Consider the following 56,585-nt stretch of genomic DNA (forward strand, 5'->3'; position numbering starts at 1 on the left):
GACGTGTCGCTGGCCATCCTGAACCTGAGCCTGGAAAACGGCACCACCAAGGATGAGGTGAACGACTACCTGCGCCAGATGTCGCTGCATTCGGACCTGCGCAAGCAGATCGACTACATCGATTCCCCCGAGGTTGTGTCCACGGACTTCGTCGGCTCACGCCGGGCCGGCATCGTGGATGGCCTCGCCACGATCTCCAATGACAAGAACGTCATCCTCTACGTCTGGTACGACAACGAGTTCGGCTACAGCTGCCAGGTAGTCCGGGTCATGGAGGAAATGGCAGGCGTCAACCCGCCGTCGTTCCCCGCGAAGGAACCGGCTGCCGCGTTGGCCGCAATCGCAGTCTAAAGGGCGCCTTAGCCGTTCAAGGTTTCGACTTCCCGGCTGATTCGCTGGAATCAGCCGGGAATCGGGACCACACTGGTGCCATGGATAACGAAACTCTCCACGACACCACCCTTGAACACGCCTTCGACGTCGCCAAGGCCAACCACAAAGAGGCCGTCAGGCTACTGGAGCAGGCACGAGCTGCCTTGGCTGCCGGTGATGTCGGCGAGGACCGCGTCCGGCAGTTGGAGAGCCTCCTCCACCTGGCGGAAGAGGATCTCCGGCGGGTGTCCCGGGAGCTATAGATCCGGGTCACTCTTCCTCCCCACTGTGGATAACCCTCCGGCTGTCAGTGGGGTGGCCTAGGCTCTTCTGGTGCGCGGGATTCCCGGAATAGTCTGTTGCCCATGACGGTCAGTTGGGGCGCCTACCGCCGTGCCCGGCGCCGATCGCGGCAGGCCTGGGCTTTGCTCGCGGCACTTGCGGTGTCCGTGCTGGGGTCTGCGGTGTGGTTTTTTACCGCCGGCCAGTTCGCCGCCGCGGAGCCCGCTGCTGACGGACCCGGCCATGCACCCGTATTTGACGGCAGCTGGATGAAGCCGGTGGTGCCTGTGCACGCCGTCCCGCAGGGGAGCGCCCGTGCGGCCCTGGCCGGGCTGAGTGTCAAAGGCCGTGCACCGAAGGACCACTACTCCCGCGAGGCATTCGGGCAGGCGTGGCAGGATGTCGATCGCAACGGCTGCGATACCCGCAATGACATCCTCCGCCGCGACCTCGCGTCAGTCGGCTTTATGGAGGGGTCAAAATGCCGTGTCGCTTCGGGCACCATTGTGGAGCCGTACACGGGCAAGGCCGTGGATTTCCGGCGCGGACCGGAGAGCAGCAAGGAAATCCAGATCGACCACGTTGTGGCGCTCGGTGACGCGTGGCAGAAAGGCGCCCAGTCCTTGTCGCCGCAGCAGCGCCTCAGCCTGGCGAACGATCCGCTCAACCTGATCGCCGCAGACGGTCCCGCCAACCAGCAAAAGAGTGCGGGGGACGCAGCCACCTGGCTGCCGAAGAACAAGAATATCCGCTGCCACTACGTGGCCCGCCAGATCTCCGTGAAGGCGTCGTACGGGCTGTGGGTCACCCAGCCTGAGAAGGATGCCATGAACCGGGTCCTGGACTCGTGTCCGGAGCAGCCCACCATCGCGGCACAGTGAACGTTAAGGCAGGATCCCCTGCCTGTGTGCCCTAGTGGCCGAACGGGTCGGGGTCCACGCCGGGCATCCAGGTCAGTCCGGGTACGCCCCAACCGCTCTTCTTGGCCAGCTTCATGGCCTTCCGGGAGTAGCGGTCCAGGAGCCGGTTCACATAGAGCTTGCCGTCCAAATGGTCGTACTCGTGCTGGATGACGCGTGCGAACCAGCCAGTAGCTTCGAACTCGACCGGCTGTCCGTGGCCGTCGAAGCCCTGCACCTTGGCCCATTCGGCGCGTTTGAGCGGGTATTGGCCGCCCGGGAAAGAGAGGCAGCCTTCTTCCTCTTCATCGGGGTCGGGCAGCGCACCGGAAACCTTGGAGAGCGTCAGCACCGGGTTGACGAGCACTCCGACTGGAGGAGCGCCGTCGTCGTTGGCGAATTTATAGACGAAGATTCTTTTACCCACACCTACCTGCGGGGCGGCCAGGCCCACGCCGTTGGCCGCGTCGTTGGTTTCGAACATATCGGCAATCAGGGTGCGCAGTTCGTCGTCGAACACTTCCACTTCGGCGGCGCGGCGGTGGAGCACCGGTTCTCCCCAGATCGTGATCGGCAGAACTGTCATTGCGGATGACCTTTCGTGCGGGCGGCGTAACGCCGGTATTTGTGCAAAAAAAGAAGGCCGTACCGGATATCCGGTACGGCCTCCAATCGGACGGTTGCTGCTGCCGCCTTCTAAGGGTGAGCTACGGGGGTTGAACCCGCGACCTCCTGGACCACAACCAGGCGCTCTGCCAACTGAGCTAAGCCCACCATGTGCCCTGCAGGAGTTCCGGTGACCCGGTCCTCTGGAAAGGCAACTCAAATAGCTTACCTGCTGTTAAGGGATGCTTGCGCCATTTTTGGGGTTTTCACGGAAAATTCCCTGGAACGTGACGGAGATTACTCTGTCGGTGCGGACGCCCCGCCGGTCACCCGCTGGGCGATCCCGCGGGCTGTGGCGCTGTCGGGTCCCGGCGCCGGCACAAACACGGCCTCGCGGTAATAGCGCAATTCGTCGATGGAATCCTTGATATCCCCGAGGGCGCGGTGGCCGCCCTTCTTAGCCGGCGACTGGAAATATGCCCGGGCGTACCAGCGCCGTGAGAGTTCCTTGATGGTGCTGACGTCAATCACCCGGTAGTGCAGGTGTTCGACGACGGCGGGCATGTCGCGGGAAAGGAAGACGCGGTCGGTGCCCACGGAATTGCCGCCCAGCGGGGCCTTGCGGGGGTCCGGCACCCACTTTTCGATGTACTCCATCACCGCGGCCTCGGCCTCGGCCATGGTCTTTCCGTGCGGCAGTTCCTCCAGCAGCCCGGACCGCGTGTGCATGTCCCGGACGAAGTCGTTCATCTGGGCCAGGGCGGCATCCTCGGGTTTGATCACCACGTCGACACCGTCGCCCAGAATGTTCAGCTCCGAGTCTGTCACCAGCGCCGCCACCTCGATCAGGGCGTCGTTCTTGATGTCCAGGCCGGTCATTTCGCAATCGATCCAGACGATGCGTTCGTTAGATATAGGCACCGGACCAGCCTACCGTTTAGCTTCCGTGCAACGGTCCGATGCTAGGATTTCGGGTACAGAGGGGCTGGTACTCCGGCCGCTGTACATGCCTTGCGCGGCCCGGGCGGCTGCCGCGGCCCGCCGGACCGAAGCGCTGAAGCAAAGAGATGGGACGATCCTGAGATGACGGCGCGTGTGCCTGCAACGGGGGAGATGGCCGCCGCTGTGATCCCCGGGCCGGCTGCGGCCGAAGTGGACAACCCCCGCTCCCCGATCCTGGCCGGTTTCCTCGGCTCGGTCTTTATGGCGATCGGATCAATAGGCGTCGGCTGGCTGGCGCCGGTTTCCGAACTCCGCAGGGTGCCGGTATTTATCTGGATGCGCACTGAGGCCATCGGGGTTGCCCTGTCCATTGTGCTTGTTGCCATCGGCGGCATGCTCCTGGTGCGCGCCTGGCTTCGGCTGGGCCAGCGCGTCCGGGTCTGGGGACCCGCAGCCCGCAGGGCGACCCTGCAGGCGGTCGCGGCCTGGGGACTTCCGATGGTGATCAGTGTCCCGCTGTTCAGCCGCGACGTGTACGCCTACATCGGCCAGGGCAGGCTGATGGTGGAGGGTTTCAACCCGTATGAGAACGGCATCTCGGCGCTGTCCAACTACTTCCAGCTTGGGGCTGACCGGCTGTGGACCGAAGCCCCCGTTCCGTACGGGCAACTTTTCCTCTGGATTGAGCAGTTTGTGGTGTGGTCCACCAACGTCCATCCCGAAGCCAGCGTGATGCTGTTCCGGCTCGTAGCGCTGGCCGGCGTGGTGCTCTGCATCATCTACGTGCCAAAGCTTGCCGAGCTCCACGGCATCAATCCGCACCGGGCGCTCTGGCTCACCGCGGCAAACCCGCTGTTCCTGACCAACTTCATTGCCAGCGTCCACAATGACGCCCTGATGATCGGACTAGCGCTGGCCGGGCTGTATTACGCCGCCACCAAACGCGTCGTGCTGGGAATCGTCCTGGTGACGCTCTCCATCTCCGTCAAGCCCATCACCGTGGTCTTCCTGCCGTTCATCGGACTGATCTGGGCCGGAAAAAACGCCGGCTGGGGCCGAAAGTTCCTCTTCTGGGCGCTCACCGGCGGGCTAAGCCTTGCCCTGCTGTACGCGCTGAGCCTGGTCAATGGCTTCGGCTTCGGCTGGATCAACGGCCTTTCCGCCCCCGGCAGCATCTTCATCTGGTACGCGCCGGTTGGGCTGGTGGGCCTGGTGGTCGCCACGATCTTGAACGCGTTCGGGCTCGACGGGTGGACCCTGGCAGGCTGGGTGTTCGACGCCGGCAAGGTACTGGCCGTGGGCATCGTCGCGTTCCTGATTTTCAGGGGTGAGCACGAGCGCCTGATCCGGCGCCTGACGCTGGCCTTCGCAGCGGTGGTGGTGCTGGCCCCGATGATCCAGTCCTGGTACGTGGTGTGGCTGATCCCGCTGTTTGCCGTGACGGGCATCCGCAACGACTGGCAGGTCAAGGCGCTGTATTTCATCGTGTCGTTCTTTATGATTTACGCCATCTCGGACCAGCTGGAAGTCTTTCCCTACCTCCAGACAGAGGATCTGGGGCTTGCCCTGGTCCTGGCCCGGATTGCGGCCGCCATTACAGGCCTGCTTTTTGGCCTGTACCTGATTTTTATGGATCCGCTCACCAAGCGGCTCTTCCGCAAAACGGGCGAGCCGGTTATCGAGCGCCCCGTCATCTGAAATCCCGGGCGGCCGGCGGCCGGGCTAGCTGCCCTGCCTTGATTCGTTGGACCCGGCCAGTGCTCCGCCGGGGTTCAGATGGCGCAGGGCCTCCTTCCGGGACAAGGGGCTCAGCTGGGCGCCGTGCTCCGCTACGAAGCCCCGCACCCAGGCAGGATTGGTTTTTGCGTACTCGCGCAACGCCCAGCCGATGGCCTTCCGGATGAAGAACTCTGGATCGGCAAGGTTGGCCTCGATCACTTCACGCAGCAGACCGGTATCAGTTGCGCCTTTAGCCTTCAGCTGCGAGGTGATGGCGGCGCGCCGGATCCAGAAGTCCTCATCGGTGCTCCAGTTCCGCAGAACCGGTGCCATTGTGGCCCGGTGTGCCTGCAGCAACGCCCCGATCCGCTGGCTCACGCCGTCCACGAAGTCCCACCAGGCTCCCGTGCGGATGATTTCCTCGTACACCGGCAGCATCAGGGGATCTTTGGCAACCAGCCGCAGCCCGGTGAGATCGATCGCGGCATATCGTTCTTCCCTCCACTGCGCTGACCGCCACAGTTCCAGGACGGTGGCACGCAGTTGTTCGGGGGAGTCAAACGGAAAGGCAGCGGCTGCGGCCACTACCAGGCGGCGGACCTCGGGCACCCTGACACCGAGCGACAGGATGTCAGATTTCATGTACGCCTGTGCCCCCGCGGCACGTACGGGATCGGACTGCTCCATAAGCGCTGTGCGGATCGCGGCCAGGACCTCGCGGTTCACCATCCTGCCACTCTAGCCAGCCCCGGCATGTCCCCGCTCGGCCCGTCAGCCCGCCGCGCCCCAGCGCCACGGTGCCCGCGGTGCGTCATTGACGACGGCGGCCACCGCCGAGGCGCAGGCGTACCACCGCCCGCCCCGGGACGCTGGTGCTGACCACCTCAAAGCCAGCCCCCACGAACAGGCCCAGCGTGCCGTGGTACAGGTCGGCGGCGCCTGCTTTGGGCCGCTGCGCGCGGTCCACCGGGTAACCTTCCACAACGTCCGCACCATGCAGCCTGGCATGGTCGACGGCGGCGCGAAGCAGGGCGGCTGCCACGCCGCTGCGGCGGTGTCCGGCCGCGACCACAAAACAGGTTACGGCCCACGTACGATCTGAACTGTCCGGTGCTGCGGCTTCGGCAGCGGCGGCTGAAGCATCCGCCCTGATCGAGGCCTCAGCCGACCGTAGGACCCGGGAGCGACGGACCCGTGGATAACATTCGCGCGGCTCCACTGCACACCAGCCCACAGGCTGGCCGTCACGGTAGGCGAGGACACCGGGCGCGGGCGAACCGCCGTCGAACTTTTCCTTGAGCTGTTCCTTCCGGGCTGCCGGATCCAGAGCGGAGTACTCAGGACCGGTGAGCGCGAAGTACCGGCACCAGCAGCGGGACGGCTCGCCCGGGCCGCCGAACAGCCGCTCGACGTCCGTCCACTGCGCGGCGGCCGTTGACAGGCCGGGAGGAGTCCCGGGGTTCATGGTGGCCGGTTAGTCCGCAGCGCCGGGCTGGAGGGTCACGTCTGTGCTGCGCCGCAGCGTGACATGACCGCTCACGGGCGGGGCGGCGTCGTCATTGTCCGTTCCCGCTGCCCGGCGCGTGGCCTGCCGGCCGATTTCCTCCAGGGGGAGGTGGACAGTGGAGAGGGCAGGGCGGAAATCACGGAGGGTCTCGATATCGTCAAAGCCGGCAATGGTGGCATCCCGGGGAATGCGGAGCCCCGCTGACCGCAGCGCCGCGGCTGCCCCGATGGCCATAACATCGTTCACGGCAAAGATGCAGAGCCGTTGGCTGCCTTGCAGAGCGTCGCTGTCTGACTGGGCAGCTTTGATCCGGGCCGCCAGGGCAAGGCCGGCCTCAAACCCGCCGGAGCGGTTGAAATCCGTGCGGATGACTTCTGCCGGCGGCAGCCCGGCCGCGGTCAGCCCGCGCTGGAATCCGCGTATGCGGTCGTCCGAGGTAAACAGGCCGTCCGGACCGCCGATGATGACGAAGTGATCATCCCGCGAGCCGGCCAGCTCCGTGGCCAGTGCGGCGGCCAGCTCCTCATTGGGCACGGTGAGTACGTGGTACCCCTCGGCAACCGACGCGCCGACCACCGCGTGACCCACCACCGCCACCTGCCCGCCATTGCGGCAGTAGCGGTCCAGTTCGGCGGCCAGTTCGGTATTGCCGTCCTGGTCCTCGGGGCGCGCGGAGCGGGATCCGGCGATCACGATCGAATCGGCACGGCGGGCGGCAAAGGCGGCCACCGCTTCCTTTTCGTCCGCCGGGGCACCGGCAGTGGTGGCCAGCAGCACCATGCGGCCCTGCTCCCGCGCGGCCTCCTGGACGCCGCGTGCGATGGCCGCAAAGTAGGGGTCGGCAATGTCGTGGACGATCAGGCCGATCAGGCCCGAACTTGACTTGGCAAGGCCCTGGGCCTGGGCGTTGGGGATGTAGCCCAGGGAATCGGCAGCTTTGCGTACCCTTTCCGCGATGTCCGGGCCGGGCTTCCTGGCGGAGCCGTTGAGGACGCGCGAAGCGGTGGCCGGAGATACGCCGGCCAAGCGTGCCACCTCAGTGAGGGTACTTGCAACCACGGTGTCTCCTGTTGGGCGGAATCGGGCAATTAATGGTGCCCGACCAGTATGGCAGTTTCAGAATCATTGGGAAAGCGCTTGCCAACAATCAGCACCCTGGTGCATCATGGTTGGCAGCGGGAATGCGCTTTCCCATTCAGTTTGAGAACAACTCACCGTGGAGGACACATGGGCTTCGAAACAAAAACAATCCGCATCGCCATGAATGGCATCACCGGCCGGATGGGCTATCGCCAGCATCTCCTGCGTTCAATCCTGCCCATCCGGGATGCCGGTGGCTTCACCCTCGAGGACGGCACGAAAGTCCAGGTCGAGCCGATCCTGGTGGGCCGGAATGAAGCCAGGATTCGGGAACTTGCGGAGCTTCACAAGGTGTCCGAATGGACCACTGACCTTGACGCCGTGATCGCCGACCCCACCGTGGACATCATCTTCGATGCCTCCATGACCAGCCTGCGTGCCGCCACGCTCAGGAAGGCAATGCTGGCGGGCAAGCACATCTTCACCGAAAAGCCCACGGCTGAAACCCTTGAGGAAGCCATCGGGCTCGCACGCATCGGCAGGGAGGCCGGCGTCACGGCCGGCGTTGTCCACGACAAGCTGTACCTTCCCGGGCTGGTCAAACTCCGCCGCCTGGTGGACGAGGGCTTCTTTGGCCGCATTCTGTCCATCCGCGGCGAATTCGGCTACTGGGTCTTCGAAGGCGATGTGCAGGCGGCCCAGCGCCCGTCCTGGAACTACCGCAAGGAAGACGGCGGCGGCATGACCACGGATATGTTCTGCCACTGGAACTACGTCCTGGAGGGCATCATCGGCAAGGTCAAGAGCGTCAGCGCCAAAACTGCAACCCATATCCCGGCCCGCTGGGACGAAGCGGGCAAGGAGTACAAGGCCACGGCCGACGACGCTTCCTACGGCATCTTCGAACTCGAAACCCCTGCCGGGGAGCCGGTCATCGGGCAGATCAACTCCTCCTGGGCCGTCCGCGTCTACCGCGACGAACTGGTGGAGTTCCAGATCGACGGAACGCACGGGTCCGCCGTCGCCGGTTTGAACAAGTGCGTTGCGCAGCAGCGCGCGCACACGCCCAAGCCCGTCTGGAACCCGGACCTGCCCGTCACCGAATCCTTCCGTGACCAGTGGCAGGACGTCCCGGCGAATGCTGAGCTGGATAACGGCTTCAAGCTGCAGTGGGAAGAGTTCCTCCGCGACGTTGTGGCCGGCAGGGAGCACCGCTTCGGCCTGCTGTCTGCGGCCCGGGGTGTCCAGCTCGCCGAGCTTGGACTGCAGTCCAACGACGAACGCCGCACCATCGACATCCCGGAGATCACGCTCTGATGACTTCCCTGATCCTTCCCACGCACGACGGCGGCACTCGCGAGTACCGCCTGCGGGGCGGCACCTCCTGGGCCCGCCCCGCAGCCCCGCTCACCTCCCGCCGCGCCTACGCCGCCGCGCATGTCATCCCCGAAGCCCTCGCGGACAACACACCCGGGGCTCCGGCCCGTCTCGACTGGGATGCCACCATGGCGTACCGGCACGAACTGTGGTCCTACGGACTGGGTGTGGCCGACGCCATGGACACCGCCCAGCGCGGCATGGGCCTGGACTGGGCAGCCACCCAGCAGCTCATCAAACGCACCGGCGTGGAGGCTGCGTCCGTTGTCTCAGCCGGCAACGCCGCCACGGCCGGTAAGACGGTCCGCGATCTCGTCTCCTGCGGTGCTGGCACCGACCAGTTGGACATTGGATCCCTGCCTGCCGGTGAGGCCGGGCTCCGGGCCGTGCTGGACGCTTACCGTGAGCAGATCGCCGTGGTCAGCGAAGCCGGACCCAAAGTCATCCTGATGGCCTCCCGTGCCCTCGCCCGCGTTGCCGGCGGTCCGGGAGACTACCTGAAGGTGTACTCCACGCTGCTCCACGAGGTGGACCAGCCGGTTATCCTGCACTGGCTCGGGACCATGTTTGATCCCGCCCTGGCCGGCTACTGGGGCTCGGACGACGTCGCCGAGGCTACGGAAACGTTCCTGGCGCTGATCCGGGAAAACGCGGACAAGGTGGACGGTGTGAAGGTTTCGCTGCTCGACGCGTCGCACGAAGTGGCGCTGCGTGCCGCGCTGCCTGAAGGCGTCCGCCTCTACACCGGCGACGACTTCAACTACCCCGAGCTCATCGACGGGGACGGCACGCACCACTCGGACGCACTGCTGGGCATCTTTGCCGCCATCTACCCTGCTGCGTCCGTGGCAATGCAGCACTACGACGCCGGGGACGACGCCAAAGCGCGGGCCATCCTGGACTCCACCCGCGAACTGGGCAAGCACATCTTCAGTGCACCCACGTTCTACTACAAGACCGGGATCGCCTTTATGTCCTGGCTAAACGGCAGGCAGCCCGGCTTCCAAATGGTGGGCGGCCTCCATTCCGGCCGGTCCGTGTGCCACCTGTCCACAACGTTCGAGCTGGCTGACAAGGCAGGGCTGCTGAAAGACCCGGCCCTGGCTGCCTTCCGGATGTCCGATTTCCTGCGCATCAACGGGGTGGGAGTATGACCTTCACTGCAGAGCCGTCCCCTTTCGCACGCCTGGCACTCAACAGCGCGACCACCAAGAAATGGACCCTGGCCCAGGTTGTTGACGGCTGCGTCCGCGCCGGGGTCCCCGCCATCGGCCCGTGGCGGGACCGGGTTGAAGAAATCGGTGTGGACAAGGCCGCCAAACTAATCAGGGACGCCGGCCTCCGGGTCTCCTCGCTGTGCAGAGGCGGGTTCCTGACGGCCGCCGACACTGAAGGCCAGGCTGCAGCCCTGGCCGATAACCGCGCCGCGATCCTCGAAGCCGCCGCCCTGGACACCACGGAGCTCTTCCTGGTGGTGGGCGGGCTGGCGCCGGGGGAGAAGGACGTGGTGGCGGCCCGTCAGCGCGTGGCAGACCGCCTTGCCGATCTTGTCCCGTTCGCCGTCGGGAACGGTATCCGGCTGGTTCTCGAACCACTTCACCCGATGTACGCCGCTGACCGGGCCCTGATCTCCACCCTGGGCCAGGCGCTGGACCTCGCGGCGCCCTTTGACGCGGCGTCCGTCGGCGTTGCCGTTGATACCTTCCACGTCTGGTGGGACCCGGACCTGAAGGCGCAGATCGAACGCGCCGGCCGGGACAACCGCATTGCGTCCTACCAGGTCTGCGACTTCAACATGCCCATTGCGGCCGACCCGCTGCTGTCCAGGGGATTTATGGGCGACGGCGTCATTGATTTCGCCACCATCACCGCCTGGGTCAGGGACGCCGGGTACAAGGGCGATATCGAGGTCGAGATCTTCAACCAGGAGATCTGGGACGCCGACGGCGACACTGTGATTGAGACGGTCAAGGCACGTTACGCGGAACTTGTGTTGCCTTACGCCTGACCTGATTCAGCGCCTGGCGCTGCCGTTCTGAAGACAGGAACACCCCGGTCCGAAGACCGGGGTGTTCCTGTCTGTCCCGACTCATCCGTGAAGGAGGTCCCGACTCATCACATTGGTGCCCCAGGAGGGAATCGAACCCCCGACCGGCGGATTAGAAGGCCGCTGCTCTATCCCCTGAGCTACTGGGGCACGTGGCGCCACGACCTGAAATCCGGCGCCTAAAAAAGTTTACATTGCCCGGCGTGCCGCTGGGTCAATGCCACACCGCCAGTGGCACTTGTCCTCAACACAGCGATTCGCGGCCTGGTTTTGCACATACGGGAACGTACCCCTCCCGGGCCTGTCGGTATACGCGCGAAGCTGGTTCTGCCGCTAAGGCACCACCTTCCGAGACAGGACAAGACAATGAGCGATTACATGACCTTCCGGGGCTTTGTAGCCACCGATATCAAGACCTCCACCACCACTACCGGGGTGGGGACCGCCTCGTTCCGCCTCGGGTCAACGGCCCGGCGCTTCGACCGCACGACCAACACCTGGGTGGACACGCACACCAACTGGTTTACCGTCCAGGGATACCGCCAGCTGGCCGGGAACATGGGCTGCAGCATCAAGAAGGGCCAGCGCGTCATTGTGGTGGGCCGGCTCAAACTGCGGACGTGGGAGAAGGAAGGCCGGGTCTACTTCGCGCACAAGATTGACGCAGAGTCTGTGGGGCACGACCTCATGTGGGGTTCGGCCAACTACAACCGGACGGTCAACAACGGACCGCTCCAGGTTGCTGAGGGAGGCTCCTCCGACCCCGACGGGGAGGGCGGGGAGCCGGAGGAGGGCGAGCCCGTTGACGGCGACGACGCGGCGTCATCCGTTTTCGTCGAGGACGCCGATGGCAACTACGTCCCGCTGGACGCCGAAACCGGCGAACTCGTCGACTCTGCCCTCTGACCGTGCGGATGGCAAACACCGTTGAACACGGCCGCTGCCGGGGTGCCGGCCGTCCGCAGGCACCCCGGCAGTTCCGGTGCAGGCAAGGCCCCGTGGCAGAATGGCGGCATGATGCGCGCGACCGAAGACCGGCAGGTAACCCCCGTCACCAGCCTGCCGGTACTTTCCCGGCGGCGCCTGAACTTCCCGGGCAAGGGCTCGGCATGCCTTGCGGCCGGACTTCTGACAGCACTCCTGCTGACGGCCTGCACCGGCGGGTCGCCGGCGGTGACGGAGCCGGCCTCCACCGGGCCTGGCACCGCTACGGCCACCGGGCCAGGTCCTGATGGAACGGGCGGAAGTGCGGCACCTGCCGGCGGGCAGTCCGTGGGCGCACCCGCTGAGGGCGCCGCCACGGCGGCAATGAGACAGACGGTGACGGATGCGTTGAACCGGCTCGCGGGCGGGACCCCCAAGCCGGCCACGGCCCAGGTGGCGGAGGCCCTCACCGGGGCCGGGGTTGCCCCGGCCGTGCTGGAAGTATCGGCCAGCCGCACGCCCACGGGGTTGGAGGCTGACGCCATCGAGTCCGCCGTGCTGCAGGGCACGGACTGCGTGCTTGGCCACATCCGTGACGGCACGGTCACTGTCACTGTCCTCCCGGTCCTGGCCAGTGGCAAGTGCTTCGTGGGCGCAGCGCTCTGAGTCGCCGAATGTGAGTTATGCCCGCCAACCCACTAGATTTGGAACCATGGCGGAATTTATCTACACAATGACCAAGGCCCGTAAGGCTGTTGGCGAAAAACTCATTCTTGACGACGTAAGCATGTCCTTCTTTCCGGGCGCCAAAATTGGTGTTGTTGGCCCGAACGGTGCCGGTAAGTCCACCATCCTGAAGATCATGGCCGGCCTGGACACCCCCTCCAACGGCGAGGCCCGGCTCAGCCCCGGCTACACCGTGGGCATCCTGCTGCAGGAGCCGCCGCTGAACGAGGACAAAACCGTCCTGGGCAACGTCCAGGAAGGTGTCGGCGAGATCTACGGCAAGATCCAGCGCTTCAACGAGATCTCCGAGGAAATGGCCAGCCCCGACGCTGACTACGACGTACTCCTCGAAGAAATGGGGCAGCTGCAGGAAGCCATTGATAACGCGGACGCCTGGGACCTCGACTCCCAGCTTGAGCAGGCCATGGACGCGCTCCGCTGCCCGCCCGCGGATGCTGACGTGACGCTTCTCTCCGGCGGTGAGCGCCGCCGCGTGGCGCTCTGCAAGCTCCTGCTGCAGAAGCCGGACCTCCTGCTCCTGGACGAGCCCACCAACCACCTCGACGCCGAAAGCGTCCTGTGGCTGGAACAGCACCTCTCCAGCTACGCCGGCGCCGTCCTGGCCGTCACCCACGACCGGTATTTCCTGGACCACGTCGCGGAATGGATAGCCGAGGTTGACCGCGGTCACCTGTACCCCTACGAGGGCAACTACTCCACGTACCTGGAGAAGAAGCGCGCCCGCTTGGAAGTCCAGGGCAAGAAGGACGCCAAGCAGGCCAAGCGCCTCACCGAGGAACTCGAATGGGTCCGCTCCAACGCCAAGGGCCGCCAGACCAAGTCCAAGGCCCGCCTGGCCCGCTACGAAGAGATGGCTGCCGAGGCAGACCGTACCCGCAAGCTCGACTTCGAAGAGATCCAGATTCCGCCGGGCCCGCGCCTGGGCGGCCTGGTCCTGGAAGCCAAGAACCTCCAGAAGGGCTTCGATGACCGGACCCTGATCGACGGCCTGTCCTTCACCCTGCCGCGCAACGGCATTGTTGGTGTCATTGGTCCCAACGGTGTGGGCAAATCCACCCTGTTCAAAACCATCGTGGGGCTGGAACCGCTCGACGGCGGCGAGCTGAAGGTTGGCGATTCGGTCAAAATCTCCTACGCGGACCAGAGCCGCGGCGGTATCGACCCGGACAAGACGCTGTGGGAGGTTGTCTCCGACGGCCTGGACTACATCCAGGTCGGCCAGGTGGAAATGCCGTCCCGCGCCTACGTTGCCGCTTTCGGCTTCAAGGGACCGGACCAGCAGAAGAAGGCCGGCGTTCTCTCCGGCGGTGAGCGCAACCGGTTGAACCTGGCGCTGACCCTGAAGCAGGGTGGAAACCTGCTGCTTCTTGACGAACCCACTAACGACCTCGACGTCGAAACCCTCAGCAGCCTGGAAAACGCGTTGCTGGAGTTCCCCGGCTGCGCCGTCGTGGTATCGCACGACCGCTGGTTCCTGGACCGGGTGGCCACCCACATCCTCGCCTACGAAGGCGACGAGGAGAACCCCTCCAAGTGGTACTGGTTCGAAGGCAACTTCGAGTCCTACGAGGAGAACAAGATCGAGCGGCTCGGCCCCGATGCGGCCAAGCCGCACCGCGTGACGCACCGTCGCCTTACCCGCGACTGATCCAGCCCCGGGTAGATCCCGGCTGATTCAGGCAGCAGAAAGGCCGGCATCCCTTACGGGGTGCCGGCCTTTCGGCCGTCAGGGGCAGGTCAGTCCCGGACGGCCTTGCGGATCTGGTGCTGCAGCAGTTTGGACTGGACGGCTCCCACTACTTTGTTCTTCAGGTCAGTGGGCACGCGGACCATGCCTTCCTGGGCTACCGAGGCAACGTGCTGGCCGGCCTGGTTGAAGATTTTTCCGGTGGCCAGGCCGCGCGCACCCTGGGCGCTGGGGGATTCCTGGACGTAAAGAAGCCACTCATCCACGCGGGCGGGCCGGTGCCACCACATGGCATGGTCCAAACTGGCCACGCTCATGCCGGGCGTGATCCAGCTCAGCCCGTGCCGGCGCAGGATGGATTCAAGCAGGGTGTAGTCGCTCGCATAGGCCAAGGCGGCCCGGTGAAGGTTGGGATCGTCCGGCATGGGGCCGAAAGTCTTCATCCAGACGGCGTTCCGGGCTTCCTGCTTACCCTTGGCCGAGACATAGATGGGCGGGTCCACGTGCCGGATATCGAAGGGCCGTTCATAGGCCCAGTGCTGGGCGATGGGATGGTCAAATTTGCCCAGCAGTTCGGCGGTGCTGGGAAGCGACTCAGGACCGGGAATGCCGGCAGGCATCGTGGATTCATGGTCGAGGCCCTCGTCCGGGTCCTGGAACGAGGCGATCATCGACAGGATGGGCACGCCCTCCTGGTAGGCGTGGACACGGCGGGCCGAAAACGACCGGCCGTCCCGCAGCCGCTGGACGCCGAACGTGATGGCCTTGTTGGCGTCGCCTGGCCGCAGGAAGTAGCCGTGCATCGAGTGGACATTGCGGTCAGGGTCCACCGTTCGCATGGCGGCGATCAGCGACTGCGCCAGCACCTGGCCGCCGAACACGCGCGCACGGGGCTGCGGCTGCCACGACGGTCCCAGGAAGATGTCTTCATCCGTCCGGGCCCCCTCCAGCTCTCCCAGGTCAAGGAGCCGGATGAGCGTGGACGTAGGGTCACCGCTGGGCGGCGCCAGCAGTCCGGTTTCGGCTTCAGTCATGGTTCGACTCTAGACGGCGCCCCGGCACCGCTCAACCGAGGCGCAGCCGGTAGTGTTCATAGTGTGTCTGATCTACTCACCGAGTCCTTCCGCTTCGCAGATCCACGCGATCTCGCCGACCTGCGCACGTTCGCCACGCGCGCCAAAACCGTCGACGACGGCGCCATCCGGCTCCAGGCTTCCGGCTCCGTTCTGGCGGCGTACGTGTGTGTCCTTCGGCCGCGGCTGCTGGGCGAGTCCACCCCCACCATCCTGGGACTTCGAACCATCGGGCTGGCCGAACCGTCCATGATTGATGTCACTGTTTCGCTGTCAGCCGTCCTTGACCGGCTGGCCAGGGCAGGAGAGGACGACGTCGAGCTGCCGGTTCCGCCGTCCACCGTCACCGAATCGTGGACGGGTGTCGGCGCGCCGCGGACGGGCTGGGAGCTTGTGGACACGCTCCCGGACGCCGAACTGCGGCGGGCGGCCGAAGCCGGCATTACCGAAGTTGCCGGAATTGTGCCCGCGCAGCCGGGGGCGCTGATCGTTAATAACGCCCGCGCCGCTGTGTGGGGGCGCCCCTTGAATGACGACGGGCTCCCGGCCGGGGCAGCTTTCGCGGCCCTGACGCTGGGCTTCCTGGCTGACGGTGAGCAGGTGCTCTACAGGGCGGGCCGGTGGTACCGTCTCAGCGGCCCGCGCGGGCACGTACTCGTGCGAAGCGGCAGCGGACTCTAGGCTTCCGAGGGGCTGTTCACCATGGACAGTGCGGCGCGTTCCATGTAATCCCACAGGGTTCCCTCATGCAGGGGCGGCAAGGCCAGGGAGTCCACGGCCGTCCTCATGTGGAACAGCCAGCGCTCCTTGGCCTCGGGTGTGACCCGGAACGGCATGTGCCGCATCCTCAGGCGCGGGTGGCCGCGTTCTTCCCCATAGGTTGTGGGCCCGCCCCAATACTGTTCCAGGAACATCAGGAAGCGGCGTTTGGCGGGGGCGAGATCTTCCTCCGGGTACATCGGGCGCAGCAGCGGATCGGTCGCGACGCCGTCGTAAAACACATCGATCAGTTTGACGAAGGTCTCGTGCCCGCCCACGGCGTCGTAGAAGTTGTCCGTATAGCCGGGCTGGCTGAAGGGATCGTTCTGCATGAGCTGGCGTGGCCTCTGCGGCTCGATGGGCATTGTCATGGCTCTATTCTCCAGCTTTCTGGGCACTCTTATTGGCCTCCGTGGCAGGCTGGTGCAGCGCAGCGTCAGGACCGCTAACCGGGGTATCCGGGACGGGTACAAAGTTTCCCTGCGACCGGTTGCCCACGCGCAGGATCTCGCCATTGCGGAGGTACCAGATGGCGCCGTCCTCGGAGCGGACCCGGGTGATGCGCAGCCCCATGGATTCCACGACGCCCACTACCTCGCTGGTTTCAATGACATCGCCGATTCCGTACTGGTCTTCGATGGTGATGAAGATGCCGGCGAGGAAGTCGCGGATCAGCTGCTGGGCGCCAAAACCGATGGCCACACCCAGGATGCCGACGCTGGTCAGCAGGGGTGCGATGTTGATGTCCAGGTTTTGCAGGACGTACATGGTGGTAATGACGGCCACAAGGACGCCCACGATGCTGTTGAGCAGCGAACCGATGGTTTCGGCCCGCTGCACGCGCCGCTCGTGGTCCAATGCCCGGATGGCCGGGGCAACCCATTTGAAATGCGCTTTCTTGAAGAAGTTGCTGCCCGACGCGACCCGCTTGCTGATCCGGGAAATCAGGAACGTCGCCACCAGCCAGATGGTGACACCGACACCGAGACTGATCGCGATGCCCGCGACGCTGACACCGTCGGGATCGGCGGTGAGGGAGGGGGCAATCGACATCATGCTGAACATAAAGGGTGAGACTCCTTGGGGTTTCCGGCGGCGGCCGGGGATAACGAAGGCCTGCGCGCGGTTCGCCCGGCGCTTAAGGCTCTGTCCTCCCTTAACCCTAGCGTCGTACCGTGGACCCATGCGCATCCTGATACTCGGCGGCACCGCCTTCCTCTCCGCGGAAATTGCCCGGCAGGCAGTCGCCGCAGGTCATCAGGTATCTTGCCTGGCCCGGGGTTCGGCAGCGGAGCCGCCGGCCGGGGTCAACTGGGTGAAAGCGGACCGTTCCCGTGGCGCGGACAGTTACGCCGGCGTGGCACGAGACTGGGATGCGGTCATCGATGTGGCCCGTGATCCGGCGCCGGCAGCGGATGCCCTGGAGGCCCTTGCTGACCGGACCGGGCATTGGACCTTTGTGTCCAGCTGCTCCGTTTACGCAAACCATTCAACGCCGGACGCAACGGAAGAGGCCGAACTTCTGCCGCCGCTGCCGCGCGGAACTGAGTCCACGCCCGAAACCTACGGGGAGTCCAAGGCCGCCATCGAGCAGGAAACCGTGAGGCTGGCCGCAGGCAAGGTCCACATCTGCCGCCCGGGCCTGATCGGCGGTCCAGGCGACGGAACCGACCGTTACGGTTACTGGCCGGCAAGGTTCGCGCGGGACAACCGGCCCGCCGTCGTCCCTGGCATAGCCGGCCATGCCACCCAGGTCATCGACGTCCGGGACCTGGCGGAATGGATCCTGACCGCAGCGGCGATAGGTGTGACCGGAGTGCTGAACGCGGTAGGGGACAAGGTGCCGTTCGGCGCCTACATCGAGGAATCGCAAAGGGCTGCCGGCTACCGGGGCGACGTGCTGCGCGCGTCAGAAGACTGGCTGGCGGGGCACGGCGTCGACTACTGGTCCGGGCCTGATTCGCTGCCGCTCTGGCTGCCGCGCGGCTACGACGGGTTCTGCTCGCGCAGCAACCAGGCGGCGCGCGCTGCGGGCCTGCAGACGAGGCCGTGGCAGGAGACGCTGGCGGACACCCTGGCGGACGAGCGCCGCCAAGGCCTCGGCCGCCACCGGAAGGCCGGTCTCACGCCCGCAACGGAGGCCAGGCTGGCTGAGGAGCTCCTAGGCCGCTGACCCCCAAACAGGCGAAACTGGGTAGCGCTAACTGTCGTTTTGGACCTTCAAAACGACGGTTAGCGCTACCTAGTTGGGGTGCCTATCCTGCCACCGTCACCGGGGAATGCCGCACCGGGAAATTGACGCTCCGGGCGATGAAACAGACCTGATTGGCTTCGCGGTGCATCTGCTCCGCAAGGGCCACGTGCGCCGGATCCGCCACGGTCACCTGCGGGTTCAGGGTGACCGACTCGAACTGGCCGCTGCCATCCCCGTTCAGGCGCAGCTGGCCCGAGGCGTCGTCGCGGTAGTCGGTGACCACCACGCCGTGCCGGACAGCCACGTGCAGGAAGGACAGCATGTGGCACTGGGCGAGCGCGGCCAGGAGCAGCTGCTCCGGGTTGTAGCGTTCGCGGTCCCCGTGGAACGTCGGATCGGCGGACCCCTTGAGGACGGGCAGCCCGGGGATCACGATGTCATGCTCCCGCGAGTAGCCGCGGTACGACGTTGTCCCGTCGCCAAGATTTCCGGTCCACCGTACCGTCAGCGCGTAGTGGTGCTCGCTCAGTCCCATGCCACTAGCCTAGGCCCCACCCGGGAGGACGTCCGCCGCGCGTGCCCGCAGCGCCCGCGCCACGCCGTCGCGGTTTTCCAGCATCATCCGCCGCAGCGCGGAGCTGTCCGCCGGGAGTCCGGCCAGGAAACGGTCCGTCCGGTCCACGGTTGCCTGCGTTGTCAGCAGTGCCGGGTAGAGCCCGACGACGATCTGCTGGGCGAGTGCGTGCGTGCGGTTGGCCACGATCCCGGGAACGGCCTCGAAATACTTTTCCGCGTAGGGCTCCAGGAGCGTCCGGTCCAGCACCCGCATAAAGCCCGTCACTGCCGAACCCTGCAGTGCATTGGAAAGCTCCCCTGTGACCACAATCGATTCCCACGCGGCAGCCTTGGCCTCGGGCGTGGGCAGCGCGGCCCGGGCCAGCGCGGCAGCGTTCTGTCCGCTGGCCGTGTTGTCCCGTTCGAGTTCCGCGTTGATTTGTTCCTGTCCCAGCCTGCCGCCCGCCACGAGTGACGCGAGCAGTTCCCAGCGCAAGTCCTGGTCCACGGCCAGCCCGGCCAGCGCAGCCGATCCGTCGTACAGGCCGGCCACGGTGTCTAGCTGGGCTCCACTGGAAGTCAGCAGGGCAAAAGACTTCACGAACTGCAGCTGGGCATCCGAGCCGCCCGGCGCCGCGCTGGCGAGGTCCCACAGGGTGTCCGCAGCGGCAACCGTGGTGGCTTTCCGGTGTTCCTCGGCAACGTAGAAGTTCAGGGTGGTGGCCAGCTGGCGCAGCTGGACCAGGATCACGGAGGAATCCGATTCGGCAGCGACGTTGGCCAGGATCAGTTCCACATAGCGGCGGGCGGGGGTCTCGCCGTCGCGCGCCGCGTCCCAGGCGGAGTTCCACACCAGGGTCCGGGGCAGGCTCTGGCTGAAGTCCTTCAGGTGCGCTGTGGCCGTGGCCAGGGACTTCTCGTCCAGCCTGACCTTTGCATAGGCAAGGTCGTCATCATTGACCAGGATCAGGTCCGGCTGTGCCATTCCCACGAGGGCAGGCACCTCGGTGCGCTCGCCGTCGACGTCGAGCTCCTCACGGTGTACGCGTTCGAGCTTGCCTGCGCCGTTCAGGTTGTAGAAACCGACGGCGAGGCGGTGCGGACGGATGGTGGGCCATTCGTCCACGGCGGACTGGACGATGCTGAAGGCGGTCAGGGTACCGTCGGCGTCCACCTCGAGTTCCGGCGTAAGGGTGTTGACCCCGGCCGTCTCCAGCCAGAGCCGGCCCCAGTGATCAAGATCGCGGCCGCTGGCCTTTTCGAGTTCCATCATGAGGTCGCTGAGTTCGGTGTTCTGCCAGGCGTGCTTGGCAAAGTATTCGCGGACGCCGGCCATAAACTGTTCCGGGCCTACCCAGGCCACCAGCTGGCGGAGCACCGAGGCGCCCTTGGCGTAGGTGATGCCGTCGAAGTTGACCTCCACGTCCTGGAGATCGTTGATCTCGGCGAAGATCGGGTGGGTCGTGGGCAGCTGGTCCTGGCGGTAGGCCCAGGATTTTTCCACGGAAGCGAAAGTGGTCCACGCGCTGGTGAAGGCCGTGTTCTCCACCGCGGCGAGGTGGGACATGTATTCCGCGAAGGACTCATTGAGCCAGAGGTCGTTCCACCAGCGCATGGTCACGAGGTCGCCGAACCACATATGGGCGAGTTCGTGCAGCACGGTGATGGCCCGGCGCTCGATCTGCGCTCCGGTGACCTTGCTGCGGAAAACGTAGCCTTCCAGGATGGTCACGGCGCCCGCATTCTCCATGGCGCCGGCATTGAATTCGGGCACAAACAGCTGATCGTACTTCTCGAACGGGTACGCACAGCCGAACCGGGCCTCAAAGAATTCGAAGCCCTGCCGGGTCAGGTCAAAGATGTTGTCCGCATCCAGGTACTGCATCAGGGATTTCCGTGCGAAGACGCCCAGCGGGATGACGCGGCCGTCAGAGCTGTGAACTTCGCTGCGAACCGATTGGTACGGGCCTGCGATGAGTGCCGTGACGTAGGAAGAGAGCCGCGGGGTGGGGGCGAACGTCCAGACCGAGCGGGCGCCGGCGTCTCCCGGCGCGGTTTCAACAGGCGCCGGCGTGGGGGAGTTGGAGATGACGTCCCAGTGCGCCGGCGCCGTGACGGTGAAGGCGAACGTGCCTTTGAGGTCGGGCTGTTCAAAAACCGCGAACATCCGCCGGGAATCGGGCACCTCGAACTGGGTGTAGAGGTACACCTCGTTGTCCACCGGATCGACGAACCGGTGGAGTCCCTCACCGGTGTTCATGTACGGCGCGTCGGCCACCACCGTGAGCTCGTTGGACTCTGCCAAATCCGGCAGCTGGATGCGGACGCCGTCGGAGACGGAGGCGGGGTCCAGCGTGCGGCCGTTGAGGGTGACGCTGTGCACGGTGTCCGTCACGGCGTCGATGAATGTGGAGGAACCGGTTACTGCCGTGAACTTCACCGTGGTGGTGGTCCCGAAGACTTTCCCGCCCCGGGTGAGGTCCAGGACGACATCGTAGGAGTCAACGTTGATGAGTTCGGCACGCTCGCGGGCTTCGGCGCGAGTCAGGTTCATACCTGGCAAGTGGGGCCTCCAGAAGGGTTCGGTTGCCGGCGGGCGGTGACCTGCGCCGGCACAAGTGAAGTCATTCTGTCACGGCCGCCGGCGGGAGTAGCGTTAATGCATGGGTAAGTTCCGGGATTCGGTGGATGCCAAGTCGTTGCGCTTTGCGGTGGGGTTTCCGGTGCTTCTTGCCGGTGCCTTTGTGTTTTGTGCTTTTTTGCTGCGTGCCGACCTTCCGGACCCCGTGGCCATTGGCTGGACGGCCGACGGCGGCGCCTACTTTGCGCCGTTCGGCGCGTACGCGTGGGGCGGGGCGGCATTGATCGTCGCCGCCGGGTGGCTGGTGTTGTCCCAGGCCGTGCCCGTGTCCCGGCCTGCGGTCATGCGGCGGATCATGATGGGGACCGGACTGTTCCTGAGCCTGTTCATCACCGCTGTCCTCGCCGCGGGACTGGTAGGCCAGACCGGGCTTGCCGATGCCCGCGAGTCCCATGTGGACATGATCGTCCTTGCGCTTGGCAGCGGCGCGGCGGTGTCGCTCGGAGTCATCATGGGATTTGTCTTCAAGGCCGACAACCAGTGGTCGCCGGAGGATGACCGAGCCCTCCAGCTTGCCTTGGCGCGCGAGCTGGATCCCGACCTGGCGGGGGACACCTACCGCCTCTGGGTGCACGCCCGGAGCTCTGTGTTTGTGATGATCGCTGTGGCCAGCCTCTTTCCTGCCGCGCTGATTGCCGTGGCGCTGCCTTGGCTTGGCGCCCTAGTGGCGGTCTGTGCCGTGGTGGCGGCTGCCTTCCTCTTCGCACGGATCAAGGCGGACCGCCGGGGCCTGCGCGTGCTGGTGGCCGGCGTGCTGCCGGTCATGGATGTCCCCGCCGCCGCGATTTCGGCCGCCAGTGCCGCGGAGGTCCGCGCCGCCGACTACGGCGGCTGGGGCTACCGGAACCACGCCGGCACCGCCGCGATGCTTGTCAGCAGCGGTCCCGCCGTCGTCGTCCGCAAAACGGACGGACACAACGTGGCGGTCAGCGGCGGAAGTCCTGCGACGGCGGCCCGGCTGGCAGAAGTGCTGACGCGCGTCGCGGCCAGGGCGCGCGGCGGCGGTCCCGGCGCGGGTGCCGCGGAGCCTGAGTCCTAGTAACCTTGTCCGTGTTGATCTGACCCTGGCCTGACCCAGCCCCCGCTGGCCCCGGCGCCGAAACGAACGGATACTGCTGTGACTTCTTCCCCTGCCTTCCCGCGGGTCCACATCGCCACCGACCACGCAGGCATGGAGCTCAGCGCCCACCTGGTCCACCACCTCACGGCCAAAGGCTACGACGTGGTGGACCACGGCCCCAAGGAATACGACGCACAGGATGACTACCCTTCCTTCTGCATCAACGCGGCGCTCGCGGTGGTGGCAGACCAGCAGGCAGGCGTCCATGCGCTAGGGATCGTCCTGGGCGGCTCAGGCAACGGAGAACAGATTGCCGCCAACAAGGTCAAGGGTGTCCGTGCAGCCCTCGCCTGGAACCACTCCACGGCCACGCTGGCACGTGAACACAACGACGCCAATGTGGTGGCCGTGGGCGGACGCCAGCACACGGTCGAGGAAGCCACGGAACTGATCGAAGCCTTCCTCACCGAGCCGTTCAGCAACGACGAACGCCACGTCCGCCGGATCGGCAAGATCGCTGCCTACGAAGCAACCGGCGAGGTTGTGGAGTAGTGCCCGAGGGCCACTCGGTCCGTCGCCTCGCGCAGCAGTTCGGCGATGTTTTTACCGGCGAAGCACTCTCTGTCAGCAGTCCGCAGGGCCGGTTTACCGCCGGCGCTGCCCTGCTGGACGGCTACGTGCTGACGCACTCCCGCGCCCACGGCAAGCACCTCTTCCTGCACTTTGACCACGCGGTGGTGCTGCACGTCCACCTGGGGCTCTACGGTGCCTGGGACTTCGGCGGCGATGCCACGTTCCTGGGGGCGTCCAGCATCGGCGCGCCGCGGAAGATCGGAGAGCGGGAGGTCTTCGACGACGGCGGGAGCGCCGAGTACGCCGGTCCGCCCGAACCCCGTGGCGCCGTCCGCGTCCGGCTTGTCAGCGGGCACGGCTGGGCTGACCTGCGCGGTGCCACCACCTGCGCCGCCATTACTGAGGCCGAGGCGCTCGCCGTCCTGGCCAGGCTTGGACCTGACCCGCTGCGGAACCAGCCCGAGGCCAGGTCCCGCTTTGTGACAGGCATGCTGACCCGCAAGACGCCCATCGCAGCCCTGCTGATGGACCAGAAGGTGATCGCCGGCGTCGGGAACGTCTACCGCGCTGAAGTGCTCTTTCGGCAGCGGCTGGATCCGTGGCTGCCAGGCAACGCCCTGCAGGCGGGAGCTGCCGGACTGTTGTGGGACGATACCGCAGCGCTGATGGCCGACGGCGTTCGTGACGGGCGGATCATCACCACCCCGGCTGCATATTGGGCGGAAGGAGCCGCGCTTCCCTCCGGTGAGGACGCCCATTACGTCTATAAGCGCGAAGGGCTTCCCTGCCGGGTCTGCGAGGCGCCGGTGGCTATCACGGAACTGGTGGGACGCAAGCTTTACTGGTGCCCGGTCTGCCAGCAGTAGGCGCCGGTGATGCAAGGCGGTGACACAAAAGCAGGGCCCCTCGCGAGGGGCCCTGCTTTTTGCCTGTTGATATCGCTATGGAGGGGACGACGGGAATCGAACCCGCGTAATCAGTTTGGAAGACTGAGGCTTTACCATTAAGCTACGTCCCCGGAGAAGTCCAGCTTAGCCGTATTTCCGGGCTGTCTGCGTTTCTTCGGGCTGGCTGTTGAAGCCGGATACAACTAAACCTAATTCATGCCCCACGTGTCAAATGTGCATTCAGGGCCGGAATCACCGTAGACTTGCCTGTGCACTTACGGGGTGTAGCTCAGCTTGGCTAGAGCACCTGCTTTGGGAGCAGGAAGTCGCAGGTTCAAATCCTGTCACCCCGACTCTGCGGCCTGGACCGTCTACGCGGTCTGGGCAGAAATGCGTTGCAGATACCCATTCCCACAAACCCAGGAGTACTTAGACCGTGAAGAGCGCTGTCGAGAACCTCACCCCCACGCGGGTCAAGCTCAATGTTGAGGTCCCTTTTGAGGAATTGAAGCCCAGCATCGACGAGGCATACAAGACTGTTGCTTCGCAGATCCAGGTCCCTGGCTTCCGTAAGGGCAAGGTGCCGTCCAAGCTGATCGATCAGCGGGTCGGCCGCGGCTACGTCCTGGAGACGGCCATCAACGAAGGCCTCAATGGCTGGTACCAGGCAGCAGTCCAGGAATCCGGCATCCGCCCCCTGAGCCGCCCCGAGGTTGAGATCACCGAAGTTCCGGACCCCACCTCCACGGACGGGGAACTGAAGTTCCACGCCGAGGTTGATGTCCGTCCGGAGATCGAACTCCCGGACTACGCCGGCATCAAGGTTGAGGTTGCCGCTGCCGAGTCCTCCGACGAAGACGTTGACAATGCCCTGGACGAACTGCGCGGCCGCTTCGGCACGCTCAAGTCCGTGGACCGCCCGGCTGCCGATGGCGACTTCCTGACCATCGACATCACGGCCACCATCGACGGCGCCGACGTTGACTCCGCGTCCGGCCTTTCCTACCAGGTGGGCGCAGGCACCATGCTCGAGGGCCTGGACGAAGCCGTTACCGGCCTCAGCGTCGACGAAGATGCAATCTTCGACACCACCCTGGTGGGTGGCGACCACGCCGGCGAGTCCGCCCAGGTCAAGGTTGTCCTCAAGGCCGTCAAGGAGCGCGAGCTGCCCGAGGCCAACGACGACTTCGCCCAGCTGGCGTCCGAGTTCGACACCCTGGCCGAACTCCGCGAAGACCTGGCCAAGCAGGCTGCAGACTCCAAGGTTGTTGAGCAGGGCGTAGAGGCCCGCGACAAGGTGCTGGACAAGCTCGTTGAGCTCGTTGAGGTTCCCGTTCCGGACTCTGTGGTTGAAGAGCAGCTCGAAGCCCACTTCAAGGAGGGCAACGGCCACGGTGAAGGCGAGCACGACACCGAGGAGCACCGCGAAGAGGTCAAGGCCAACACCGCCCGCGCCTTCCAGAACGAAATCATCCTCGACGCCATCGCCGAAAAGGAAGAAGTCAACGTCAGCCAGAACGAGCTGATCGACTACATCGTCTCCACCGCCAGCCAGTACGGCATGGATCCGAACCAGTTCGCCCAGATCATCGATCAGAGCGGCCAGGTCCCCATGATGGTTTCCGAGGTCCGCCGCCGTAAGGCGCTGGCCGTAGTTCTCGGCCAGGCCACTGTGACCGACACCGACGGCAAGGCCGTTGACCTCAGCGACTTCGTCCGCCCCGGCGGCGAAGAAGAAGCTCCGGCCGTTGAGGAAGAGGCCGCTGAAGAGGCGACCGCAGAGACTGAAGCCACCCCGAGTGACGACCCGGCAGCCGTGAAGTTCTAGCACGCCCCGGACAGTGCGAGTGAAGGCAGCCCCTGGACCTACCGGTCCGGGGGCTGCCTTCGTTATTGGCCCTGCATCACTCGGGCAGGACGCGCCGCCACAGCATCGTGCGCCGTCAGCGAACAGCGCGATTCCGGCGAACAAATCGGCGATCAAACCGGTTAGTGTCCAAGTAGTGAAGTTCAGTGATGTCACCGTCACCAGCGAGAGGTAAGTACACATGTCACAGCACGCAGAGACCCCCCGGATGGCGACTGTCGATCCGGCGGCCCAGGACAACTACATCTACAACCGCCTCCTCAAGGAGCGGATCATCTGGCTGGGCTCCGAGGTGCGTGACGACAATGCGAACGCCATCTGCTCCCAGCTGCTGCTCCTCTCGGCCGAGAACCCGGAAAAGGACATCTACCTTTACATCAACTCTCCCGGCGGCTCCGTGACCGCAGGCATGGCCATCTACGACACCATGCAGTTCATCCCGAACGACGTCGTTACCGTTGCCACCGGCCTGGCAGCTTCCATGGGCCAGTTCCTGCTCTCGTCCGGAACCAAGGGCAAGCGCTACGCCACCCCCAACGCCCGCGTCCTGATGCACCAGCCCTCCGGCGGCATCGGCGGCACGGCCTCGGACATCAAGATCCAGGCCGAGCTGATCCTGCACATGAAGAAGGTCATGGCGGAACTGACGGCGGACCAGACCGGACAGAGCGTGGAAACCATCCTTAAGGACAACGACCGCGACAAGTGGTTCACCGCCACCGAAGCCCTCGAATACGGCTTCTTCGACAAGATCGCGGCGCATGCCGGTTCCGTCTCCGGTGGCGGCGGCACTGCCAACGGCACCTCCGGCGAGCCGGCAACCGAGAAGTAACCCGGCACTTTCGAACTTTTCAGATCAGGAGCAACAAAAATGACTTACAACTTCGGATCGACTGCCGGTAACCTTCCGACCAGCCGCTACGTACTTCCCCAGTTCGAAGAGCGCACGCCGTATGGCTTCAAGCGCCAGGACCCGTACACCAAACTGTTCGAGGACCGCATCATCTTCCTCGGTGTCCAGATCGACGACGCCTCGGCCGACGACGTGATGGCACAGCTGCTGGTTCTCGAGTCCACGGACCCGGACCGCGACATCACGCTCTACATCAACTCCCCGGGCGGCTCCTTCACCGCTATGACCGCGATCTACGACACCATGACGTACATCCGGCCCGAGATCCAGACCGTCTGCCTTGGCCAGGCCGCCAGCGCTGCCGCCGTGATCCTCGCAGCGGGCACGCCCGGCAAGCGCTTGGCCCTGCCCAACGCCCGTGTGCTGATTCACCAGCCGGCCCTGTCCGGCGGCCAGGGCGGCCAGGCCTCGGACCTTGAGATCCAGGCTGCGGAAGTCATGCGGATGCGCGCATGGCTTGAGGACACGCTGGCCCACCACTCGGGCCGCACTCCGGAGCAGGTCAACAACGACATCGAGCGCGACAAGATCCTGACCGCCGCCGAGGCCCTCGATTACGGCCTCATTGACCAGGTGCTTGATTCCCGCAAGATGAAGCCCCAGGCCATCACCCGGTAACAAGGCTCTTCAACGGCCGGTGCGGTCCAGTAAATTGGGCCGCACCGGCCTTCGCTTTCCACCCTTGCGGGCAATTGTGACCTAGAGTGGAAGGTGTCACGGCCGGTCCTCCCAGGCCCGCCACGATTCCAGCAACGGTGCACAGCTGCCTGGCAGCAAGATACTAAAGGGGTTCACATATGGCTCGGATTGGCGAGAGCACGGATCTGCTGAAGTGTTCTTTCTGCGGAAAGAGCCAGAAGCAGGTGCGGAAGCTTATAGCCGGGCCCGGTGTCTACATCTGCGACGAATGCATTGAGCTCTGCAACGAGATCATTGAGGAAGAACTCGCCGAAGTCGCCGATCTGGGAAGCTTCGAACTGCCCAAGCCCCGCGAAATCTTTGACTTCCTGCAGGAATACGTCATCGGCCAGGAACCTGCCAAGCGGTCCCTCGCCGTCGCCGTCTACAACCATTACAAACGGATCCAGGCCGGTCACGCGCCGAAGAGCGGCAGCCTCGCCGACGGCGGCCACCACGACGACGTCGAGATCGCCAAGTCCAACATCCTGCTGATCGGCCCCACGGGCTGCGGAAAAACCTACCTCGCCCAGACCCTGGCGCGGCGGCTTAACGTTCCGTTCGCCGTTGCTGATGCCACCGCGCTGACCGAGGCCGGCTACGTGGGCGAAGACGTCGAGAACATCCTCCTGAAGCTGATTCAGGCAGCGGATTACGATGTCAAGAAGGCCGAGCAGGGCATCATTTACATCGACGAAATCGACAAGATTTCGCGCAAGAGCGAGAACCCGTCCATCACCCGGGATGTCTCCGGTGAAGGCGTCCAGCAGGCCCTGCTGAAGATCCTCGAAGGAACAGTTGCCTCGGTCCCGCCGCAGGGCGGACGCAAGCACCCCCACCAGGAATTCATCCAGATTGACACCACCAATGTCCTCTTCATCGTGGCCGGCGCCTTTGCCGGCCTGGAAGAGATCATCGGCTCGCGCTCCGGGCGTAAGGGCATCGGCTTTGGCGCCCCGCTCAACGATGCCAGCAACAAGGTGGATTCCTATGGCGAGGTGATGCCCGAAGACCTTCTGAAATTCGGCCTGATCCCCGAATTCATCGGCCGGCTGCCCGTGATCACCACGGTCTCCAGCCTGGACCGGGACGCCCTCATCCAGATCCTGTCCACGCCCAAGAACGCGCTGGTCAAGCAGTATCAGAAGATGTTCCAGATCGACGGCGTGGAACTCGTTTTCGACGAGGAGGCCCTCAACGCCATCGCCGAGCAGGCATTGGAGCGCGGCACCGGCGCCCGTGGCCTGCGCGCCATCATGGAGGAAGTCCTGCTGCCGGTCATGTTTGACCTGCCCAGCCGCGAGGACGTTGCCAGCGTGGTCATCACCGCTGATGTGGTGCTGAGCAAGGCCGAGCCCACCTTGATCCCGCACGTGACCAAACGGCGCAAGTCCGCCTGACCCTGACGTATTCCAGCCCCATACTGACTACCTCCGAGGACTGACCCATGTCTGAAACCACCACCAACCAAGCCGACTTCTGGTTCGATCCGCTGTGCCCGTTCGCCTGGATCACGTCCCGCTGGATCGGCGAGGTGGAGGAGGTCCGCAGCATCAGGACGGCCTGGCACGTGATGAGCCTTTCGGTCCTGAACGAGGGCCGGGAACTTGATCCGGGCTACCGGGAAGCGATGGACAACGGATGGGGCCCGGTCCGGGTCATCATTGCCGCCAAAGAGCAGCACGGCGAGCAGGTTGTGAAGCCGCTGTACGACGCCATGGGCACCCTGATCCACGTCGGCGGCGAAAAGGACTTCGGCATCGTCATCACCAAAGCGCTGGCCGAGTGCGGTTTGCCGGCAGACTTGGCGGACGCCGCTGACTCGGACGCGTTCGACCCCCAGCTTCGGGCCAGCCATGAAAAGGGCATCTCCCTGGTCGGCCAGGATGTGGGCACGCCGGTTGTGGCCTTTAACGGCACGGCTTTCTTCGGTCCTGTGCTGACGCGCATCCCGCGCGGGGAGCAGGCCGGGCAGTTGTGGGATGCCACGGTCGCGCTGGCCTCCTACCCGCATTTCTTCGAGATCAAGCGCAGCCGCAGCGAAAGCCCTGCCTTCGAATGATGCCGGCCTGCCGCCTGGCAATATCGGGCAGCAAAGAGCCCCGAATGAATTACTGTGATGTAGTTCATTCGGGGCTCTTGCGCTTCGCCGGGGGCGGGACCAGAATAGTTCTTACCCACTTCGAAAGAAGCGGGACGCAGGAACCAAAGATTCAGTGATATGTATCCGACGCAGCCTTCGGCAAAGTTAGATATAAGCTACCAGTGACGTGGTAGGAAGACCTGAAATTCCAAGGATTCTGCCAGACCATCAAGTCGTCACCGGATGGCCGAAAAGTCGAAGCCCCACCAACGGCAAAACGCTGATGGGGCTTCCCCTTTGCCCAAAAACAGGCTGAGGTGTCCTTAGTGGGAACCTGGAAAGGTCCGGCCAGGGATCAGACGGCCGGCTGCTCTTCAGGAGCCGCCAGGACCACGTCGCTGACCGTCAACTCGCCGTCGCCTGCCACCAGGGTCAGCTCACGGGCGTTCGAGGCTGCCTTCAGGTCACCCAGCCCGGCCTTCAGCTGCGTGGTCAGGGACTCCGACGCCGTGATGGTGGCGGACAGGACCTCGGTGCGCTGCTTGACCTTCGCTTCGGACTTCGCCTTGCGGACGCCGCTGAGGGCGGTACCCACGGTGGCCAGCAGGGTGGTGTCGCCGTCAACCTCAACGGCGGCAGGCCATTCGGCGCGGTGCACGGATCCGAGACGCCACCAGCCCCAGACCTCTTCGGTAGCGAAGGGCAGGAACGGGGCGAACAGTCGCAGGAGCGTATCCAGGCTCGTGGCGAGGGCGGCCAGGACAGATGCCTGCTCCGCTTCGCCGGCGGCACCGTAGGCGCGGTCCTTGATGAGCTCCACATAGTCGTCCGTGAACTGCCAGAAGAAGCTCTCGGTGATCTGCAGGGCCCGGGCGTAGTCATAGTTCTCGAACGCCTTGGTGGATTGCCGCACCACATCAGCCAGCTGTGCCAGCACAGCGCGGTCCAGGGGATTGGTCAGGACCGAGAGGTCCGTGGAGACCACGGACTTTTCGGTGGCACCGAGGTTCAGGACGAACTTGGAAGCGTTCAGCAGCTTGATGGCCAGCCGGCGGCCGATCTTCATCTGCGCGATCTCGTACGCCGTGTCGGCGCCGAGCTTGGCTGACGTGGCCCAGTACCGGACGGCGTCGGAACCGAATTCGTCGAGCACGTCGGTGGGAACCACCACGTTGCCCTTGGACTTGGACATCTTCTTCCGGTCCGGGTCAAGGATCCAGCCGGAGATGGCGGCATGCTTCCACGGGGCCACGTTCTGCAGCGCGTCGGCCTGGACCACGGAGGAGAAGAGCCAGGTTCGGATGATGTCGTGGCCCTGGGGACGCAGGTCGAACGGGAACACCTTGGCGAAGAGGTCCTCGTCCCGGCTCCAGCCGCCCACAATCTGCGGTGTCAGGGAGGATGTCGCCCAGGTGTCCAGGATGTCGGCGTCGCCGGTGAAACCACCCGGAACATCGCGCTGCGCCTCGTCGTATCCCGGTGCGGCGTCGGCGGCAGGATCCACCGGCAGCTGCTCATCCTTGGGCACGATGGGGGTGTCGTACTGCGGGTTGCCGTCGGCGTCCAGCGGGTACCAGACGGGGATGGGCACGCCGAAGAAACGCTGGCGGGAAACCAGCCAGTCACCGTTCAGGCCCGAGATCCAATTCTCGAACCGGGACCGCATAAAGGCCGGGTGGAAGTCGATTTCGTGGCCGCGCGCGATGAGGCGTTCGCGGCGGTCCTCCTCGCGGCCGCCGTTGCGGTAGTACCACTGGCGGGATGTGACCACTTCGAGGGGCTTGTCGCCCTTCTCGTAGAAATTCACGGGGTGCATGATTTTCTTGGGCTCGCCGTCGATCAGGTCCTCGGCAGCCAGCAGCTCCACCACGGTTTCCTTGGCACTGAAGACGGTCTTGCCGGCAATGGCTTCGAAGGCGGTGCGGCCGGCGCCGGTGGTGATCCAGTCCGGGGTCTCGCCGATGATCCGGCCGTCGCGGCCCACGATGGCGCGGGTGGGGAGCTGGAGTTCACGCCACCAGGTGACATCGGTCAGGTCACCGAAGGTACACACCATGGCAATGCCCGAGCCCTTGTCCGCCTTCGCCAGCGGGTGGGCCTTGACCTCAACCTCGACGCCGAAGACCGGGGACGTGACCTTCTTACCGAACAGCGGCTTGTAGCGCTCGTCGTCGGGGTTTGCCACCAGCGCGGCACACGCGGCCAGCAGTTCGGGACGGGTGGTCTCGATGAAGATCTTTTCGCCGTCTTCGGTGAAGAACGGGTACCGGTAATACGAGCCGGCCACTTCGCGGTCCTCGAGTTCAGCCTGCGCCACGGCGGTGCGGAACGTGACGTCCCAGAGCGTGGGGGCTTCGGCCATGTAGGCGTCGCCGGCTGCCAGATTGGCCAGGAAGGCGCGCTGGGAGACCTCACGGGACGCATCATCGATGGTCCGGTAGGTCAGCTGCCAGTCCACGGACAGGCCGAGCTGCTGGAACAGGCTTTCGAAGACTTTCTCGTCCTCCACAGCCAGTTCTTCACACAGCTCGATGAAGTTCCGGCGCGAGACGACGTCGAAATCGCGCTGGTTCTTGGCAGGCTGCGCCGGTGGCCGGTAGTCGGCGTTGTAGGCGATGGCGGGATCGCACCGGACGCCATAGTAGTTCTGTACACGGCGTTCGGTGGGCAGACCGTTGTCGTCCCAGCCCATCGGGTAGAACACGTTCTTGCCGACCATGCGCTGGTAGCGGGCCAGCACATCCGTCTGTGTGAAGGAGAACATGTGCCCCACGTGCAGCGAGCCGGACGCTGTGGGCGGGGGAGTGTCGATCGAGTAGACCTGCTCCCGGGTGGTGTCCGGGTTGAACTTGTAGGTCCCTTCGGCAAGCCAGCGCTGCGTCAGGGCAGCTTCGAGCCCTTCAAGGGCGGGCTTATCCGGAACGTTGATAGGGGCGGTGGAGGGCGTGTCTGTACCCTGAGTGTCTTCAGCCATTTGGCAATTGTTTCATGGACTCATCCGCCCCGCGGCTACGGGACCGCAGCACCATGCGGCGCAGGGGCGCAGCGGCGGAGACTTTTGGGAGTAAACGCATCACAGCTCACGGACACGTTGCCGGAGTTCATACAACGGCACCCGTCGTACCGGGGCCGTTAGGGTGGTGCCATGACTGACGATTCACAGACCAAAACCGCGCAGACCCCGGCATCACCAATCGATCCGCTAAAGAACCGGGCCGCTGTTGTGACCGGCGCCAGCACAGGCATCGGCGAGGCGACAGTCCGCGCCCTGACGGCGGAGGGCTGGACGGTCTTCGCGGTGGCGCGCCGCGCTGAACGGCTGGCTGCTCTGGAAGCTGAGACCGGCGCCGTCGGGATTCCCGCTGACATCGCCGAGGACGACGACGTGGCCCGGCTGCTTGCCCGTGTCACCGAAGCGGGCGGGGTGGGAACGCTGATTAACATTGCCGGCGGGGCCCGCGGCGCCGACTACATCGGTGCCGCCAACACCGAGGACTGGGAGTGGATGTACCGGGTCAACGTCCTGGGCACCATGAAGCTCACCCGCGCGTTCCTGCCGATGCTCCGCGCAAACGGTGAGGGGACCGTCCTGAATCTGACCTCAACGGCAGGCCTGGCCGCGTACGAGGGCGGTGCCGGGTACAACGCGGCCAAGTTTGCCCAGCACGCGCTGACCAATGCTCTCCGCCTGGAGGAAGTTGAGCACAATCTCCGTGTCATCGAGGTGGCGCCGGGCCTGGTGCAGACAGAGGAGTTCGCCCTCAACCGGCTGGGTGACGAGGCCGCGGCGGAGAAAGTTTACCAAGGCGTGGAGAAGCCGCTCACCGCGGCAGACGTAGCCGAAGTGGTCCGCTATGCCGTCAGCGCACCGCACCACGTGAACCTGGACCACATCGTGATCAGGCCCGTTGCCCAGGCCGCCAACCACAAGCTGATCCGAAAGGGCTGATCCGAAAGGGGTGACCACAAGGGCTGATCTGCCGGCAGGTTGGCGGCTGCAGGCAGCCCGACGGGCCGCCTGCCGGCAGCGCCTGGCGGACTGGTCAGCCGGCCGGGACGGCGAGGGAGGCCAGGACCGCTGCGTGGTCCGTGCCCGGCAGATACCGGACCTGGTAGCCGGTGCTGGAAATCCCGGGTGTCGTGACCAGATGATCGATGGCAATCCCCGGCAGCAGGGACCCGTCCATCGGCCACGTGGGGGTCAGCCGCGATCCAGAGGCTGCGCCCACGTCAACGAGCCCCGGGCCGTCCGGCCCTCCCGTGGCAAGGAGTTCCCGGAACTCTGCATGGTCGTAAGTGGCGTTGAAGTCACCGATCAGCAGCCTGTTGCCTGGACGCTCCGCCAGCCGGGCTATCGCCCGAAGGTCGCTCCGCCACTGGTCGACCCTCACATCCACCGGCGGCAGGGTGTGGACGCTGGTTACTTCCAGGACTGCTGTGGCTGCGCCGTCGGCGGCAGCCAGCCGGACCGTCGGCATCCGGAACGGCGTGTCCGGGATGAGCCCTACCGGTTCGAGGGGATAGCTGGAGTACACGGCACTGCCGGCTGCGTCGTCCGTAGGGTCGCTGACGCGGTGGGGGAGGACCAGGTCCAGGCCTTCGGCTGTGAGGCGTTCCTCCAGTGCCCGGGTGTGTTCCTGGATGGCCAGGAGGCCAACACTGTTGTCCTTGACCAGTTGGACGATGTTGGCTGCGTCCGCCTGCCCGTACTCCGAGTTGATGCTCATCGCCGTCAGGTCCACAGCGGCCACCGAACCGGCCACCGAACCGGCAGCCGCATCAGCGCCGGATGCCGGGGCAGGACGGGCGGCGTCGAAGGGGAGGAGCCAGAAAAGCTGGCATCCCAACAGCAGTGCAGCAATCGCCAGCAGCCATCTGCTCCGGCCCAGCAGCGCCAGGGCCGCGGCCACCGCGGCAGGAATGGTCAGCCATGGCGTGAAGGACAGGAGCTGGACTGCCAGGACGGGCCATTCGGCAGGGACTGCCCGGAATACGGACAGCACCAGTACAGGCATGGCCACCAGGACTGCCAGCCACCGGCAAGCCGATTGCAGGAAACTCCTGACCGGTCTGCCGGCTGCCGCCGGGGAGGGCGGTTGTGGAGCACTGATCCCGGTGTGCGGCGGCGCGGCAGGGGAGCCCTGGGCTGAAGCAGTCATAGCTCCGAGTCTAGGGAGTGACCCTTTGCCCGGCATGCCCATCCGCCCCCATGCTTGCGCCCGGCGGGGAATGGCGGTGGACGGGCAGGCGATAGTAGACTCAGTGATGGCTATGATCCGGCTATCACCGGTGAGCTTCCGGAAGAACGCACCGACCCGCCACCTGGCAGTCGGTGTCACTAGAACCGGACGGGTATGCCCGTCACAGCTGTAATGAGCGGCCGGCAACTCCACTTCTCCTTCGCGGAGCGGATGGAATGCCGGTAAGTGAGGTGGTACCGCGGTAAGCGTGCAGTCATACGACTGCACAGGAGCCGTCCTCGCATCCTGAACGGAACCATCCAGCAACGGCTGGCCGGTTCACCAGCTCAACCCAGGATGTCGAGAATGACGTATTACCCCAAAGCCTCAGCCACTGCTGCAAACGGCGCTGCCGCCGGCGTCTCCCACTCCGTGAAGTTCCCGGAGATCGAAGAGCGCATCCTCAAGTACTGGGACCAGGACGGCACCTTCCAGGCCAGCATCGACCAGCGCAGCGCGGACGCCCCGGGCGGGGAACCCGGCAGCAACGAATTCGTCTTCTACGATGGCCCGCCGTTCGCCAACGGGCTCCCGCACTACGGCCACCTGCTGACCGGCTACGCCAAGGACCTGGTGGGCCGCTACCAGACCCAGCGCGGCCGCCGTGTTGAACGCCGCTTCGGCTGGGACACCCACGGCCTGCCCGCCGAGCTGGAAGCCATGAAGCAGCTGGGCATGACGGACAAGACCCAGATCGAAGCCATGGGCATCGATAAGTTCAACGACGCCTGCCGCGCTTCGGTGATGAAGTACGCGGACGAGTGGAAGAGCTACGTCACCCGCCAGGCCCGCTGGGTGGACTTCGACAACGACTACAAAACACTCAACGTCGAGTACATGGAGTCCGTCCTCTGGGCCTTTAAGCAGCTGCACGAGAAGGGCCTGACCTACAACGGCTACCGCGTGCTGCCGTACTGCTGGAAGGACGAGACGCCGCTGTCCAACCATGAACTGCGCATGGACGACGACGTCTACAAGAACCGCCAGGACCAGACCGTCACGGTCACCTTCCCCATCACCGCAGGGGAGTCGGCGCTGTCGCAGCAGCTTGCGGGTGTGCAGGCGCTCGCCTGGACCACCACCCCCTGGACGCTGCCCACCAACCTGGCGCTCGCCGTCGGGCCCGCAATCACCTACGCCGTGCTCCCCGCCGGACCCAACGGCATCAAGGCCGCGTCGCCGGACGCACCGGTCACCGGCAGCTTCCTGCTGGCCGCGGACCTGCTGGCCACGTACGCCAAGGACCTGGGCTACGAGGACGCTGACGCCGCTGAGGCAGCCGTGACGTCCACCCACACCGGTGCGGACCTTGAAGGCCTGCAGTACCAGCCGCTCTGGAACGACTTCAGCGACACCGAAAAATTCGGTACACAGAACGCCTGGCGCTTCCTCGTGGCCGATTACGTCACCACCACCGACGGCACCGGCATCGTCCACCAGGCTCCCGCCTATGGTGAAGACGACCAGAAGGTCTGTGAAGAGGCCGGCATCCCCGTGGTCCTGTCCGTGGACGAGGGCGCAAAGTTCCTGCCGCTCTTCAGCCACGGCGAACTTCATGACATCGTTGGCCTGCAGGTCTTCGAAGCCAACAAGCCGATCACCCAGGTGCTCCGCGCGCAGGGCCGGCTGGTCCGCCAGGCCAGCTACGAACACAGCTACCCGCACTGCTGGCGCTGCCGCAACCCCTTGATCTACCGCGCCGTGTCCTCCTGGTACGTGGAAGTCACCAAGTTCAAGGACCGCATGTCCGAACTGAACCAGGACATCAACTGGATCCCGGGCAACGTCAAGGACGGCCAGTTCGGCAAGTGGCTGGCCAACGCCCGCGACTGGTCCATCAGCCGCAACCGGTACTGGGGCAGCCCCATCCCGGTATGGCAGTCCAGCGACCCCGAATTCCCGCGCACCGACGTCTACGGCTCCCTCGCCGAGATCGAAGCCGACTTCGGCCGCCTGCCGCTGAACAAGGCCGGCCAGGTCGACCTGCACCGCCCCTTCATCGATGAACTGACGCGCCCCAACCCGGACGATCCCCGGACCCCCGAAGAAGGGCAGTCCGTGATGCGGCGCGTCGAGGACGTCCTGGACGTCTGGTTCGACTCCGGCTCCATGCCTTACGGCCAGGTGCATTACCCGTTCCAGAACGAGGCCTGGTTCGATACCCACAACCCGGCCGACTTCATCGTGGAGTACATCGGCCAGACCCGCGGCTGGTTCTACATGCTGCACATCCTGTCCACCGCGCTGTTGGACCGGCCGGCGTTCCGCAACGTCATCAGCCACGGCATTGTGCTGGGCTCCGACGGTCAGAAGATGTCCAAGAGCCTGCGGAATTACCCGGACGTCTCCGAGGTCCTGGACCGCGACGGCTCCGACGCCATGCGCTGGTTCCTGATGTCCAGTCCCATCCTCCGTGGCGGCAACCTCGTGGTCACCGAGCAGGGAATCCGCGACGGCGTCCGGCAGGTTATCCTGCCGCTGTGGAATGTGTACAGCTTCTTTACGCTGTACACGAACGCCGCCGATGGCGGCTCCGGGTACGACGCGAAGCTCCGCTACGACGGTTACGCCGACACGCTGGACCAGTACCTGCTGGCCAACACCGGTGACCTGGTCCGCAACATGACCGCCCAGCTGGACAGCTACGACATCTCCGGTGCCTGCGACGAGCTGCGCAGCTACCTGGACATGCTCACCAACTGGTACGTCCGCCGCAGCCGCCAGCGCTTCTTCGATGAAAGCGCCGACGCGTTCGACGCGCTCTACACCGCCCTGGAAACCGTCTCCCGCGTGGCCGCCCCGTTGCTGCCGCTGGTCTCCGAGGAGATCTGGCGCGGCCTGACCGGCGGCCGTTCCGTGCACCTGGCCGACTGGCCCGAAGCGGAGCTCTTCCCGTCGAACGCTTCGCTGGTGGAAGCGATGGACCGCGTGCAGCAGATCTGCTCCACCGGGTCCTCACTCCGCAAGGCAGCGAACCTTCGCGTCCGCCTGCCGCTGCAGGAACTGACTGTGGTGGCACCCGGCGCGGATGCGCTGGAAGGTTTCGCCGCCGTCGTCGCCGATGAACTGAACATCCGGTCCGTCCGCCTGCTCGACGCCGGGAACGCTTCTCCGGAGGAGTTTGGCATCGAGCAGAAACTGGTGGTCAACGCCCGGGCAGCCGGGCCGCGCCTCGGCAAAAACGTCCAGCAGGCCATCAAGGGCTCGAAGTCGGGTGACTGGTCTGTCTCCGATGAGGGTGTTGTCACCGCGGGCGGCCTGGAACTGGAACCGCAGGAGTACAGCCTGGAAACCGTGGTGGCAGAGTCCGCGGACGGCGCCGGATCCCGGGCGGCCGCCGTGCTGCCGGGCGGGGGGTTTGTGGTGCTCAACACCGGGGTCACGCCGGAGCTTGAAGCCGAAGGAACCGCCCGCGACATGGTCCGTGCCATTCAGCAGGCACGCAAGGACGCCGGGCTGAACGTCAGCGACCGCATCCGGACAAGCGTCACTGCCACCCAGGCCGTGCTTGATGCCCTCCTGGCCAATGCCGAACTGGTCAAGACCGAAACCTTGACCCTTGCGCTGGACACCGTCCCGGCAGAGTTCGGCGACCCCCGCATTACCGTCGAAAAGACAGAGGCCTAGGATATGACCGACGAATTCTCCGTAGAGAGTGTCTACGCCGAACTGCTGGGCCGTGCGCCCGAAAACAAGATGGAGCCGCGCCTGGCGCCGTTGTTCCGCGCCATGGATGTGCTGGGGGAGCCCAACAAGGCGTTCCCGATCATCCATGTGACCGGAACCAACGGCAAAACGTCCACGGCACGGATGATCGAAGCCGGGCTGCGTGCCCACGGCCTGAGCACGGGCCGCTACACCAGCCCGCACCTGTCCAAGGTCACCGAACGGATCAGCATCGACGGCCATCCCGTATCGGATGAAACGTTTGTGCGGATCTGGGATGAGATCCGCCCCTACCTGCAGATCGTGGATTCCGAGCTGGAAGCCGCGGGGGAGCCCAGGCTCACCTACTTTGAATGCCTGACCATCCTGGGGTTTGCCATCTTCGCCGACCAGCCAGTCAACGTGGCAGTCATCGAAGTGGGCCTTGGCGGCATCACTGATGCCACCAACGTGGGCGACGGCCAGGTCTCGGTGATCACACCCATCTCGCTGGACCACACAGACCTGCTGGGGGACACCACAGAGGACATCGCGTACGAAAAGGCCGGCATCATCAAGCCCGGCGGCTACCTCATCAGCGCGTCCCAGCCGGTGGATGCCGCCCAGGTCCTGCTGGAAAAGGCCAAGGACGTGGCAGTACCGTTCCGGTTCGAGGGCGTGGAATTCGGCGTTGAATCCCGGACCGTAGCCGTGGGCGGGCAGGTGGTCAGCATCCAGGGCATCGCCGGTCGCTACCCCGACCTGCTGCTCCCGCTGCACGGTGCCCACCAGGCCCAGAACGCGGCCGTGGCCGTTGCGGCGCTCGAGGCCTTCTTCGGCGGGGAAATAGAACTGGACGCCGAAGTGCTGCAGGAAGCATTCGCTTCGGTCACCTCACCGGGCCGGCTCGAAGTTGTCCGGACGGCCCCCACCATCATCGTGGACGCCGCGCACAACCCGGACGGCATCAGGGTCTCCGCCGAGGCCATCCAGGAGGCTTTCACGTTCACCCGGCTCGTTCCGGTGGTGGGTGTCCTCAAGGAAAAGGACGCGGAAGAGATTCTGCGTCAGCTCAAGGAATCCCTGGGCGACATGGCCGAGGAATACTGCTTCACCCAGTCCAACTCCCCGCGGGCTGTACCTGCGGCAGAACTGGCGGAACTGGCCGTGGAGATGGGCTTCGGCGAAGACAACATCCACATCGCGGAGAAGCTCGATGACGCCCTGGAATGGGCCGTGGAGCGTGCCGAAGCCAACGATGACCTGTCCGGCGGCGTGCTGGTGACCGGTTCCATCACCCTGGTGGCAGAGGCGCGGATCCTGCTCGGAAAGACGGAGGCCTAGCCATGGCCAAGCTGACAAAAGCCCAGCGTGAATGGCGTCCGGGGATGCCCAGGAAGCGCCGTTCCACCAAGGTGATGTTTGCCTCCACGGTCCTGCTGCTCGAGGCGTTTGTGGTCTTTTTTGCCACCCTGGCCGTGTTCGGCCTCAAACGCGGTGAATTTCCGCCCGCCCTGATCCTGGGAACCGGCATCGCCCTCAGCCTGATCATGATCTTTGCCTGTGCGGTGCTGTCCCGGCCGTGGGGTGTGGGCCTGGGCTGGATCCTGCAGATTGTCCTGATCCTCACCGGAATCGTGGAACCCATGATGTTCCTGGTGGGCGGCATGTTCGGCCTGGCCTGGTGGTACGGGATCCGCACCGGCATCCGGCTCGACTCGGAGTCCGCGCAGCGCGAACGCGAACAGGCGGAATGGAACGCGGCGCACGGGGACACCCCGCCGGCCTCGTAGACTTGTCCCGAAACCCCCACCAAGTATTGGAGCAACCGTGAGCATTGAGCGCACCCTCGTTTTGATCAAGCCCGACGGCGTGGCCCGCAACCTCAGCGGCGCGATCCTCAGCCGCATCGAGGCCAAGGGATACACCCTGGCCGAGCTGAAGAAGGTGGACGCCACCCGCGAACTCCTGGAGCAGCACTACGAGGAGCACGTGGGCAAGCCGTTTTACGAGCCGCTGGTGGAATTCATGCTGAGCGGTCCCGTAGTGGCGGCGATCTTCGAAGGCCACCGCGTCATTGAAGGCTTCCGGTCCCTGGCCGGAACCACCGATCCCACCACGGCCGCTCCGGGTACCATCCGTGGCGACTTCGGCCGCGACTGGGGCCTGAAGGTCCAGCAGAACCTGGTCCACGGCTCCGATTCCGTGGACTCGGCCGAGCGCGAAATTAAGATCTGGTTCCAGGACTAGGACCTGGACCCTCCCGCCTCGTCGAGGTGACAGAAAAGGCCAATGTCCTGCGCGGACACTGGCCTTTTCTGTCACCTCGTTCCGGTGGCGGTTGCTCCTAGAAGCCCGAGGTTCCGGCGAACACCTGGATGAAGGCGAAGAAAATGGTGGCGATCACCGCAACGTAGAGCAGCGCGGTGATGATCCAGCCCGAATCGCCCAGGACACGTGCGGCGCCTGCGGGTGCGGGGATGATCCCGTGGCTGACGTTCCGGATGGTCACCCAGACAAACAGCGGAATCATGGCTGCCCACACCACCATGCAGAACGGGCAGAGGATGTGGATTTCGTACAGGGCCTGGGACCACAGCCACACCACAAACGCGAAGCCGAGGGTGACGCCGGCCTGAAGGCCCGCCCAGTACCACCGCGCGAACGTGGCGCCGGACAGCAGGGCCATCCCCGCCGTGATGATGATGGCGAACGCCACGATCCCGATGAACATGTTGGGGAACCCGAAAACCGAGCTCTGCCACGTCTGCATCACCTGGCCGCAGGAGATCCACGGATTCACATCGCAGACAGTGGTGTGGTTGGGATCCTTGAGGACCTCGAGCTTCTCAAGGACCAGGGTTCCCGAGGCCAGCCAGCCGATGGCACCGGTAATGACCATGAGCCAGCCCAGGGGCCGGTTGCGCGTCATGAGCGGAACGCTGGAGGACTGTGCGGTCAATGTCCCTGCCGCGGGGGAGGCTGCCGGCGTATCGGTGCCGTGCGGGGAAATGCTGGGCATGGTGTAGCGTCCTTTGCTTCGGGTGCTCCTCGCCCGATTGTAACGCCGGCACCTGAAGACTGTTTTCAGCGGCTCAGGCCCGCTGCACATTTGCGGATCGGATACCCCGGCCTCCGCGGCGTTTCAGTGCGGGTATGAGAGAATGAACGTGGCTGGAGGCCGACCCACATTCGGACTCCGGTCCGGTGGCTTGTTTCAAGACCGCCAATGATGAGCAGGGCAGGCTTCGGATTCTCTGATCCGGTTTCCCGCAACTCCATTGGTCGGCACCTGGTTGTGGCGTGTAGAACAACGGGTTTCAGGACACAGCCGACGGCTCCCACGGGCTGCCGCACCCCAATGCCGGTGCGAACCTGGGAGTATCCACTTGACTTCTGTCAACGCCTGCGGGTTTTGACAATATGTGCCCCAATGGGTGCCGGATGTGGCGGTACGTCAGGGGCAGGAGTGTTGCCACATATGGAAAATGAACACGTACCAGCCGTTAACGTTGAAGCAACGGCCCCCGAAGCCGCCGAAGCGCCCAAAAGGGCAGTGAGGACGCGGCGTAAAGCAGCGCCGAAGGCCGCCGACGCCGCAGCACCGGCTGACGCCGGGAACCTCACCGACGCCGGGGAACAGCGCGACGCCGAGACCGCTGCCGTCCTTGAGGCAGTGGCTGTGGTGGAGGTTGCACCGGAAACCAAAACTCCCGTTCGCCGGACGCGTGCCCGCAAGAAGCCGGAGGGCGCGGAGCCGCTGCCCGCCTTCGCCGGCGACGCCACCGAAGCACCGGCTGCAGCAGCGGGCGCCTCTGCCGTTGAGCCCGCAGCCGATGCCCCGGCAGCCGAAGGGGAAGCCGACGCAAAGCCCGTCCGCCGCCGTCGGGTAGCCACCCGCAAAACCTCAGCGCCGGACGTTGCGGCGCTGGATGTCGTCGCCGTGCCGGCGGAAGAAGCGGCCCCTGCCGCCGTTGCCCCGCAGGCCGGGGCGGCGCCCGAAGCCGCCGCCGCAGCAACTCCTGAAGCAGCTGCCCCTGCACCGGCCCCGGCGGCCGCAGAAACTCCGGCCCCGGCCGCCGCTCCGGCGGAAGAGCCTGCCGCCGCGCCTGCCAGCCCCTTCGGTTCGCTGTTCCTGGAGCCGGGTTCGGCCACGTCCGTCCTCTTCCAGGCCCCCGACCTGACCACTGTTGTCCGTCCTGCTCCCGCCGCAGCTGCGGAAGAGCCGGAAGAGGACGACGCCGAAGAAGGCGAAGCGGATGACGCCAACAGCCGCCGCAGGCGCCGCAGCCGTGGCCGCCGCGGGCGCACGCGCACCGGCGAGAACGAAGCTGACGCCGACGCCGAGGGTTCCGACGGCGACCAGGACGGTGGCGCTGAAGACGAGGACGAGTCCACCGGCCAGGCTGACGAAGGAGTGACGTCCCGCCGTCGCCGCCGCCGCCGCCGTGGCGACCAGGATCTTGAACTGACCGGTGGAGAGGGCGACGATCCGCCCAACACCGTGACCCGGGTCCGCGCGCCGCGCGCCGTGACCGAGGCGCCCGTCAACAACCGCGTGACCAGCGTCAAGGGTTCCACCCGGCTCGAAGCGAAGAAGCAGCGCCGCCGCGAATCCCGCGACACGGGCCGCCGCCGCACCGTCATCACCGAGGCGGAGTTCCTGGCGCGCCGGGAATCAGTGGACCGGCAGATGATCGTCCGCCAGCGCGACGACAGAATCCAGATCGGCGTCCTCGAAGACGGCGTCCTGGCCGAGCACTTTGTTTCCAAGACGCAGCAGGACTCTCTGATCGGCAACGTCTACCTTGGCAAGGTGCAGAACGTGCTGCCCTCCATGGAGGCGGCGTTCGTTGACATCGGACGCGGCCGCAACGCCGTGCTGTACGCCGGTGAAGTCAACTGGGAATCCGTCAACCTCGAAGGCAAGCAGCGCCGGATCGAGAACGCGCTGAAATCAGGCGACACCGTCCTGGTGCAGGTCACCAAGGACCCGGTCGGCCACAAGGGCGCACGCCTGACCAGCCAGATCTCCCTCCCGGGCCGTTATCTCGTCTACGTTCCCGGCGGCTCCATGACGGGCATCTCCCGCAAGCTGCCCGACGTCGAACGCAACCGCCTCAAGCGCATCCTCAAGGACCGCCTGCCCGAGCATGCCGGTGTGATTGTCCGCACGGCTGCCGAGGGTGCCTCCGAGGAGGAACTCACCCACGACATCAACCGCCTGCGGGCGCAGTGGGAGGGCATCGAAAGCCAGTCCACATCCACCAAAGTGCTGGCGCCGGAACTGCTCTACGGCGAACCGGACCTCACCATCAAGGTGGTCCGCGACGTCTTCAACGAGGACTTCTCCAAGCTCATCGTCTCCGGTGAAGAGGCCTGGGACACCATCGAGGCCTATGTCACGTACGTTGCCCCGGACCTGGTGGGCCGGCTGGAGAAGTGGACCAAGGACCAGGACATCTTCGCCGCCTGGCGGATCGACGAGCAGATCCACAAGGCCCTGGAACGCAAGGTCTTCCTGCCCTCCGGCGGGTCGCTGGTCATTGACCGGACCGAAGCCATGACCGTGGTGGACGTCAACACCGGCAAGTTCACCGGCAGCGGCGGAAACCTCGAGGAAACCGTCACCAAGAACAACCTCGAAGCGGCCGAAGAAGTAGTCCGCCAGCTCCGCCTCCGCGACATCGGCGGCATCATTGTCATCGACTTCATCGACATGGTCCTTGAGTCCAACCGCGACCTGGTGCTCCGCCGCATGGTGGAATGCCTGGGCCGTGACCGCACCAAGCACCAGGTGGCCGAGGTGACCTCCCTGGGACTGGTGCAGATGACACGCAAGCGCATGGGCACAGGACTCCTGGAAGTCTTCGGCGAGCAGTGCGAAACCTGCGCTGGCCGCGGAATCGTCACCCACGACGATCCTGTGGAGCACCGCCGCGCCAACACTGTCGCCGCCGAGCACCACGTGCAGCGCACGGACAGCCGCCCGGACACCCAGCGGATGGACAGCCAGCGCAGCGACACCCAGCGTCCGGACGCACAGCAGGGCGGCCGGACCGACCGGAAGCGCCGCCGCGGCCGTGGCGGCCAGCCCCTGGAGGTGGCACCGGCAGCTCCGGTGCAGATCCACACGGTCCACCCGGACCCCAGCGACGCCGAGCGCCACGCCAAGGCGGAGGCCACGCGGGCAGCTCTGGCCAATATTGCGGCCGCAGCACACGCGGCCCACCTGCATGACGACGAAGTAGCCCAGGCTGCTGCGGCGGCCCGGGCCGCCGGCACGGAGGCCCCCGCCCCTGCGCCGGAACGGTCGGAAGGTGAAATTACCGGCCGCCCGGCCGCCGTGCTGACTTTCGGCGGTGAACAGGTAGTGCTGCCGTTCGTGGAGCACCATGAGGATCAGCCGCAAGCCCCTGCCCTGACCCTTGACCGCCTGGCGGAGGCCTTCGCCAGGCTCGGCGGTCCGGCCCCTGAAACCGAAAGCGGTCAGGAGGCAAGCCAGCCCGCCGAGGTCAGGCAGGCAGAGCCGGAAGTGAGCCGGCAGGCCGTCAGCGCGCCCGCTGCAGCCCCTGCCCGCCAGGTTCCCGCCGTTGTTGAACGGGACTACTCGGATCACACCCAGCAGCCCGCCACCCGACGGCCGCGGCGGAACCGCAGTGCCAGCCGGGCCCAGGGCGCAGCCAATGCCACCACGGTGGAGCATCACGAAGCTGTCCCTGCAGCCGCGGCCGGGCACACGCACGCGGCCAAGGCGCCGGAGCCCGCCAAGGCTCCCGCAAGTGCCAAGCCGGTCGAAACCAGCGCGCCGATCATCCTGGGTGTAGGGGTTCCTGCCTCAGAACTCTGATCCTCCGCCGGACATAGGTCGGGATGCCCGGACACGCCCTTCATTGGGGGCGCGTCCGGGCATTCTACGTCCCGGCTTCATCTTCGGGCGGTGGCACCAAAGAAAGGCTAGGCTGGGTGACTGACACGGGGTGCCGGCAGAAAGCCGGCTGAGATCCAGACCCGTAGAACCTGTCCGGTTAGCACCGGCGAAGGGATGTCTCCTTGGCTTCGACTTATGTCCTTCCTCCCGCAACCCCCGATTTTCCAGCGGCCCTGCCGCCACTGACTACCCCGGGACCAGCAGCCCCGGCTGCCGGCCCCGCCTTTGCGCCATCGGGCGCAGCGGATGTTCTGACCCATACTCCGCGGGTGTTGTCCATTGCCGGCTCGGATCCGTCCGGGGGAGCCGGGATCCAGGCTGACCTCAAAAGCATTGCCGCCATGGGCGGTTACGGCATGGCAGCCATCACCGCTTTGACGGTTCAAAACACACTCGGCGTCCAGGCAGTCCACGTTCCCCCCGCTGCGTTCCTGCGCCAGCAGCTTGACGCCATCAGCGACGACATCACCATCGATGCAGTCAAGATCGGCATGCTGGGCAACGCGGAGGTGATCGATGCGGTCCGCAGCTGGCTGGAAAAGGTACGTCCCGCCGTCGTGGTCCTCGATCCGGTGATGGTGGCAACCAGTGGAGACCGGCTGCTGCAGGAGCCGGCCGAGACGGCCATGCGGGCCCTGCTGCCGCTTGCGGACCTGATTACACCAAACCTTGCGGAGCTCGCCATCCTGGCAGGGGAGTCCCATGCCCGGGACTGGGCGGAGGCGCTGGAGCAGGGAAAACGGTTGGCCGCGGCTACCGGCGCCACGGTCCTGGTTAAGGGAGGCCATCTCGACGGCGACACGTGCCCTGATGCCCTGGTCAACGCCGGGGGACTGCTTTCCCGGCCGGTTGTGGAAGTGACGGGAGACAGGATCGCCACGCGCAACAGTCATGGCACGGGCTGCTCGCTGTCCTCGGCCATGGCAACTGCACAGGCCAGGCTGGGGGATTGGGAGGCGTCCCTGCTGCTGGTGAAGCCGTGGCTTGCCGGCGCGCTGCGGGCATCCGGCCAACTGGGGGTCGGCGGCGGCAACGGCCCGGTCCACCACTTCCACCATGTACAGCAGCCTCCCGCTGCCGGGGAATTCGCTGCACTCCTGCAGCGGACGGCGGCCCCTTACCTGGAGGCCATCTACGGGCTGGAATTCATCCGCGACCTGACGGCCGGCTCGCTGGCAGAGGAACAGTTCGCCTACTACCTCGCCCAGGATGCCATCTACCTCAACGGCTATTCACGGGTTCTTGCCCGCGCCAGCGCTCTGGCGCCGACAGAAGCCGCGCAGCTGTTCTGGGCCAGGTCTGCCCAGCAATGCCTTGAAGTCGAATCCGAACTGCACCGCAACTGGCTCAGCACCCGCACCGTGGAGCACGTCCTGGGCCCGGTCACCAAGTCCTATGTGGACCATCTGCTGGCCGCCTCAGCCTCCGGCAGCTACGGAGTTGCGGTGGCGGCCCTCCTGCCGTGTTTCTGGCTGTACGCCGAGGCGGGCAAGACACTCCACGCCCGGTTCCTTGCGGCAGGCGCTCCGGCGGAGCACCCTTATGCCGAATGGCTGCGGACGTACGCGGACGAGGATTTCGCGCAGGCCACGCGGGACGCGATCGCCTTGGTTGACGACGCCGGACGAAAGGCCTCCGGGGACGAGCGGGCTGCCATGGTTCAGGCCTTCAAGCACTCAAGCCGGTTCGAAGTGGAGTTCTTCGACGCGCCGCGGCTGCATGCCTGAACGCCGAAGGGCCACGCAGCCGGTACGATAGTCGGGCACGGTTTCGGATTGTCAGTGTTGTTCCCACCAGTGGGACCTATCACAGTCAAACGGCCGTAACCAGCCTCATTTGCGGCCGAAGGCGAAATTAGCGTATTCTAGATCTTCGGTGCTTACGCCAACACTTGGGTTACGACCCCACGGCGTTGAGGCACAGCGGGAACCCAGTCAAACATTGGCCCAGGTTCCGCACGCAAATCTAGTAATAAACGTCGAGAGAAGTGAGTTCCCAAGTGGTGTACGCGATTGTCCGCGCAGGCGGCCGGCAAGAGAAGGTTTCCGTTGGAGACTTCGTTACCATGAACCGCGTCCCCGGTGGAGCCGGCAGCACCATTCAGCTGCCCGCACTGCTCCTGGTAGACGGTGACAAGGTCACCTCCGCCGCTGCGGACCTGGCCAAGGTAACTGTTACGGCTGAGATCCTCGATGACCTCCGTGGTCCGAAGATCGTCATCCAGAAGTTCAAGAACAAGACCGGTTACAAGAAGCGCCAGGGTCACCGTCAGGAACTGACCAAGGTCAAGATCACTGGTATCAAGTAACCTTCGTTACTGTTCAGGTTTTCAGCAGATTCCCCAGAATTTAGAGGCAGGCATTTCAAATGGCACATAAAAAAGGCGCGAGTTCCACTCGCAACGGTCGTGACTCCAACGCCCAGTACCTCGGCGTCAAGCGCTTCGGCGGCCAGGTAGTTTCCGCTGGCGAGATCATCGTCCGCCAGCGCGGCACCCACTTCCACCCGGGCGCCGGCGTTGGCCGTGGCGGAGACGACACCCTGTTCGCACTGACCCCGGGAGCTGTCGAGTTCGGCACCCGCCGCGGTCGCCGCGTCGTCAACATCGTTGCTGCTGCAGCTGCAGAGTAACTCATAGTTCTGAAGCGGTGGGGCGGGCCATTTGGTCCGCTCCACTGTTCTTTTAACCGCATTACAATCATCTTGGCGCCTAGGGCGTCCAGGAAACAGCACTGAGGAGATCCACGTGGCGAGCTTTGTAGACCGGGTAGTACTGCATGTATCCGGCGGTACCGGCGGCCACGGCTGTGTCTCCGTGCACCGGGAGAAGTTCAAGCCTCTCGGCGGTCCCGACGGCGGCAACGGCGGTGACGGCGGCGACGTCATCCTCCGCGTTGACCACCAGACCACCACACTGCTGGACTACCACCACGCCCCGCACCGGCACGCCACCAACGGCGGCCCGGGCATGGGTGACTGGCGCGGCGGCAAAAGCGGCGAAACCCTGATCCTGCCGGTCCCGGACGGCACCGTGGTCAAGGCCAAGGACGGAACCGTCCTTGCCGACCTCGTCGGCGAAGGCGCCGAATACGTAGCAGCCGCCGGCGGCCAGGGCGGCCTCGGCAACGCCTCACTGTCCTCGCAGAAGCGCCGTGCCCCGGGCTTTGCCCTGCTGGGCATCGAGGGTGACGCCGCTGACATCGTGCTGGAACTGAAGTCCATTGCAGACATTGCCCTGGTGGGTTTCCCCTCTGCCGGCAAGTCCAGCCTGATCGCGGCAATGTCCGCTGCCAGGCCCAAGATTGCCGATTACCCGTTCACCACGCTGATCCCCAACCTTGGCGTTGTCCAGGCCGGCGACGTCCGTTTCACCATCGCTGACGTTCCCGGCCTCATTGAAGGTGCCAGCGAAGGCAAGGGCCTGGGCCACCACTTCCTGCGCCACGTGGAGCGCTGTGCCGCGCTGGTGCACGTGCTTGACTGCGGCACCCTCGAAGCAGACCGCGACCCGCTTTCGGACCTTGCCATCATCGAAGCTGAACTGGAAAAGTACGCCGTGGACATGAGCTACGCAGGCCAGGACGGCGAGGTTGTACCCCTGAACCACCGGCCGCGCCTCGTCGCCCTGAACAAGGTGGACCTGCCGGACGGCAAGGACATGGCCGAATTCGTCCGCCCCGAACTGGAATCACGCGGCTACCGGGTCTTCGAGATCTCTGCCACCAGCCACGAGGGCCTCCGCCAGCTGGGCTTTGCCATGGCGGAAATCGTCCAGGCCGCCCGCGACGCCCTTGCGGCTGCCCCGCCGAAGGTCCAGCCGCCTGTCCTGCGGCCCCGTGCCGTGAACGAGTCCGGCTTCAAGATCCGCCGCGAGGAAAAGAACCTCGAACCGCTGTTCCGGGTCCTCGGCGACAAGCCCGTGCGCTGGGTCAAGCAGACCGACTTCACCAACGAGGAAGCCATTGGCTACCTCGCGGACCGGCTCGCCAAGCTGGGTGTGGAAAACGAACTCTTCAAGCAGGGCGCCAAGCCGGGCGACACCGTGGTGATCGGCGAGGACGACGGCGTGGTCTTCGACTGGGAGCCCACCATGATGGCCGGTGCGGAACTGCTCGCTGCCCCCCGCGGCACCGACGTCCGCTTTGCGGATATCGGCGACCGCCCCACCCGCGGGCAGAAGCGCGAAGAGCAGCAGGAACGCAAGGATGCCAAGGCAGCCGCCCGCGCCGAGCTCGAAGCAGAGCGCAAGGCCGGGATCTGGACGGAATCGGTCAGCAGCCGCCGGGTTGCCAAGCCGCTCAAGGAGAGTGGACTGGGCGCAGACGATGACCAGTAGCGCCGCCACCGCGGTGCCGCACCCGCGGACCGCGGACCGCAGCGTGCTCGCGCATGCCCGCAGGATCGTTGTTAAGGTCGGTTCGTCGTCGCTCACCAGCATCAAGGGCGGTATCTCCGAGGAAGCGCTCACCGCCCTGGCCGATGCCCTTGCCACTAAGCGCAACGCCGGTGCGGAGATTATCCTGGTGTCCTCCGGCGCCATCGCGGCAGGCCTGGCACCGCTTGGCCTGGCCAAGCGGCCCCGGGACCTGGCCACGCAGCAGGCCGCGGCCAGCGTGGGGCAGGGCCTGCTGATGGCCCGGTACACCCAGGCGTTCGGCGCGCACGGCGTGACGGTCAGCCAGGTGCTGCTCACGGCGGACGACCTGATGCGCCGCAGCCAGCACACCAATGCCTTCCGCGCCTTGGACCGCCTCCTCAACCTCGGCGTGGTCCCGGTAGTCAACGAAAACGACACCGTGGCCACCCACGAGATCCGCTTCGGGGACAACGACCGCCTGGCGGCCCTTGTGGCGCACCTGGTCCGTGCTGACGCGCTGGTGCTGCTCTCCGACGTCGACTCCCTCTACGACGGTCCGCCGTCGCACGGTGCCAAGCGGATTCCCCTCGTGGAAGGTCCGCACGACCTCGACGGCGTCATCATCGGCAAGGCCGGGAAAGCCGGGGTGGGCACCGGCGGCATGACCACCAAGGTGGAAGCCGCAACGATTGCGGCCGGCTCCGGCATCCATGCGCTGGTCACCTCCACCGCCAACGCAGCAGCCGCGCTGGCCGGCGAGGACGTAGGCACCTGGTTCACCGTCAACGGGGCACGCAAACCCGTGCGCCTGCTCTGGCTCGCGCACCTGGCCTCCGTCCACGGCAAACTGATTCTCGACGACGGCGCCGTCAAGGCAGTGCGCCACCGCCGCACCTCGCTGCTCCCGGCCGGCATCTCCGCCGTGGACGGCGATTTCGAGGCCGGCGACGCCGTCGAGATGGTCAGTGCCGACGGCACCGTCATTGCCCGGGGACTGGTCAACTACTCCGCGGCTGAACTGCCCCAGATGCTGGGCCGGTCCACCAAGGAACTGGGCAAGGCACTGGGCCGCGGCTACGACCGTGAAGTTGTTCACGTTGATGACCTGGTGCTGGTCTGAGCCCGCAACTCGCCTAAACTTGGATCATGACTGAGGCACTGACCCACACCACTGCTGCGACTTCCGGCGACAACACCGCAGTTTCCGCTGCCACCGTGGAGCCGGAGCTGACCTCGCCGGAGACGGGAGTGCCGCAGTCGCCGCAGGATGTGGAGGCCGCTGTCCATGCCATCGCGGACCGCTCCAGGCACGCCGCCCGGCGTATGTCGCGGGCAAACCGGGCGTGGAAGGACCGTGGCCTGCGTGCCATCGGGGCCGCCCTGCTGGAACAAAAGCGCCTCATCCTCGCAGCCAATGCCAAGGACGTAGCGGCCGGCAAGGCCAACGGCACGTCCGCGGCCATGCTGGACCGCCTTACACTGACTGACGCCCGGATTACCGGACTCGTGGATGCCCTGGAGAACCTCGCCAACCTGCCGGACCCCGTGGGCAATGTGGTCCGCGGCCAGACCCTGCCCAACGGCCTGCGCCTGCGCCAGGTCAACGTGCCCATGGGTGTGGTGGCCGCCATCTACGAGGCCCGCCCCAACGTCACAGTAGATATTGCCGGCCTCGCACTGAAGAGCGGAAACGCCGTTATCCTCCGCGGCGGTACCGCCGCGGCAGCCACGAACGAGGCCCTTGTCCAGGTTCTCCGGGACGCCCTGGACAGCGTGGGCCTGCCCGCCGATGCCGTGCAGACGGTGGACCAGTACGGCCGTGAAGGTGCCAACGCCCTGATGCGAGCCCGCGGGCGGGTGGATGTCCTGATTCCCCGGGGCGGCCGGGACCTGATCCAGTCCGTAGTGTTGAACGCGGCCGTGCCGGTCATCGAAACGGGTGAAGGCAACGTGCATATCTTCATTGACGAATCCGCTTCCGAGGACATGGCGGTGGAGATCCTCCTGAATGCCAAGACCCAGCGGCCAAGCGTCTGCAACACCGTAGAGACGCTCCTGGTCCACTCCCGGTCCACCGTCCTGCCAGCCGTTGCCGCCGCGCTTCGTGGCGCCGGTGTCACGCTGCACGCCGACGAGCGGATCCGCGCCGCACTGCCTTCCTCCATCGAATCCACTCCAGCCTCGGACGAGGACTGGGCAACGGAGTACATGGACCTCGACCTGGCTGTGGCTATGGTGGACAGCCTGGATGACGCCGTCAGGCACATCCGCACGTGGTCCACCGGCCACACCGAAGCCATCCTCACCAATGACCTAGCCAACGCGGAGCGGTTCATCGCCGAGGTGGATTCGGCTGCCGTGATCGTCAACGCCTCCACACGCTTTACCGACGGCGGAGAGCTGGGACTCGGTGCCGAAGTGGGCATCTCCACGCAGAAACTGCACGCCCGCGGCCCGATGGGCCTGACCGAGCTCACCACCACAAAGTGGATCGTGCAGGGCGAGGGCCAAGTCCGCGGGTAGCAACGCGGTAACATAGACAGAAGTCCGGAACGGCGGGAAGATCCGCTGCCACATCCTTGAACCCTAGGGGAGAAAATGCTGCTCCAGCAGATCGCCATGACCGTTGCCGCAGAAGGCGAAGAACACGAACTTGCCCCGCTCTGGGCCGATCCGTGGGTTTTCGGGATCGTCATGTTTGCCATCCTGCTGGCCATGATGTTCGTCACGCTGTCCTACTCCAACCTGGGCAACCGGCACACGGCCACGGAAGAACACGCTGATCCGCACCGCCAGCACCCCAACAAGCACGATCACGGCCAGGGCCACTAACATTTCCCGTGTTCTGAACCGCGGTGCGCAAAGGCGGCTGCGGCTGGGCGTGATGGGTGGGACGTTCGATCCCATCCACCACGGCCACCTCGTGGCAGCAAGCGAAGTGGCTGACAAGTTCGGCCTGGATGAAGTGGTGTTTGTCCCTACCGGGCAGCCGTGGCAAAAAACGCACAAGCATGTCAGCGAGCCCGAGCATCGCTATCTGATGACGGTGATCGCCACGGCATCAAACCCGCGCTTCACCGTGAGCCGGGTGGATATTGACCGGCCGGGTCCCACGTATACCATTGATACCTTGCGCGACCTCCGGACCCAGCGTCCGGATGCCGACCTGTTCTTTATCACCGGTGCCGATGCCCTGGCGCAGATCCTGTCCTGGAAAGACATCGACGAGTTGTGGTCGCTGGCGCATTTTGTCGGTGTGACCCGTCCCGGGCACGTTCTCGACGGCATGGGCCGGGAAGACGTCAGCCTTCTGGAGGTGCCTGCCATGGCCATTTCCTCTACCGACTGCCGTGCGCGGGTCGCCGGGAACAACCCCGTCTGGTACCTCGTGCCGGACGGTGTGGTGCAGTACATCGCCAAATACGGACTGTACGCCGAGGGAACACAGCCCAAAGATGTCCGAACAACCGAAACAGACGAGCCAGCCAGTACTGAATGAGTTCTCAATGAGTCAGGAACAGCCCCCCGTCCGCAGCCGCCGCGAATTGCGGCAGGCCAGAGATGAGAAGCCGGCTACCGGCCCGACGGGCCCGGGCCAGGTTTCGCCTGCCTCAAAACAACGGCGAGCAGCCGACGCCCCCGTGGACTCTGTCCCGGAACAGTCCCAGGCCCAGCGGTCCTCGCAGATCCGTGCCCGCGACCGTGCCGCACTGCGCACCATTAAGGAACTTGAGGAGAAGGAAGGGCAGCTTTCTGCCGGCGGCCCTCCCACGCGCAGGCAGTTGCGGCTCCAGCAGCTTAAAGAACAGGCTGTCACGTCGGCCAACCCCATCATTCCGGCCCCGATGGGCAAGCCGCTGCTATCCACGGGCAAGCCGGTTCCTGCCCCGATGGGGCAGCCGCTTTCCTCCACGGGCCAGCCGATTCCTGCCCCGATGGGCAAGCCGCTTCCTGGATCCGCCGGTCCCTCCGGCCCCGTCGGGTCCCCGGCGATCGCCAAACCGGCGCCCGCAGGATCCGGCAAGGGTCCGGGCATTCCGGAGGGCATGAGCGTGGAGCAGGCACTCGCGGCCCGCACCCTAATTGCCGAGCAGGCCAAGAACCAGCTGGCCAAGATGGAGCATATCGCCTCCCTCGACCCCGAAGCCGTGGACCCGGACATCCTGGCCGAACAGATCGCGCTTGCCGAGCGGGCTGCTGTCCTGAACCGCCGGGCCATGGCCAAGCAGAAGCTGGCCGAGCAAGCCGCACCACCTGCATCGCAGGCCCCGGCCGTCCGGGGCACACCGCCGCAGGCCGTAGCCGCACAGCAGGCAAGCGCAAAGCCTGTAAGCGTGCAGCCGGCAAACCCGAAGCCCGTAAGCGCCAGGCCTGTAAGTGCAAAGCCCGTAAGCGCACAGCCGGCAAAAGGCCAGTCAGGGCCGGCCACCGCTGACAACCTCGCCATGGTGACACCGCTTGAATTTGTCCAGGTACCCGGCGTCGACAGGCCGGTGATGAAGCCCCCGGCAACGTCCTACGTACCGGTTCAGACCCAGCCGGGAGTCAAAGTCCGGCCGGGTGCCAAAAACCGCCGGCAGTCCGCCGCGTCCAGGCAGTCGGCTGCTGCTCCTGGCGCTCCGGCAGGCCGTTCCCGGGTCATCGCCCGGGCCGAAGCCGCCGCCCGTGCCGCCACCGAGCCCAAGCGAATAATTCCCGCTGCCCCGGACGCCCGGGCGGGGGAGTCTGACGACCTCTTCGCGGACCTGCCCCGCATCCCGGCCCGGTCCGCCCATGGCCTGGAACCGCTGGATGCGGCCACGGCAGGGCTGGCCCGCGCCAACCGGCTCAGGCTCATGCAGGTCCTGGTCCTGGCCTTCGGGATCGTGGCCCTCATTTCCGGCGTCATCCTCATCGCCAGCGGCATGCCCCGCTGACCGGCTGCGCCCCCTTTACGAAGCTTTAGAAAACTACAAGGAGTCCCGTGACTGCATCAGATTCATCCATCGCCATAGCCCGCCACGCCGCCAAGGCCGCTGCGGACAAGATCGCCCACGATATCGTGGCGCTCGACGTGAGCGAACGCCTTGCCCTGGCGGACGTCTTCCTCATCGCCTCAGCGCCCAGCGAACGCCAGGTCAACGCGATTGTGGACGGCATCGAGGAAGAACTCTCCAAGCAGGACCTCCGTCCCGTCCGCCGCGAGGGCCGTTCCGGCGGACGCTGGGTGCTGCTTGACTACTCGGACATCGTCATCCACGTCCAGCATGAAGAGGACCGCGTCTTCTACGCCCTGGAGCGCCTCTGGAAGGACTGCCCCGTCGTTGACCTGCAGCTTGCCGACGACGCTTCAGCCAAGGCTTCGGCCGCTGCTGAAAGCGAATAAGAGGCCCTCACGGTCCCGAATATGCCCGATTTGGAATTTTCGGAAACGGTGATCTAAGATATTTGAGTTGCTTCGGAGATCACCGGAGCGGCGAAGGTCCGGGGCTGTGGCGCAGCTGGTAGCGCACCTGCATGGCATGCAGGGGGTCAGGGGTTCGAGTCCCCTCAGCTCCACCAAACAGGACACAGTGTCCACCCAAAAGAGCCACCCCGCGGGGTGGCTCTTCTGGTTTGCCGGCTCTTTTGGCTAGCCGGCTACTGTGGCTGCAGCCGCAAATCCGGCTGCCCGTCACCAGCGTTCTAGATCCAGTCCGTTCGGCGCAGCGGCGGCGGGCCCCCGCCGGCACGCTGCACCAGGATCTGGTTCACGCCCGTAAGGCCGGTTTCAAAGCCCAGGGCGCTCGATGCCATGTACAGCCGCCAGACCCTCGCCCGCCCCAGGCTGGTCAGCCTGACGGTTTCGTCCCAGTTCGTCTCCAGCCGGCGCACCCACGCGCGAAGGGTCAGGGCGTAGTGCCGGCGCAGCGCCTCGACGTCCAGTACCTCGAATCCGCCGGATTCCAGTGCGGTGACCATCTCGCCGAGGCTGAGCATCTCGCCGTCCGGGAACACGTAGCGCGGAATAAACGAGTCCGGGTCAGGCTTGGTGCGTCCTGCGTTCCAGGAGATGGCGTGGTTGAGCAGCCGGCCACCCGGACGGAGCAGCCCATGCAGCGTCTCCACGTAGCGGGGCGTCTGTTCCCGGCCGACGTGTTCGGACATGCCTATGGAGCTGATCGCATCGAAGGGTCCGTCGGAGATGTCCCGGTAATCCTGGACGCGAATATCGATGTTCTCCGTCAGCCCGGCATCCGCCGCCCGCTTTCGGGCATGCACTGCCTGCTCCGCGGACAGGGTTACGCCCACCACTGTGACGCCGTACTGCTGTGCGGCATGCAGGGCAAAGCTGCCCCAGCCGCAGCCCACGTCCAGGACCCTCATCCCGGGTTTGAGGCCAAGCTTCCGGCAGACCAGGTCCAGCTTGGCCGTCTGGGCTCCGTCCAGTCCGGCCGCAAGCCCGATGTTGTCAGCGGAGGAACCTTCGTCCCACACGGCGCACGAGTAGACCATCGACCCGCCCAGCACGAGGGCATAAAAGTCGTTGCCGACGTCGTAATGGTGCGAGATCGCCGCAGCGTCCCGCCGCCGCGTATGAAGCCGGCCCTTTCGGGCGACTCTTGCCTCCTCCGGCGGCGGCGCGGGGTTAGGGCCCAAGGCTCCCAGCCGGACGGCCGCACTGACCAACGTGCCCAGTTCGCGCGGGGTCAGGGGCCGGAATGGGCCGGGTTCGGAAAACTTGCCTGCTGAGCTCAGCGCTGTGAAGGCCTCAAAGATGTCACCCGGCGCATCGATGTCCCCGGCCACGTACGCCCGGCTCAGCCCCAGCTGCCCGGGCGACCACAGGATCCGGCGCAGCGCCCGGCGCGACCTGAACTCAAGGATGGGCGCGTTGGGCGGACCTGCCTCGGAACCGTCCCATGCGCGCAGCCGGAGCGGGATTCCGGACGTCCCCAGGACGATTCCCAACGCTTTGGCC

50 protein-coding genes, 5 tRNA genes and 1 riboswitch (2 of these 56 cut by a window edge) are annotated in these 56,585 nt (G+C 65.5%); of the genes, 38 read left to right on the top strand and 17 right to left on the bottom strand.

Annotated elements, in window-relative coordinates; genetic code table 11:
- The 3 genes from GUV69_RS02110 to GUV69_RS02120 form a co-directional block, all read left to right on the top strand.
- Positions 1 to 351: the 3' portion of a glyceraldehyde-3-phosphate dehydrogenase gene (locus GUV69_RS02110; protein ID WP_164199296.1), read on the top strand. It extends 1,128 nt beyond the left edge of the window; only the last 351 of its 1,479 coding nucleotides appear in the window; its start codon lies beyond the left edge, outside the window; the stop codon is at positions 349 to 351.
- An 80-nt stretch (positions 352 to 431) separates the two neighbouring features.
- Positions 432 to 635: a hypothetical protein gene (locus GUV69_RS02115; RefSeq protein ID WP_164199298.1), complete on the top strand. Its 204-nt coding sequence runs from the start codon at positions 432 to 434 to the stop codon at positions 633 to 635.
- Positions 636 to 737: 102 nt separating this feature from the next.
- On the top strand, positions 738 to 1,535 hold the full coding sequence (locus GUV69_RS02120; RefSeq protein ID WP_164199300.1) for an HNH endonuclease family protein: 798 nt from the start codon (positions 738 to 740) through the stop codon (positions 1,533 to 1,535).
- A gap of 31 nt (positions 1,536 to 1,566) precedes the next feature.
- Here GUV69_RS02120 and def read toward each other — a convergent pair whose 3' ends face one another.
- From def to orn, 3 genes are all read right to left on the bottom strand, one after another.
- Positions 1,567 to 2,139 carry a peptide deformylase gene (gene def, locus GUV69_RS02125; RefSeq protein WP_164199302.1) on the bottom strand — a complete coding sequence of 191 codons (573 nt, stop codon included), beginning with the start codon at positions 2,137 to 2,139 and terminating at the stop codon, positions 1,567 to 1,569.
- A 115-nt stretch (positions 2,140 to 2,254) separates the two neighbouring features.
- Positions 2,255 to 2,327: transfer RNA gene (locus GUV69_RS02130), tRNA-His, on the bottom strand.
- Between the two features lie 129 nt (positions 2,328 to 2,456).
- Complete coding sequence (gene orn, locus GUV69_RS02135; protein WP_164199304.1) at positions 2,457 to 3,080, bottom strand: oligoribonuclease; 624 nt, start codon at positions 3,078 to 3,080, stop codon at positions 2,457 to 2,459.
- 162 nt (positions 3,081 to 3,242) lie between these two features.
- On the opposite strand from orn, the gene mptB reads away from it, so the two are divergent.
- A complete protein-coding gene (gene mptB, locus GUV69_RS02140) occupies positions 3,243 to 4,799 on the top strand; it encodes a polyprenol phosphomannose-dependent alpha 1,6 mannosyltransferase MptB (protein WP_167525075.1) in 1,557 nt (518 codons plus the stop codon).
- Between the two features lie 24 nt (positions 4,800 to 4,823).
- On the opposite strand, the gene GUV69_RS02145 is transcribed toward mptB, so the two are convergent.
- From GUV69_RS02145 to GUV69_RS02155, 3 genes are all read right to left on the bottom strand, one after another.
- Positions 4,824 to 5,549 (bottom strand): DNA alkylation repair protein, encoded by a 726-nt coding sequence (locus tag GUV69_RS02145; RefSeq protein WP_164199306.1) that lies wholly within the window; start codon positions 5,547 to 5,549, stop codon positions 4,824 to 4,826.
- An 82-nt stretch (positions 5,550 to 5,631) separates the two neighbouring features.
- Entirely contained in the window at positions 5,632 to 6,285 is a 654-nt protein-coding gene (locus GUV69_RS02150) for a GNAT family N-acetyltransferase (protein ID WP_164199308.1), read from the bottom strand.
- Between the two features lie 9 nt (positions 6,286 to 6,294).
- Complete coding sequence (locus GUV69_RS02155) at positions 6,295 to 7,386, bottom strand: LacI family DNA-binding transcriptional regulator (RefSeq protein ID WP_164199310.1); 1,092 nt, start codon at positions 7,384 to 7,386, stop codon at positions 6,295 to 6,297.
- 168 nt (positions 7,387 to 7,554) lie between these two features.
- Here GUV69_RS02155 and GUV69_RS02160 point away from each other — a divergent pair, with 168 nt between their 5' ends.
- The 3 genes from GUV69_RS02160 to GUV69_RS02170 are packed head-to-tail and all read left to right on the top strand — an operon-like array spanning position 7,555 to position 10,792.
- Entirely contained in the window at positions 7,555 to 8,724 is a 1,170-nt protein-coding gene (locus GUV69_RS02160) for a Gfo/Idh/MocA family protein (RefSeq protein ID WP_164199313.1), read from the top strand.
- Positions 8,724 to 9,938, top strand: coding sequence for a dihydrodipicolinate synthase family protein (locus GUV69_RS02165; protein ID WP_164199315.1), 1,215 nt, complete (start codon positions 8,724 to 8,726; stop codon positions 9,936 to 9,938). The genes GUV69_RS02160 and GUV69_RS02165 overlap by 1 nt, the downstream gene beginning before the upstream one ends.
- Positions 9,935 to 10,792, top strand: a complete 858-nt coding sequence (locus GUV69_RS02170; protein ID WP_164199317.1) for a sugar phosphate isomerase/epimerase family protein — start codon at positions 9,935 to 9,937, stop codon at positions 10,790 to 10,792. Before GUV69_RS02165 ends, GUV69_RS02170 begins: the two co-directional genes overlap by 4 nt.
- Before the next feature lie 113 nt (positions 10,793 to 10,905).
- Here the strand turns inward: GUV69_RS02170 and GUV69_RS02175 are convergent.
- Positions 10,906 to 10,981, bottom strand: a tRNA-Arg gene (locus GUV69_RS02175).
- A gap of 216 nt (positions 10,982 to 11,197) precedes the next feature.
- Here GUV69_RS02175 and GUV69_RS02180 point away from each other — a divergent pair.
- The 3 genes from GUV69_RS02180 to ettA all read left to right on the top strand — a co-directional run bounded on the left by GUV69_RS02180 (position 11,198) and on the right by ettA (position 14,150).
- On the top strand, positions 11,198 to 11,737 hold the full coding sequence (locus GUV69_RS02180) for a single-stranded DNA-binding protein (protein WP_164199319.1): 540 nt from the start codon (positions 11,198 to 11,200) through the stop codon (positions 11,735 to 11,737).
- Positions 11,738 to 11,845: 108 nt separating this feature from the next.
- Positions 11,846 to 12,421 carry a DUF6993 domain-containing protein gene (locus GUV69_RS02185; RefSeq protein ID WP_244292591.1) on the top strand — a complete coding sequence of 192 codons (576 nt, stop codon included), beginning with the start codon at positions 11,846 to 11,848 and terminating at the stop codon, positions 12,419 to 12,421.
- 46 nt (positions 12,422 to 12,467) lie between these two features.
- The gene (ettA, locus tag GUV69_RS02190; RefSeq protein WP_164199321.1) at positions 12,468 to 14,150 is read left to right on the top strand and encodes an energy-dependent translational throttle protein EttA; all 1,683 of its coding nucleotides are present in this window, start codon (positions 12,468 to 12,470) and stop codon (positions 14,148 to 14,150) included.
- A gap of 89 nt (positions 14,151 to 14,239) precedes the next feature.
- Here the strand turns inward: ettA and GUV69_RS02195 are convergent, their stop codons facing one another.
- Positions 14,240 to 15,223 carry an acyl-CoA thioesterase gene (locus tag GUV69_RS02195; protein ID WP_164199323.1) on the bottom strand — a complete coding sequence of 328 codons (984 nt, stop codon included), beginning with the start codon at positions 15,221 to 15,223 and terminating at the stop codon, positions 14,240 to 14,242.
- A 63-nt stretch (positions 15,224 to 15,286) separates the two neighbouring features.
- On the opposite strand from GUV69_RS02195, the gene GUV69_RS02200 reads away from it, so the two are divergent.
- Positions 15,287 to 15,943 carry a DUF8185 domain-containing protein gene (locus tag GUV69_RS02200; protein ID WP_164199325.1) on the top strand — a complete coding sequence of 219 codons (657 nt, stop codon included), beginning with the start codon at positions 15,287 to 15,289 and terminating at the stop codon, positions 15,941 to 15,943.
- Here the strand turns inward: GUV69_RS02200 and GUV69_RS02205 are convergent.
- Positions 15,940 to 16,392 carry a globin gene (locus GUV69_RS02205; RefSeq protein ID WP_164199327.1) on the bottom strand — a complete coding sequence of 151 codons (453 nt, stop codon included), beginning with the start codon at positions 16,390 to 16,392 and terminating at the stop codon, positions 15,940 to 15,942. The genes GUV69_RS02200 and GUV69_RS02205 overlap by 4 nt on opposite strands.
- Before the next feature lie 4 nt (positions 16,393 to 16,396).
- Positions 16,397 to 17,086 carry a mechanosensitive ion channel family protein gene (locus GUV69_RS02210; RefSeq protein WP_164199329.1) on the bottom strand — a complete coding sequence of 230 codons (690 nt, stop codon included), beginning with the start codon at positions 17,084 to 17,086 and terminating at the stop codon, positions 16,397 to 16,399.
- A 118-nt stretch (positions 17,087 to 17,204) separates the two neighbouring features.
- On the opposite strand from GUV69_RS02210, the gene GUV69_RS02215 reads away from it, so the two are divergent.
- Positions 17,205 to 18,194 carry an NAD-dependent epimerase/dehydratase family protein gene (locus GUV69_RS02215; RefSeq protein WP_164199331.1) on the top strand — a complete coding sequence of 330 codons (990 nt, stop codon included), beginning with the start codon at positions 17,205 to 17,207 and terminating at the stop codon, positions 18,192 to 18,194.
- An 82-nt stretch (positions 18,195 to 18,276) separates the two neighbouring features.
- Here GUV69_RS02215 and GUV69_RS02220 read toward each other — a convergent pair whose 3' ends face one another.
- Together GUV69_RS02220 and pepN are read right to left on the bottom strand one after the other, a co-directional pair.
- The gene (locus tag GUV69_RS02220; RefSeq protein WP_164199333.1) at positions 18,277 to 18,750 is read right to left on the bottom strand and encodes an OsmC family protein; all 474 of its coding nucleotides are present in this window, start codon (positions 18,748 to 18,750) and stop codon (positions 18,277 to 18,279) included.
- Between the two features lie 9 nt (positions 18,751 to 18,759).
- On the bottom strand, positions 18,760 to 21,324 hold the full coding sequence (pepN, locus tag GUV69_RS02225) for an aminopeptidase N (RefSeq protein ID WP_164199335.1): 2,565 nt from the start codon (positions 21,322 to 21,324) through the stop codon (positions 18,760 to 18,762).
- A 109-nt stretch (positions 21,325 to 21,433) separates the two neighbouring features.
- Here pepN and GUV69_RS02230 point away from each other — a divergent pair, with 109 nt between their 5' ends.
- From GUV69_RS02230 to GUV69_RS02240, 3 genes are all read left to right on the top strand, one after another.
- Positions 21,434 to 22,450 (top strand): hypothetical protein, encoded by a 1,017-nt coding sequence (locus GUV69_RS02230; protein ID WP_164199337.1) that lies wholly within the window; start codon positions 21,434 to 21,436, stop codon positions 22,448 to 22,450.
- A gap of 78 nt (positions 22,451 to 22,528) precedes the next feature.
- On the top strand, positions 22,529 to 23,023 hold the full coding sequence (locus tag GUV69_RS02235; RefSeq protein ID WP_164199339.1) for a ribose-5-phosphate isomerase: 495 nt from the start codon (positions 22,529 to 22,531) through the stop codon (positions 23,021 to 23,023).
- The gene (locus GUV69_RS02240; RefSeq protein WP_164199341.1) at positions 23,023 to 23,910 is read left to right on the top strand and encodes an Fpg/Nei family DNA glycosylase; all 888 of its coding nucleotides are present in this window, start codon (positions 23,023 to 23,025) and stop codon (positions 23,908 to 23,910) included. The genes GUV69_RS02235 and GUV69_RS02240 overlap by 1 nt, the downstream gene beginning before the upstream one ends.
- 78 nt (positions 23,911 to 23,988) lie before the next feature.
- On the opposite strand, the gene GUV69_RS02245 is transcribed toward GUV69_RS02240, so the two are convergent.
- Positions 23,989 to 24,062, bottom strand: a tRNA-Gly gene (locus GUV69_RS02245).
- 147 nt (positions 24,063 to 24,209) lie between these two features.
- Here GUV69_RS02245 and GUV69_RS02250 point away from each other — a divergent pair.
- The 6 genes from GUV69_RS02250 (at position 24,210) to GUV69_RS02275 (ending at position 29,451) form a co-directional block, all read left to right on the top strand.
- A tRNA-Pro gene (locus tag GUV69_RS02250) sits at positions 24,210 to 24,284 on the top strand.
- Positions 24,285 to 24,367: 83 nt separating this feature from the next.
- On the top strand, positions 24,368 to 25,759 hold the full coding sequence (gene tig / locus GUV69_RS02255; protein ID WP_164199343.1) for a trigger factor: 1,392 nt from the start codon (positions 24,368 to 24,370) through the stop codon (positions 25,757 to 25,759).
- 247 nt (positions 25,760 to 26,006) lie between these two features.
- On the top strand, positions 26,007 to 26,630 hold the full coding sequence (locus GUV69_RS02260) for an ATP-dependent Clp protease proteolytic subunit (protein WP_164206140.1): 624 nt from the start codon (positions 26,007 to 26,009) through the stop codon (positions 26,628 to 26,630).
- Between the two features lie 39 nt (positions 26,631 to 26,669).
- The gene (locus tag GUV69_RS02265) at positions 26,670 to 27,329 is read left to right on the top strand and encodes an ATP-dependent Clp protease proteolytic subunit (protein ID WP_056340578.1); all 660 of its coding nucleotides are present in this window, start codon (positions 26,670 to 26,672) and stop codon (positions 27,327 to 27,329) included.
- A 179-nt stretch (positions 27,330 to 27,508) separates the two neighbouring features.
- Complete coding sequence (gene clpX, locus GUV69_RS02270) at positions 27,509 to 28,789, top strand: ATP-dependent Clp protease ATP-binding subunit ClpX (RefSeq protein WP_164199345.1); 1,281 nt, start codon at positions 27,509 to 27,511, stop codon at positions 28,787 to 28,789.
- 47 nt (positions 28,790 to 28,836) lie between these two features.
- Positions 28,837 to 29,451, top strand: a complete 615-nt coding sequence (locus GUV69_RS02275; RefSeq protein WP_164199347.1) for a mycothiol-dependent nitroreductase Rv2466c family protein — start codon at positions 28,837 to 28,839, stop codon at positions 29,449 to 29,451.
- A gap of 376 nt (positions 29,452 to 29,827) precedes the next feature.
- Here GUV69_RS02275 and valS read toward each other — a convergent pair whose 3' ends face one another.
- On the bottom strand, positions 29,828 to 32,446 hold the full coding sequence (gene valS / locus GUV69_RS02280) for a valine--tRNA ligase (protein WP_164199349.1): 2,619 nt from the start codon (positions 32,444 to 32,446) through the stop codon (positions 29,828 to 29,830).
- A 249-nt stretch (positions 32,447 to 32,695) separates the two neighbouring features.
- Here valS and GUV69_RS02285 point away from each other — a divergent pair, with 249 nt between their 5' ends.
- On the top strand, positions 32,696 to 33,421 hold the full coding sequence (locus GUV69_RS02285; RefSeq protein WP_431197122.1) for an SDR family oxidoreductase: 726 nt from the start codon (positions 32,696 to 32,698) through the stop codon (positions 33,419 to 33,421).
- A gap of 94 nt (positions 33,422 to 33,515) precedes the next feature.
- On the opposite strand, the gene GUV69_RS02290 is transcribed toward GUV69_RS02285, so the two are convergent.
- Entirely contained in the window at positions 33,516 to 34,631 is a 1,116-nt protein-coding gene (locus GUV69_RS02290) for an endonuclease/exonuclease/phosphatase family protein (protein ID WP_164199353.1), read from the bottom strand.
- Positions 34,632 to 35,018: 387 nt separating this feature from the next.
- On the opposite strand from GUV69_RS02290, the gene ileS reads away from it, so the two are divergent.
- From ileS to ndk, 4 genes are read left to right on the top strand one after another with little or no spacing between them, the layout of a single operon-like run.
- On the top strand, positions 35,019 to 38,339 hold the full coding sequence (gene ileS / locus GUV69_RS02295; protein ID WP_164199355.1) for an isoleucine--tRNA ligase: 3,321 nt from the start codon (positions 35,019 to 35,021) through the stop codon (positions 38,337 to 38,339).
- Between the two features lie 3 nt (positions 38,340 to 38,342).
- The gene (locus tag GUV69_RS02300; protein ID WP_164199357.1) at positions 38,343 to 39,701 is read left to right on the top strand and encodes a bifunctional folylpolyglutamate synthase/dihydrofolate synthase; all 1,359 of its coding nucleotides are present in this window, start codon (positions 38,343 to 38,345) and stop codon (positions 39,699 to 39,701) included.
- A gap of 2 nt (positions 39,702 to 39,703) precedes the next feature.
- Positions 39,704 to 40,150: a DUF4233 domain-containing protein gene (locus tag GUV69_RS02305; protein ID WP_164199359.1), complete on the top strand. Its 447-nt coding sequence runs from the start codon at positions 39,704 to 39,706 to the stop codon at positions 40,148 to 40,150.
- Between the two features lie 37 nt (positions 40,151 to 40,187).
- Entirely contained in the window at positions 40,188 to 40,607 is a 420-nt protein-coding gene (gene ndk / locus GUV69_RS02310) for a nucleoside-diphosphate kinase (RefSeq protein ID WP_164199361.1), read from the top strand.
- A 97-nt stretch (positions 40,608 to 40,704) separates the two neighbouring features.
- On the opposite strand, the gene GUV69_RS02315 is transcribed toward ndk, so the two are convergent.
- Complete coding sequence (locus GUV69_RS02315) at positions 40,705 to 41,379, bottom strand: vitamin K epoxide reductase family protein (RefSeq protein WP_164199363.1); 675 nt, start codon at positions 41,377 to 41,379, stop codon at positions 40,705 to 40,707.
- A gap of 459 nt (positions 41,380 to 41,838) precedes the next feature.
- Between GUV69_RS02315 and GUV69_RS02320 the strand changes: the two genes are divergently transcribed.
- The 12 genes from GUV69_RS02320 to GUV69_RS02375 all read left to right on the top strand — a co-directional run bounded on the left by GUV69_RS02320 (position 41,839) and on the right by GUV69_RS02375 (position 55,186).
- Positions 41,839 to 45,207, top strand: a complete 3,369-nt coding sequence (locus tag GUV69_RS02320) for an Rne/Rng family ribonuclease (protein ID WP_164199364.1) — start codon at positions 41,839 to 41,841, stop codon at positions 45,205 to 45,207.
- A gap of 116 nt (positions 45,208 to 45,323) precedes the next feature.
- A riboswitch (TPP riboswitch) is annotated at positions 45,324 to 45,420 on the top strand.
- Between the two features lie 119 nt (positions 45,421 to 45,539).
- On the top strand, positions 45,540 to 47,015 hold the full coding sequence (gene thiD / locus GUV69_RS02325; protein ID WP_244292828.1) for a bifunctional hydroxymethylpyrimidine kinase/phosphomethylpyrimidine kinase: 1,476 nt from the start codon (positions 45,540 to 45,542) through the stop codon (positions 47,013 to 47,015).
- Between the two features lie 272 nt (positions 47,016 to 47,287).
- Entirely contained in the window at positions 47,288 to 47,596 is a 309-nt protein-coding gene (gene rplU, locus GUV69_RS02330) for a 50S ribosomal protein L21 (RefSeq protein ID WP_164206145.1), read from the top strand.
- Positions 47,597 to 47,655: 59 nt separating this feature from the next.
- The gene (gene rpmA / locus GUV69_RS02335; RefSeq protein WP_009372867.1) at positions 47,656 to 47,919 is read left to right on the top strand and encodes a 50S ribosomal protein L27; all 264 of its coding nucleotides are present in this window, start codon (positions 47,656 to 47,658) and stop codon (positions 47,917 to 47,919) included.
- Between the two features lie 115 nt (positions 47,920 to 48,034).
- A complete protein-coding gene (obgE, locus tag GUV69_RS02340; RefSeq protein ID WP_164199366.1) occupies positions 48,035 to 49,624 on the top strand; it encodes a GTPase ObgE in 1,590 nt (529 codons plus the stop codon).
- Complete coding sequence (gene proB / locus GUV69_RS02345; protein WP_164199368.1) at positions 49,614 to 50,765, top strand: glutamate 5-kinase; 1,152 nt, start codon at positions 49,614 to 49,616, stop codon at positions 50,763 to 50,765. Before obgE ends, proB begins: the two co-directional genes overlap by 11 nt.
- A gap of 26 nt (positions 50,766 to 50,791) precedes the next feature.
- Complete coding sequence (locus GUV69_RS02350) at positions 50,792 to 52,168, top strand: glutamate-5-semialdehyde dehydrogenase (RefSeq protein ID WP_164199371.1); 1,377 nt, start codon at positions 50,792 to 50,794, stop codon at positions 52,166 to 52,168.
- A gap of 75 nt (positions 52,169 to 52,243) precedes the next feature.
- Positions 52,244 to 52,477, top strand: a complete 234-nt coding sequence (locus tag GUV69_RS02355) for a hypothetical protein (RefSeq protein WP_164199373.1) — start codon at positions 52,244 to 52,246, stop codon at positions 52,475 to 52,477.
- Between the two features lie 37 nt (positions 52,478 to 52,514).
- Positions 52,515 to 53,144, top strand: coding sequence for a nicotinate-nucleotide adenylyltransferase (gene nadD / locus GUV69_RS02360; RefSeq protein ID WP_255527092.1), 630 nt, complete (start codon positions 52,515 to 52,517; stop codon positions 53,142 to 53,144).
- A gap of 7 nt (positions 53,145 to 53,151) precedes the next feature.
- Complete coding sequence (locus GUV69_RS02365; protein ID WP_164199375.1) at positions 53,152 to 54,561, top strand: hypothetical protein; 1,410 nt, start codon at positions 53,152 to 53,154, stop codon at positions 54,559 to 54,561.
- Between the two features lie 47 nt (positions 54,562 to 54,608).
- Positions 54,609 to 55,010, top strand: coding sequence for a ribosome silencing factor (gene rsfS, locus GUV69_RS02370; protein ID WP_164199377.1), 402 nt, complete (start codon positions 54,609 to 54,611; stop codon positions 55,008 to 55,010).
- 100 nt (positions 55,011 to 55,110) lie between these two features.
- Positions 55,111 to 55,186: transfer RNA gene (locus GUV69_RS02375), tRNA-Ala, on the top strand.
- A 123-nt stretch (positions 55,187 to 55,309) separates the two neighbouring features.
- Here the strand turns inward: GUV69_RS02375 and GUV69_RS02380 are convergent.
- Positions 55,310 to 56,585, bottom strand: the 3' portion of a protein-coding gene (locus tag GUV69_RS02380; RefSeq protein ID WP_164199379.1) for an SAM-dependent methyltransferase. The gene runs 32 nt beyond the window's last position; the window shows 1,276 of its 1,308 coding nt (coding positions 33–1,308); its start codon lies beyond the right edge, outside the window — the gene reads right to left on this strand; it ends in the stop codon at positions 55,310 to 55,312.

Source organism: [Micrococcus luteus] ATCC 49442 (genome assembly GCF_010367585.1).
Taxonomy (GTDB): Bacteria; Actinomycetota; Actinomycetes; order Actinomycetales; family Micrococcaceae; genus Arthrobacter; species Arthrobacter luteus_A.

Bases quoted from the DNA above. Each gene is read 5' to 3' on its own strand.
- ileS (WP_164199355.1), top strand. From the start codon at position 35,019: ATGACGTATTACCCCAAAGCCTCAGCCACTGCTGCAAACGGCGCTGCC.
- GUV69_RS02365 (WP_164199375.1), top strand. From the start codon at position 53,152: ATGAGTCAGGAACAGCCCCCCGTCCGCAGCCGCCGCGAATTGCGGCAG.
- mptB (WP_167525075.1), top strand. From the start codon at position 3,243: ATGACGGCGCGTGTGCCTGCAACGGGGGAGATGGCCGCCGCTGTGATC.
- GUV69_RS02185 (WP_244292591.1), top strand. From the start codon at position 11,846: ATGATGCGCGCGACCGAAGACCGGCAGGTAACCCCCGTCACCAGCCTG.
- GUV69_RS02350 (WP_164199371.1), top strand. From the start codon at position 50,792: ATGACTGAGGCACTGACCCACACCACTGCTGCGACTTCCGGCGACAAC.
- GUV69_RS02115 (WP_164199298.1), top strand. From the start codon at position 432: ATGGATAACGAAACTCTCCACGACACCACCCTTGAACACGCCTTCGAC.
- clpX (WP_164199345.1), top strand. From the start codon at position 27,509: ATGGCTCGGATTGGCGAGAGCACGGATCTGCTGAAGTGTTCTTTCTGC.
- pepN (WP_164199335.1), bottom strand. From the start codon at position 21,324: ATGAACCTGACTCGCGCCGAAGCCCGCGAGCGTGCCGAACTCATCAAC.
- GUV69_RS02180 (WP_164199319.1), top strand. From the start codon at position 11,198: ATGAGCGATTACATGACCTTCCGGGGCTTTGTAGCCACCGATATCAAG.
- GUV69_RS02355 (WP_164199373.1), top strand. From the start codon at position 52,244: ATGCTGCTCCAGCAGATCGCCATGACCGTTGCCGCAGAAGGCGAAGAA.
- GUV69_RS02210 (WP_164199329.1), bottom strand. From the start codon at position 17,086: ATGTTCAGCATGATGTCGATTGCCCCCTCCCTCACCGCCGATCCCGAC.
- rpmA (WP_009372867.1), top strand. From the start codon at position 47,656: ATGGCACATAAAAAAGGCGCGAGTTCCACTCGCAACGGTCGTGACTCC.
- GUV69_RS02205 (WP_164199327.1), bottom strand. From the start codon at position 16,392: ATGACAATGCCCATCGAGCCGCAGAGGCCACGCCAGCTCATGCAGAAC.
- valS (WP_164199349.1), bottom strand. From the start codon at position 32,446: ATGGCTGAAGACACTCAGGGTACAGACACGCCCTCCACCGCCCCTATC.
- proB (WP_164199368.1), top strand. From the start codon at position 49,614: ATGACCAGTAGCGCCGCCACCGCGGTGCCGCACCCGCGGACCGCGGAC.
- GUV69_RS02160 (WP_164199313.1), top strand. From the start codon at position 7,555: ATGGGCTTCGAAACAAAAACAATCCGCATCGCCATGAATGGCATCACC.
- GUV69_RS02265 (WP_056340578.1), top strand. From the start codon at position 26,670: ATGACTTACAACTTCGGATCGACTGCCGGTAACCTTCCGACCAGCCGC.
- GUV69_RS02145 (WP_164199306.1), bottom strand. From the start codon at position 5,549: ATGGTGAACCGCGAGGTCCTGGCCGCGATCCGCACAGCGCTTATGGAG.
- GUV69_RS02170 (WP_164199317.1), top strand. From the start codon at position 9,935: ATGACCTTCACTGCAGAGCCGTCCCCTTTCGCACGCCTGGCACTCAAC.
- ettA (WP_164199321.1), top strand. From the start codon at position 12,468: ATGGCGGAATTTATCTACACAATGACCAAGGCCCGTAAGGCTGTTGGC.
- GUV69_RS02305 (WP_164199359.1), top strand. From the start codon at position 39,704: ATGGCCAAGCTGACAAAAGCCCAGCGTGAATGGCGTCCGGGGATGCCC.
- GUV69_RS02195 (WP_164199323.1), bottom strand. From the start codon at position 15,223: ATGACTGAAGCCGAAACCGGACTGCTGGCGCCGCCCAGCGGTGACCCT.
- GUV69_RS02220 (WP_164199333.1), bottom strand. From the start codon at position 18,750: ATGGGACTGAGCGAGCACCACTACGCGCTGACGGTACGGTGGACCGGA.
- GUV69_RS02165 (WP_164199315.1), top strand. From the start codon at position 8,724: ATGACTTCCCTGATCCTTCCCACGCACGACGGCGGCACTCGCGAGTAC.
- GUV69_RS02120 (WP_164199300.1), top strand. From the start codon at position 738: ATGACGGTCAGTTGGGGCGCCTACCGCCGTGCCCGGCGCCGATCGCGG.
- def (WP_164199302.1), bottom strand. From the start codon at position 2,139: ATGACAGTTCTGCCGATCACGATCTGGGGAGAACCGGTGCTCCACCGC.
- GUV69_RS02215 (WP_164199331.1), top strand. From the start codon at position 17,205: ATGCGCATCCTGATACTCGGCGGCACCGCCTTCCTCTCCGCGGAAATT.
- GUV69_RS02275 (WP_164199347.1), top strand. From the start codon at position 28,837: ATGTCTGAAACCACCACCAACCAAGCCGACTTCTGGTTCGATCCGCTG.
- GUV69_RS02300 (WP_164199357.1), top strand. From the start codon at position 38,343: ATGACCGACGAATTCTCCGTAGAGAGTGTCTACGCCGAACTGCTGGGC.
- GUV69_RS02290 (WP_164199353.1), bottom strand. From the start codon at position 34,631: ATGACTGCTTCAGCCCAGGGCTCCCCTGCCGCGCCGCCGCACACCGGG.
- GUV69_RS02320 (WP_164199364.1), top strand. From the start codon at position 41,839: ATGGAAAATGAACACGTACCAGCCGTTAACGTTGAAGCAACGGCCCCC.
- GUV69_RS02315 (WP_164199363.1), bottom strand. From the start codon at position 41,379: ATGCCCAGCATTTCCCCGCACGGCACCGATACGCCGGCAGCCTCCCCC.
- GUV69_RS02230 (WP_164199337.1), top strand. From the start codon at position 21,434: ATGGGTAAGTTCCGGGATTCGGTGGATGCCAAGTCGTTGCGCTTTGCG.
- GUV69_RS02150 (WP_164199308.1), bottom strand. From the start codon at position 6,285: ATGAACCCCGGGACTCCTCCCGGCCTGTCAACGGCCGCCGCGCAGTGG.
- GUV69_RS02260 (WP_164206140.1), top strand. From the start codon at position 26,007: ATGGCGACTGTCGATCCGGCGGCCCAGGACAACTACATCTACAACCGC.